The organism is Paracoccus versutus (assembly GCF_000763885.1).
GTDB classification, from domain to species: Bacteria; Pseudomonadota; Alphaproteobacteria; order Rhodobacterales; family Rhodobacteraceae; genus Paracoccus; species Paracoccus versutus.
The window spans coordinates 1-56,350 of record NZ_JRKO01000025.1; the positions used below are offsets into that span (position 1 = coordinate 1).

The 56,350-nt window shown below is 67.3% G+C and carries 53 protein-coding genes and 2 pseudogenes (1 of these 55 cut by a window edge); 33 read left to right on the plus strand and 22 right to left on the minus strand.

The genetic code is table 11. The features are described 5' to 3' along the window. The 4 genes from IT40_RS12560 to IT40_RS12575 form a co-directional block, all read left to right on the plus strand. On the plus strand, positions 1-712 hold a 712-nt coding region (locus IT40_RS12560), incomplete at its 5' end, for an aldehyde dehydrogenase family protein (protein WP_036755465.1). Positions 713-1,012: 300 nt separating this feature from the next. After that, entirely contained in the window at positions 1,013-1,972 is a 960-nt protein-coding gene (locus IT40_RS12565; protein ID WP_036755471.1) for an ornithine cyclodeaminase family protein, read from the plus strand. Positions 1,973-2,116: 144 nt separating this feature from the next. Then, positions 2,117-2,332 (plus strand): hypothetical protein, encoded by a 216-nt coding sequence (locus IT40_RS12570; protein WP_036755476.1) that lies wholly within the window; start codon positions 2,117-2,119, stop codon positions 2,330-2,332. Positions 2,333-2,388: 56 nt separating this feature from the next. Next, positions 2,389-2,775, plus strand: a complete 387-nt coding sequence (locus IT40_RS12575; RefSeq protein WP_036755481.1) for a TonB-dependent receptor — start codon at positions 2,389-2,391, stop codon at positions 2,773-2,775. Positions 2,776-3,011: 236 nt separating this feature from the next. On the opposite strand, the gene proC is transcribed toward IT40_RS12575, so the two are convergent. The 8 genes from proC to IT40_RS12615 form a co-directional block, all read right to left on the minus strand. Continuing rightward, positions 3,012-3,842: a pyrroline-5-carboxylate reductase gene (gene proC / locus IT40_RS12580; RefSeq protein ID WP_036755486.1), complete on the minus strand. Its 831-nt coding sequence runs from the start codon at positions 3,840-3,842 to the stop codon at positions 3,012-3,014. A 13-nt stretch (positions 3,843-3,855) separates the two neighbouring features. Continuing rightward, the gene (locus IT40_RS12585; protein WP_208021380.1) at positions 3,856-5,577 is read right to left on the minus strand and encodes a chloride channel protein; all 1,722 of its coding nucleotides are present in this window, start codon (positions 5,575-5,577) and stop codon (positions 3,856-3,858) included. Between the two features lie 43 nt (positions 5,578-5,620). Further along, positions 5,621-6,535 carry an aminotransferase class IV gene (locus IT40_RS12590; RefSeq protein ID WP_036755492.1) on the minus strand — a complete coding sequence of 305 codons (915 nt, stop codon included), beginning with the start codon at positions 6,533-6,535 and terminating at the stop codon, positions 5,621-5,623. 26 nt (positions 6,536-6,561) lie between these two features. Further along, positions 6,562-7,332, minus strand: a complete 771-nt coding sequence (locus IT40_RS12595) for an amino acid ABC transporter ATP-binding protein (protein ID WP_036755495.1) — start codon at positions 7,330-7,332, stop codon at positions 6,562-6,564. Between the two features lie 19 nt (positions 7,333-7,351). After that, a complete protein-coding gene (locus IT40_RS12600; RefSeq protein WP_231486716.1) occupies positions 7,352-8,020 on the minus strand; it encodes an amino acid ABC transporter permease in 669 nt (222 codons plus the stop codon). A 7-nt stretch (positions 8,021-8,027) separates the two neighbouring features. Beyond that, on the minus strand, positions 8,028-8,693 hold the full coding sequence (locus IT40_RS12605; protein WP_024844348.1) for an amino acid ABC transporter permease: 666 nt from the start codon (positions 8,691-8,693) through the stop codon (positions 8,028-8,030). Positions 8,694-8,769: 76 nt separating this feature from the next. Beyond that, a complete protein-coding gene (locus IT40_RS12610; RefSeq protein ID WP_036755498.1) occupies positions 8,770-9,594 on the minus strand; it encodes a transporter substrate-binding domain-containing protein in 825 nt (274 codons plus the stop codon). Further along, positions 9,591-10,409 carry a GntR family transcriptional regulator gene (locus IT40_RS12615; protein WP_243700254.1) on the minus strand — a complete coding sequence of 273 codons (819 nt, stop codon included), beginning with the start codon at positions 10,407-10,409 and terminating at the stop codon, positions 9,591-9,593. Before IT40_RS12615 ends, IT40_RS12610 begins: the two co-directional genes overlap by 4 nt. Before the next feature lie 508 nt (positions 10,410-10,917). On the opposite strand from IT40_RS12615, the gene IT40_RS12620 reads away from it, so the two are divergent. The 13 genes from IT40_RS12620 (at position 10,918) to IT40_RS12680 (ending at position 24,574) form a co-directional block, all read left to right on the plus strand. After that, positions 10,918-11,805: a substrate-binding domain-containing protein gene (locus IT40_RS12620; RefSeq protein WP_036755501.1), complete on the plus strand. Its 888-nt coding sequence runs from the start codon at positions 10,918-10,920 to the stop codon at positions 11,803-11,805. 60 nt (positions 11,806-11,865) lie between these two features. Further along, the gene (locus IT40_RS12625) at positions 11,866-13,377 is read left to right on the plus strand and encodes a sugar ABC transporter ATP-binding protein (RefSeq protein WP_036755505.1); all 1,512 of its coding nucleotides are present in this window, start codon (positions 11,866-11,868) and stop codon (positions 13,375-13,377) included. Then, positions 13,374-14,351, plus strand: coding sequence for an ABC transporter permease (locus IT40_RS12630; RefSeq protein WP_036755508.1), 978 nt, complete (start codon positions 13,374-13,376; stop codon positions 14,349-14,351). The genes IT40_RS12625 and IT40_RS12630 overlap by 4 nt, the downstream gene beginning before the upstream one ends. Positions 14,352-14,353: 2 nt before the next feature. Further along, positions 14,354-15,295 (plus strand): tagatose kinase, encoded by a 942-nt coding sequence (locus IT40_RS12635; protein WP_036755511.1) that lies wholly within the window; start codon positions 14,354-14,356, stop codon positions 15,293-15,295. Positions 15,296-15,298: 3 nt separating this feature from the next. Next, positions 15,299-16,576 carry a D-tagatose-bisphosphate aldolase, class II, non-catalytic subunit gene (locus tag IT40_RS12640; protein ID WP_036755514.1) on the plus strand — a complete coding sequence of 426 codons (1,278 nt, stop codon included), beginning with the start codon at positions 15,299-15,301 and terminating at the stop codon, positions 16,574-16,576. A gap of 176 nt (positions 16,577-16,752) precedes the next feature. Then, positions 16,753-17,775 carry a LacI family DNA-binding transcriptional regulator gene (locus IT40_RS12645; protein ID WP_036755517.1) on the plus strand — a complete coding sequence of 341 codons (1,023 nt, stop codon included), beginning with the start codon at positions 16,753-16,755 and terminating at the stop codon, positions 17,773-17,775. A gap of 109 nt (positions 17,776-17,884) precedes the next feature. Next, positions 17,885-19,189, plus strand: a complete 1,305-nt coding sequence (locus IT40_RS12650; protein WP_036755520.1) for an ABC transporter substrate-binding protein — start codon at positions 17,885-17,887, stop codon at positions 19,187-19,189. 102 nt (positions 19,190-19,291) lie between these two features. Beyond that, positions 19,292-20,164 carry a carbohydrate ABC transporter permease gene (locus tag IT40_RS12655; protein ID WP_036755523.1) on the plus strand — a complete coding sequence of 291 codons (873 nt, stop codon included), beginning with the start codon at positions 19,292-19,294 and terminating at the stop codon, positions 20,162-20,164. A gap of 7 nt (positions 20,165-20,171) precedes the next feature. Further along, positions 20,172-21,002: a carbohydrate ABC transporter permease gene (locus IT40_RS12660; protein ID WP_036755527.1), complete on the plus strand. Its 831-nt coding sequence runs from the start codon at positions 20,172-20,174 to the stop codon at positions 21,000-21,002. 10 nt (positions 21,003-21,012) lie between these two features. Continuing rightward, positions 21,013-22,011: an ABC transporter ATP-binding protein gene (locus IT40_RS12665; RefSeq protein WP_036755530.1), complete on the plus strand. Its 999-nt coding sequence runs from the start codon at positions 21,013-21,015 to the stop codon at positions 22,009-22,011. Then, complete coding sequence (locus IT40_RS12670) at positions 22,008-22,778, plus strand: L-iditol 2-dehydrogenase (protein WP_036755532.1); 771 nt, start codon at positions 22,008-22,010, stop codon at positions 22,776-22,778. Before IT40_RS12665 ends, IT40_RS12670 begins: the two co-directional genes overlap by 4 nt. 55 nt (positions 22,779-22,833) lie before the next feature. After that, positions 22,834-23,820, plus strand: a complete 987-nt coding sequence (locus IT40_RS12675; protein ID WP_036755535.1) for a zinc-dependent alcohol dehydrogenase family protein — start codon at positions 22,834-22,836, stop codon at positions 23,818-23,820. Between the two features lie 82 nt (positions 23,821-23,902). Beyond that, on the plus strand, positions 23,903-24,574 hold the full coding sequence (locus tag IT40_RS12680; protein WP_243700253.1) for an HAD-IA family hydrolase: 672 nt from the start codon (positions 23,903-23,905) through the stop codon (positions 24,572-24,574). Positions 24,575-24,622: 48 nt separating this feature from the next. Here the strand turns inward: IT40_RS12680 and IT40_RS12685 are convergent, their stop codons facing one another. Beyond that, positions 24,623-25,138 (minus strand): GNAT family N-acetyltransferase, encoded by a 516-nt coding sequence (locus IT40_RS12685; RefSeq protein ID WP_036755541.1) that lies wholly within the window; start codon positions 25,136-25,138, stop codon positions 24,623-24,625. Positions 25,139-25,378: 240 nt separating this feature from the next. Beyond that, positions 25,379-26,776, minus strand: a complete 1,398-nt coding sequence (locus tag IT40_RS12690; RefSeq protein ID WP_243700252.1) for an aminotransferase-like domain-containing protein — start codon at positions 26,774-26,776, stop codon at positions 25,379-25,381. Positions 26,777-26,897: 121 nt separating this feature from the next. On the opposite strand from IT40_RS12690, the gene IT40_RS12695 reads away from it, so the two are divergent. The 5 genes and pseudogenes from IT40_RS12695 to IT40_RS12715 all read left to right on the plus strand — a co-directional run. Next, positions 26,898-27,758, plus strand: a complete 861-nt coding sequence (locus tag IT40_RS12695) for a DMT family transporter (protein ID WP_036755543.1) — start codon at positions 26,898-26,900, stop codon at positions 27,756-27,758. A 248-nt stretch (positions 27,759-28,006) separates the two neighbouring features. Further along, complete coding sequence (locus IT40_RS12700; RefSeq protein WP_036755545.1) at positions 28,007-28,522, plus strand: RNA polymerase sigma factor; 516 nt, start codon at positions 28,007-28,009, stop codon at positions 28,520-28,522. 55 nt (positions 28,523-28,577) lie between these two features. Further along, a complete protein-coding gene (locus IT40_RS12705; RefSeq protein ID WP_036755548.1) occupies positions 28,578-29,507 on the plus strand; it encodes a FecR family protein in 930 nt (309 codons plus the stop codon). A gap of 97 nt (positions 29,508-29,604) precedes the next feature. Continuing rightward, the gene (locus IT40_RS12710; RefSeq protein ID WP_166436127.1) at positions 29,605-32,052 is read left to right on the plus strand and encodes a TonB-dependent receptor; all 2,448 of its coding nucleotides are present in this window, start codon (positions 29,605-29,607) and stop codon (positions 32,050-32,052) included. 151 nt (positions 32,053-32,203) lie between these two features. Beyond that, positions 32,204-32,473, plus strand: a pseudogene (locus tag IT40_RS12715) (alkaline phosphatase PhoX); the annotation flags it as partial. Between the two features lie 59 nt (positions 32,474-32,532). On the opposite strand, the gene IT40_RS12720 reads toward IT40_RS12715, so the two are convergent. The 4 genes from IT40_RS12720 to aztA form a co-directional block, all read right to left on the minus strand. Beyond that, positions 32,533-33,759: a metallochaperone AztD gene (locus tag IT40_RS12720; RefSeq protein WP_036755556.1), complete on the minus strand. Its 1,227-nt coding sequence runs from the start codon at positions 33,757-33,759 to the stop codon at positions 32,533-32,535. A 68-nt stretch (positions 33,760-33,827) separates the two neighbouring features. Next, positions 33,828-34,757 carry a zinc ABC transporter substrate-binding protein AztC gene (aztC, locus tag IT40_RS12725; protein ID WP_036755558.1) on the minus strand — a complete coding sequence of 310 codons (930 nt, stop codon included), beginning with the start codon at positions 34,755-34,757 and terminating at the stop codon, positions 33,828-33,830. Positions 34,758-34,776: 19 nt separating this feature from the next. After that, positions 34,777-35,643 (minus strand): zinc ABC transporter permease AztB, encoded by an 867-nt coding sequence (aztB, locus tag IT40_RS12730; protein ID WP_036755655.1) that lies wholly within the window; start codon positions 35,641-35,643, stop codon positions 34,777-34,779. Continuing rightward, complete coding sequence (gene aztA / locus IT40_RS12735; RefSeq protein ID WP_036755561.1) at positions 35,643-36,413, minus strand: zinc ABC transporter ATP-binding protein AztA; 771 nt, start codon at positions 36,411-36,413, stop codon at positions 35,643-35,645. Before aztA ends, aztB begins: the two co-directional genes overlap by 1 nt. Positions 36,414-36,626: 213 nt before the next feature. Between aztA and IT40_RS12740 the strand changes: the two genes are divergently transcribed. Both IT40_RS12740 and IT40_RS12745 read left to right on the plus strand, forming a co-directional pair. Next, positions 36,627-37,292 (plus strand): DUF1007 family protein, encoded by a 666-nt coding sequence (locus IT40_RS12740; RefSeq protein WP_052095898.1) that lies wholly within the window; start codon positions 36,627-36,629, stop codon positions 37,290-37,292. Beyond that, positions 37,274-38,170, plus strand: a complete 897-nt coding sequence (locus IT40_RS12745) for a nickel/cobalt transporter (protein WP_036755563.1) — start codon at positions 37,274-37,276, stop codon at positions 38,168-38,170. The genes IT40_RS12740 and IT40_RS12745 overlap by 19 nt, the downstream gene beginning before the upstream one ends. Positions 38,171-38,646: 476 nt before the next feature. Here IT40_RS12745 and IT40_RS12750 read toward each other — a convergent pair whose 3' ends face one another. Then, the gene (locus IT40_RS12750; protein WP_036755566.1) at positions 38,647-39,810 is read right to left on the minus strand and encodes an S-(hydroxymethyl)glutathione dehydrogenase/class III alcohol dehydrogenase; all 1,164 of its coding nucleotides are present in this window, start codon (positions 39,808-39,810) and stop codon (positions 38,647-38,649) included. A 127-nt stretch (positions 39,811-39,937) separates the two neighbouring features. Here IT40_RS12750 and IT40_RS12755 point away from each other — a divergent pair, with 127 nt between their 5' ends. Further along, positions 39,938-40,948, plus strand: coding sequence for a GlxA family transcriptional regulator (locus IT40_RS12755; protein ID WP_052095899.1), 1,011 nt, complete (start codon positions 39,938-39,940; stop codon positions 40,946-40,948). 22 nt (positions 40,949-40,970) lie between these two features. Here IT40_RS12755 and IT40_RS30480 read toward each other — a convergent pair whose 3' ends face one another. Together IT40_RS30480 and IT40_RS30800 are read right to left on the minus strand one after the other, a co-directional pair. Then, the gene (locus tag IT40_RS30480) at positions 40,971-42,011 is read right to left on the minus strand and encodes a CobW family GTP-binding protein (RefSeq protein WP_341860335.1); all 1,041 of its coding nucleotides are present in this window, start codon (positions 42,009-42,011) and stop codon (positions 40,971-40,973) included. A gap of 19 nt (positions 42,012-42,030) precedes the next feature. After that, positions 42,031-42,144, minus strand: a pseudogene (locus IT40_RS30800) (GTP-binding protein); the annotation flags it as partial. A gap of 457 nt (positions 42,145-42,601) precedes the next feature. Here IT40_RS30800 and IT40_RS12765 point away from each other — a divergent pair. The 4 genes from IT40_RS12765 (at position 42,602) to arsH (ending at position 46,361) form a co-directional block, all read left to right on the plus strand. After that, positions 42,602-43,825, plus strand: coding sequence for a GTP-binding protein (locus IT40_RS12765; protein ID WP_036755570.1), 1,224 nt, complete (start codon positions 42,602-42,604; stop codon positions 43,823-43,825). 61 nt (positions 43,826-43,886) lie between these two features. Next, complete coding sequence (locus IT40_RS12770) at positions 43,887-44,552, plus strand: DUF1826 domain-containing protein (RefSeq protein ID WP_036755573.1); 666 nt, start codon at positions 43,887-43,889, stop codon at positions 44,550-44,552. Further along, positions 44,552-44,860: a DUF6525 family protein gene (locus IT40_RS12775; protein ID WP_052095901.1), complete on the plus strand. Its 309-nt coding sequence runs from the start codon at positions 44,552-44,554 to the stop codon at positions 44,858-44,860. Before IT40_RS12770 ends, IT40_RS12775 begins: the two co-directional genes overlap by 1 nt. Positions 44,861-45,674: 814 nt before the next feature. Next, positions 45,675-46,361, plus strand: a complete 687-nt coding sequence (arsH, locus tag IT40_RS12780) for an arsenical resistance protein ArsH (protein ID WP_036755665.1) — start codon at positions 45,675-45,677, stop codon at positions 46,359-46,361. Between the two features lie 124 nt (positions 46,362-46,485). On the opposite strand, the gene IT40_RS12785 is transcribed toward arsH, so the two are convergent. The 4 genes from IT40_RS12785 to IT40_RS12800 all read right to left on the minus strand — a co-directional run bounded on the left by IT40_RS12785 (position 46,486) and on the right by IT40_RS12800 (position 50,169). Beyond that, complete coding sequence (locus IT40_RS12785; RefSeq protein ID WP_036755576.1) at positions 46,486-47,430, minus strand: pirin family protein; 945 nt, start codon at positions 47,428-47,430, stop codon at positions 46,486-46,488. Positions 47,431-47,474: 44 nt separating this feature from the next. Next, on the minus strand, positions 47,475-47,867 hold the full coding sequence (locus IT40_RS12790) for a DoxX family protein (protein ID WP_116171217.1): 393 nt from the start codon (positions 47,865-47,867) through the stop codon (positions 47,475-47,477). Further along, positions 47,864-49,489 carry an MFS transporter gene (locus IT40_RS12795; RefSeq protein ID WP_243700251.1) on the minus strand — a complete coding sequence of 542 codons (1,626 nt, stop codon included), beginning with the start codon at positions 49,487-49,489 and terminating at the stop codon, positions 47,864-47,866. Before IT40_RS12795 ends, IT40_RS12790 begins: the two co-directional genes overlap by 4 nt. 71 nt (positions 49,490-49,560) lie before the next feature. Beyond that, a complete protein-coding gene (locus IT40_RS12800) occupies positions 49,561-50,169 on the minus strand; it encodes an amidohydrolase family protein (RefSeq protein ID WP_243700250.1) in 609 nt (202 codons plus the stop codon). Between the two features lie 63 nt (positions 50,170-50,232). Here IT40_RS12800 and IT40_RS12805 point away from each other — a divergent pair, with 63 nt between their 5' ends. Together IT40_RS12805 and IT40_RS12810 are read left to right on the plus strand one after the other, a co-directional pair. Beyond that, positions 50,233-51,156, plus strand: a complete 924-nt coding sequence (locus tag IT40_RS12805) for a DMT family transporter (RefSeq protein ID WP_052095902.1) — start codon at positions 50,233-50,235, stop codon at positions 51,154-51,156. Between the two features lie 126 nt (positions 51,157-51,282). Next, positions 51,283-52,242 carry an aldo/keto reductase gene (locus tag IT40_RS12810; RefSeq protein WP_036755582.1) on the plus strand — a complete coding sequence of 320 codons (960 nt, stop codon included), beginning with the start codon at positions 51,283-51,285 and terminating at the stop codon, positions 52,240-52,242. A 595-nt stretch (positions 52,243-52,837) separates the two neighbouring features. Here the strand turns inward: IT40_RS12810 and IT40_RS30485 are convergent. Beyond that, a complete protein-coding gene (locus tag IT40_RS30485; RefSeq protein WP_279432833.1) occupies positions 52,838-52,960 on the minus strand; it encodes a hypothetical protein in 123 nt (40 codons plus the stop codon). 319 nt (positions 52,961-53,279) lie between these two features. Between IT40_RS30485 and IT40_RS12815 the strand changes: the two genes are divergently transcribed. Both IT40_RS12815 and IT40_RS12820 read left to right on the plus strand, forming a co-directional pair. After that, positions 53,280-54,764, plus strand: coding sequence for an inorganic phosphate transporter (locus tag IT40_RS12815; RefSeq protein WP_036755585.1), 1,485 nt, complete (start codon positions 53,280-53,282; stop codon positions 54,762-54,764). A 309-nt stretch (positions 54,765-55,073) separates the two neighbouring features. Further along, positions 55,074-56,350 carry the 5' portion of an alanine/glycine:cation symporter family protein gene (locus IT40_RS12820; RefSeq protein ID WP_036755588.1) on the plus strand. Its footprint extends 187 nt past the window's final position, so the window shows 1,277 of its 1,464 coding nt (coding positions 1-1,277); the start codon lies at positions 55,074-55,076; its stop codon lies off the right edge, out of view.

Sequence of the window (56,350 nt, forward strand, 5' to 3'; positions counted from 1 at the left end):
GGTGGTGCTGGAGCTGGGCGGCAAGAACCCCTGCATCGTGCTGGACGATGCCGAGGACCTGGACGCGGTGGCGGCGCATGTGGTGAACGGCGCGTTCTGGAACATGGGGCAGAACTGCTCGGCCGCCTCGCGGCTGATCGTGCAGCGCGGCATCAGGGACCGGCTGCTGGAGAAGGTCCGGGCCGAGGCCGCGACCTGGCTGGTCGGCGATCCGCTGGATCCGGCGAACCGCGTGGGTCCGCTTGTCTCGAAGGCGCATTTCGACAAGGTCAGCAGCTATCTGGATGCGGCGAAATCGGAAACCGTGCTGGTCGGCGGCAATGTCGTCAGCCCCGGCTTCATCGAGCCGACCATCGTCGAGACCGCGCGCGATTCCCGGCTGGCGGTGGAGGAGATCTTCGGCCCGATCCTGACGGTGATCGTGGTGGACAGTTTCGAGGAGGCGATCGCGGTTGCCAACGACACCGACTACGGGCTTGCGGCCTCGATCTTCTCGGCCAACGGCAAGCGGGCCTTGCGCGGGGCGCGGGCCTTGCGGGCGGGCACGGTGACGGTGAACAGCTTCGGCGAGGGCGACGTGACCACCCCCTTCGGCGGCTACAAGCAATCGGGCTTCGGCGGCCGCGACAACAGCGTCCACGCCCATGACCAGTACACCCAGCTCAAGACAATCTGGATCGACCTCAACCAGCAAGACGAGAGCCTGGGCTAGCGCTCTCCCAAGCCACCCGCTGCTTGGGGACGGGCGGCTTGAGGTGGCTGGGTGAAAAGCTTTTCAGGGATCCTGGTGCATCGAAAGAGGCTTGCCCAGAATCGGGAACTTCGGGGCGGCGGCGTCGCATATCGCCGCTCGCCCGGGCCCAGGCATATGCTTCCTGCTTCAGCGACTGGACGAACGAGCATGTTGCCCGTTATCAGTTGCGTCAGCGCAATCCGTGCCGGCCGGCCGGCCCCGCCATCACCATCGACTGTTTCGGCGCCCCGGTCGCCAGCTTTTCGGGAAGGAAAGACCATGCTTCCAGCCGTGCTGACCTATGAGGCAAGCGTCCATGCGCTGAGCTGGCCGGGTGCGATAGACGCCCTGCGCCGTGGCCACCGGCTGCCGCGGCCCGAGCAGGGCGACTTGCTGCTGGGTTCGGGCGATGCCAGGCTGCTGAACCGGGCCGCCCGGATCGAAGGCCTCGGCTTCGCGATCAAGGGCGACAGCATCTTTCCAGGCAATGCCGCCAAGGGCCTGCCCACGGTGCATGGCGCGGTGCTGCTCTACGATCCCGATTGCGGCGCCGTGCGCGCCGTGATCGACAGCCAGCTGGTCACGCAGGTGAAGACCGTGGCCGACAGCCTGCTGGGCGCGCAATGCCTGGCGCGCCCGGACAGCCGGCATCTGCTGATCGTCGGTGCCGGTGCGGTGGCGGCGACGCTGGCGCGCGGCTATGACGCGGCCTTTCCCGGCATCGAGCGGATCTCGATCTGGTCGCGGCGGACCGAGCAGGCCCAGGCGCTGGCCGCGACGCTGGGCGATCTGCGGGCCAAGGTCGCGGCCGTCGAGAACCTGCCCGAGGCCGTGGGCCAGGCCGACATCGTCTCGGCCGCTACCATGGCGCGGCAGCCGGTCCTGCTGGGCGAATGGGTGCGGCCGGGCACGCATGTCGACCTGATCGGCGCCTTCACCCCCGAAATGCGCGAGGCCGACGACGCCCTGATCGCCTCGGCCCTGGTCTATGTGGATTTCGTCGACACGGTCGTGGACCGGATCGGCGAGATCATGCAGCCGATCCTCTCGGGCGCCATCAGCCGCGGCCATGTGCAAGGCGACCTCTACGATCTGGTGGCGGCGGACGGGTCCAGCCGCCGGTCCGATGACCAGGTCACGCTGTTCAAGAACGGCGGCGGCGCGCATCTGGACCTGATGATCGCCAGCTATGTCGTCGAGGCGGTCGAGGCGTCAAGGATCTGTTCCACGGATGGATAGGCCCGCGCCCCGGACGCGGATCTTGTGGCTTGTCATGCGTCCAGGTTTTCTTGGCAGGCCCGCCGGATCACCGAGCGACCCGAAGCGGTTGCCAAGGCAGCGGGTGAGTGACACGGCCCACAAACAGGGGCGAAGGGGATCGTCGTGGCCAAAGCCGAGCCGCTGGGAAGCCTTGTCGCGCGGATCGCGCGTTGGTTGCCCGGCCGCGTGATCGTCGCGGATGCCGCCCTCGGTCGCACGCGGATCCGCGGCCTTTTCGACATCTCCGACCCCGAGCGCGCGCTGGACGCCGCCGTCCGCCCGACCGGCGGCCGGTTGCGCCGGGTCTCGGGTCTGTTGGCGGTCATCTCCAGCGTCTGAACTTTTTTCGGCAATCGACCGAGTGAATCGCCCGCCCGGTTGTCTTAGTCATAAGGTTGGGCAATGCCTACAACCACGACAAGAACGTAAGGCATGGCGCGGTTTATCACGCCCTGACCCCGCGGCACATGCTGAAGCTGTGGACGGACTACACCCTGCCGGGCGTATACTCCCGATGGACCGGCGTGACGGTGAAAGGCCGCCATGGCACCTCGGGGACCGCGCGGATCGGCGGAGCGAGCCAGGACTACCGGATCCGGCAGGGCGGCCATGCGGTTGGGGACGCGCATGTCAGCTGCCGGATCGACGATCCGTGGCAGATGGCGCTGAACGTCAACGATGTCTTCGACCAGTACTATAATTCGGTGCTGGGCCCGCCCACCGGCGGCAACGGGTATGGCGAGCCGAGGAACGCCACGCTGACGCTGCGCGGGCGGTTCTGACCTTGCCGGGCCGTCGCCGATCCGTTCGGCGATACCGCGCTGCAAGGCGCCGCCCGGTCGGGAAGGCTCAGCCTTCCGCTGACTCCCTTCGCGCTGGCCTTCTGCCGGCACCGGCCTGCAGGCGCCGGCCCGGTCCGCGCGGGTGGACGGGAAGGGCGGTGGAGATGGTGGAAACCGGCAAGGCGAAGGCCGCTTGCCGGCGGCTGCTTACCGGAGCCCCGTCCTGCCGGGAGCGGCTATTGCCGGGGGCTTTCCGGCGCGGCGGTTCGGGAAAGCTCTCGCGCCCGCTGCGCGGCGGCGGCGACGGCTTTCAGGCAAAGTTCCGGCAACGCGCCTTCTGCTTCGAAGACGGCCAGACCGGCCTCGGTCGTGCCCGCCTTGCTGGTCACGGCTTTCTTCAGCTCTTCCGCCGTCCGGGGATCGGCATGCATGAGTTCGGCGGCGCCGCGGAAGGTTTGGCGCACCAGCAGGTCGGCAAGCGCGGCATCCATGCCCGACGCCACGGCCGCTTCCATCATGTATTGCGCAAAGGCGAATATGTAGCCCGGCCCGCTGCCCGCGACCGCGGTTGCCGCATCGATCAGGGTTTCGTCCGAAAGCCAGCGGAACTGGCCGACGGCCTCGAACAGCGTCGCGACCATGCGCCGGTCGGCCTGGGTCAGCCCATCCGCGGCAACTCCGACGGTCATCGCCTGCCCGACAAGGGCGGGCAGGTTCGGCATGGTCCGCGCGATCCTTTCGCTGCCGAGCCGTGCTGCAAGCGCGTCCAACGTGACGCCCGCCATGATCGAGGCGATGGCGCCGGAGCGGATCACCGAAATCGCCAAGGGGGAGAGCTCGGCAAATTGCTGCGGTTTCACGCAGAGGATGCCGAGATCGAACCTGGCCTCCCCGAGCTTTGCGAAGTCCGGGTGGGTCTCGACCGCCATGCCGGCGGGCAGAAGCGCCTTTGCCCGCTCGGGCGAGGGGTCGACGACGGTGATCCTCGCATGGGGGATCGCCCGCATCGCGGCAGAGGCGATCGCGCCACCCATGTTGCCGCAGCCGACAAACAGAAACCGTCTCATGTCCTGATCCTTTCTAGCCGCGCTGGGGATAAAGCCGGCGGTTGACCTCGTTCGAATAGCGCCGCAGGCAATATTGCTCGTTCAGCGTGCCGAGAACCCGGTGGTCCGCGTCCAATACCGCGAGCGTATCGGCCTCGTGGCGGCCGAATGCCAAGATCGCCTCGCGCACCGTCTGGTCGGGCCGCAACCATGCCGATGTCTGGTGGGCGATGGAGGCAAGCGGCATCTGCGGGTCCAGCCCTTCGCCATAAAGTTCGCTGGTGATGCACAGCCCGGCATAGCGGCCGGCGTGGTCCACCATCGGCACCGCCTTGGTCGAGCCCGGCGGAAACCGGCGCCGGGCCTCTGCCAGCTTCATCGATGCCGGTGCCTCGGACGCGACGCGACGCATCATCTTTCCGACGCTGAGTTCGCGCACCCAGCCGATGTCCGCGGCCGACCGGATCGTTTCCCCCCGGATATGGAAACGCCAGGTGGAAAAGCTGAAGCCGAAGAACTGCCGCACGATTGCCGTGGCGATCAGCGCGGCAAACAGCACCGCAAGCGCCAGCGGCAGGCTCTTGGTCGTCTCGAGGGCAAGGAAGCACATCGCCAGGGGGGCGCCGATCACCGCCGTCGCCAGGGCGCACATGCCGACCACGGCAAAGACGACGATGGGCAATTCCAGCCCGAATGCCATCAGCCAGGCGATGCCGAGGATCTTGCCCAGGATGGCCCCGAGCAGAAGCGACGCAAAGAACAGCCCGCCCCGGAAGCCCGACCCGATGGAGATGACCGAGGCGAGCGCCTTCAGCACGAAAAGCAGGACAAGGGCACCCAGCGTCAGGTTGCTGCCGAACACCACGTCCATCGCGCCATGGCCGGAGGACAGCACGCGCGGCGTCGCCAATGCCAGCAGGCCGACGCAAAGCCCGCCGACAACCGGCTGGCTCCATCCCGGCAGGACGCTTTTGCGGAACGTGTTCTCGGTCGCAGAAACGGCGCGCATGATCAGGATGCCGACCACGGCAGAGATGACGGCAAGCACGGCGATGGGGATGAAGGACGGTGCCGGGATCTGGCCGGCGAAATAAAGGTCCAGCCCGTGATGCCCGCCGACGAGGCGGGTGACGGCCGTCGCGGAAATCGCGGCGGCAAGGACGGGCAGAAGCGCGGCGACCGTATAGGAGGCCAGGACAAGCTCGAAGGCATAGAACGCCCCGGTCAGCGGCGCGTCGAAGGCGGCGGCAATCGCGCCCCCGGCACCGGCGGCGACCAGCTGGCGCAGGTCTTCCCGGCGCAGGCGAAGCTTTTGGCCGCCCCATGAGGCGAGGGCCGAAGCGGCTTGGGTATAGGCCGCCTCCATCCCGACCGAGGCGCCGAACCCGCTGGAAACCATGGTCTGCCCGGAAATGAACAGGCTGCCGGGCACGGCGATCTTGCCGCCGGTCACGGCATTGGCCTCGATCGGGTCGGCGACGCGCCGGAACCAGCGCTGGCCGATCAGATAGGACGCGCCGAGCAGGATACCGCCGGCCAGCGGGCCGGATAGGGCGCGCAAAGGGTTCACGCTTTCCGCGCCGCTGACCTCGCCGGCGGAATCGAAGATCAGGACGGCCATGAAGGTCACGGCTTCCTGCATCAGGACCACCGCGCCGCCGGCGACGATCCCGATCACGGCCGCGATCACCGTATAGGCGATCTCGCTGCGGCGGACCAGCGCGCGCAGGCGGAAGGGGGCGAGCAGGCGCCGCAACCGATGGCGCCTGCGATTGAATCCGGTTCGCTTTGCCACCGGCTTACTGCGAAATATACTCTTGGTAGAGTTGGTTGATCCGGGCGGTGCGGGCGCCGGGCTTCCCGTCCCCGATGGGGCGGCCGTCGATCATCGCGACCGGGGTGATCCCCCCGAGCGTGCCGGTGACGAAGGCCTCGTCCGCGGAATAGACCTCGGCCAGGGTGAAAGGCTTTTCGCGCACGGTGAAGCCCGCTTCGCGCCAGATATGGATCGCCTTTTTCCGGGTGATGCCGTTGAAGCAGGTCAGCCCTTCCGAGGTCCAAAGCTCGTCGCCCCGGAAGATGAAGAAATTGGTCGAGTTGCAGGAGGCCACGAAACCCCGGTCGTCGAGCATCAGCGCCTCGTCCGCGCCCATGTTGATCGCCTGGATGAGGGCCTGGATGAAATTCAGGCGGCTGTGCGAGTTCAGCCGCAGGTCGAACACGTCCGGCGTCGAGCAGCGGATGGTGGAGGTCATCAGCTTCAGCCCCTTCTTCTTCAGTTCGGGGTTCGGCTGCTTGTATTCGGCGACGATCACGATGGTCGCGCCGGCGACGACGAAGCGCGGATCCTGGTTCGGCGTCGACTTCAGCCCGCGCGAGATCATCAGCCGGATATGGACGCCGTCCTCCATCCCGTTGTGGCGCAGGCATTTCCAGACCTCCTCGACCAGGCCCTGCTTGGAAAGGCCGATGTCCAGCTGGATCGAACGCGCGCCTTCGAAGATGCGGTCCATATGCTCGTTGATGGCCAGAAGCTTGCCGTTGACCAGGCGAAGACCTTCCCACACGCCGTCGCCTAGGACGAAGCCCGCATCGAAGATCGACACCTTCGCCTCGTCGCGCTTGTAGAACTGGCCGTTGACATAGATCTCGACGGATTCGTTGCGCGGATCCTTGACATAGCTTTGCGACGAAGCGCTGCTCTGCGGAGTCATTTCAGTGTCCTTTGATATGTGGAAGCTCAGAAGGCGAATTCGCCGAAACGGCGCAGGAATTCCTGCGTGCGGGCTTGCCGCGGGTTTTTCAGAACCTCGTCCGGCGTGCCGACCTCGTGGAACACGCCGTCCGCCAGGAAGATGACCTTGGTCGCGAAATGATAGGCGAATCCAAGCTCATGCGTGACCAGAAGCATGGTGCGGCCTTCCTCGGCAAGGTGATTGATCACCCGCAGGACCTCGCCCACCAGTTCCGGGTCGAGCGAGGATGTCGGCTCGTCGAAAAGCAGGATCTCGGGTTTCATCGACAGGGCGCGGGCAATGGCCACGCGCTGCTGCTGGCCGCCGGAAAGGCGGCCGGGCCAGGCATCGACCTTTTCCGACAGGCCGACCTTGTCGAGTTCCTGCAGGGCGATTTCCCGTGCCTGCTCCCTCGCCATGCCCTTGACGGTGACAAGCCCCTCCATGACGTTCTGAAGCACGGTCATATGCGGGAAAAGGTTGAACTGCTGGAACACCATCCCCACGCGTTCGCGCACCGCGCACAGCTGGCGTTCCGGGTAGGTGACCTGGCCGTTCCTTTCGGTGCCGATGCGCTTGCCGTCCAGCCAGATTTCGCCCTCGCTCAGCGTTTCCATGAAGTTCATGCAGCGCAGGAAGGTGGACTTGCCCGAGCCCGATCCGCCGATGATCGCGATGCGCTCTCCCGCTGCGACGGAAAAGTCGATGCCCCTGAGGACGTGGTGGTCGCCGAACCGCTTGTGCAGGCCCTTGATCTCGAGAATTGGCTTTTGCATGGGGTATCCTTTCCTTTGCTCAGGACGACCGCGCGAGGCGCTTTTCCAGACGCCCTGCCAGGAAGGTGCCGGGATAGATCAGCACGAAATAGATGAAGGCCACCGCCGTCAGGATCTCGAACGGGCGGTAATAGGTCGAGGACAGAAGCCGGCCCTGATACATCAGCTCGTGGACCGAGATGACCGAGGCGAGCGAGGACATCTTGGCGACCTCGATCATCCGGTTGGTGAAGGCGGGAAGCATCCTCTTGACCACCTGGGGCAGGATCACCCGCCGCATCGCCTGGGCATGGGTCATGCCGATGGCCTTGGCCCCCTCCATCTGGCCGCGATGGATCGACTTGATGCCGCCCCGGAAGATCTCGGCCGAATAGGCCGTCGTGTTCAGCGTCAGCCCCAGCAGGGCCGCCGTGAAGGGGGTCAGCTGCACGCCGATCAGGATCGGGAAGGCGTAGAAGAACCAGATCAGCTGGATCAGCACCGGCGTGTCGCGGAACAGCTCGACATAGACCAGGCTCGGGATCGAGAGCCAGCGGCGCGACGACAGCCGGGCCTGCGAGATCAGGAAGCCGCCGATCAGCCCCAGCGCGATCGAGGGCAGCCAGATCTGGATCGTCACCCAAAGCCCGCGAGCAAGCACGGGCCAGTTGTCCAGGACGACGCTGAAATCGGGGGAATAATTCATCATCGGCCTCTTACTGATAGGCGGTCAGCCGGGCCTCGGCGAGGCGCGCGAGCTGGCTGGCGGTGACCAGCAGGACCAGATACATCAGCGCGATGGTCGTATAGACCTCGAGGGGCCGGAAGGTTTCGGCATTCACCATCATCGCCTGATAGAGCAGGTCCGCATAGGCGAGGGTCGAGGCCAGCGCCGTGGTCTTCAGCAATTCGAAGCTGCGCTCGATGAAGGGCGGGACCATGCGCGAAATCGCCTGCGGCACGATTATGCGCCGCATCAGCGCGGCATGGGTCATGCCAAGCGCGCGGGCGCCCTCCCACTGGCCGCGCTCGATCGAGACGATGCCGCCCCGGAACACCTCGGCATAGAAGGCGCCGGACTGCGTCGAAAGCGCCAGGACGGCCGCGACATAGGGATCGAGGCTGACGGACAGAAGCACCGGCAGCGCATAGAAGAACCAGAAGAAATGCACGATCGGCGGCGTATTGCGGTAGAACTCGATGAAGATCGCCGCGGGCCAGGAAAGCCATTTGCGCGGCGAAAGCCGCATCAGCACCAGCACCAGGCCGACGACGACGCCCAGAAGGATCGACACGATCGCGATCTTGATCGTATTCAGGAAACCGATCGCAAGCATGTCGAAACGGGCAATGACCGGGCCGAAGTCCCAGGAATAGTCCATCTGACATCTTTCGCTTGGGGGGAAAAAGGCCGGCGCGCCCGGCCACGGGACCAGGCGGCGGGCCGTCCGGGGTGGTCTACCAGCTCTCTTTCACGAGGCCCGGAATGCCGGTCGGGTCGATGTTCTTGCTTTCCAGATAGGCGCTGAAGATCTGGTCCGGCACGCCTTCTTCATAGAGTTTGGCAAAGGTTTCCCCGACCCAGGTCCTGAAGCTGTCGTCGCTTGCCTTGCGCATCCCGGCCGAGGTGGCGACAGGATCGACCGGCGTGGGCAGCACGACCTTGCCCATCTTCAGCCGCGAATATTGCACGACAAGCGCCGGATGGAACTGCACCACCGCGTCCACGCGGCCGGCGGCGAAGGCGGCGATCGCCTCGTCATTCGAGGAGAAGCGGTTGATCGCCGCACTCTTCATCATCTCGGTCACGTTGCGGTCGAGCGAGGTGCCCAGGGTCACGCCCAGCTTGGTTTCCGGCGTGTCGAGGTCGGCCCAGCTTGCGACGGCGGAATCCTCGGGGACGAGTGCCCCCATGGCATAGTAGAACAGCGGCTGATCCGGGAAATCGACGGCGTTCCGACGCTCTTCGGTGGGGTCGAGGACGAACATGATGTCGAACTGGTTGGCTTGCAGCCCCGCGACGGCATTGGCCCAGCTCGTCTCCACCGGGACCATCTCGACGCCCAGCTCCTGCGCCATGCGCTCGCCCATGGCGATGCCGACGCCGGTCCATTTCTCCGTCATCGGATCCTTGAAGAACCAGGGCTCGGCCGAGGTCACGCCGATGCGCAGCTTGCCGCTGGCCTTGACCTGCGAAAGCGTATCGTTGTCCGCCGCAAAGGCGCGCGCATAGGGCAGGCAGGACGCAGCCGCCCCTGCGATCAGGAACATCCGTCGTTTCATTTCGTTCTCCCGTTGGGTGATGTTTGCCGCCTTTGCTCGTCGAGGGACTCGACGAAGGCCTTGGTCTTGTCGAGACCGCGCCGCATGTGGCTGTGGATCTCGTTCTTCATCGCCTCGAGGCTGTCACCGCAGGCGAGGCGAATATAGTCGTCATGGCTTTCGCGCAGCGGCCCGGTGATGCCATGGGCGCGGTGATGCGCCGCCCAGTAAAGTTGCAGCCGGCCGCGAACCGCATCCCAGCTGCTGAGCAGCAGCTTGTTGCCACACCATTCATAAGCCAGCCCGTGCAGGTCGAGTTCGGCGTCGATCGCCCGGACATCGTCGCGGGCATCGATCGCCTCCAGCAGCTTGCGGTGGCGTTCGGCCATCTCGTCCCGGAAGGCCGCATCGCGCCGGTCCCAGGCCTGTTCGAAGGCAAAGATTTCCAGACAGATCCGCATCGAATAGATGTCGTTGATGTCGGCGGTCGACAGATCCAGCACGCGCGTGCCGGTATAGGGGACGGTGACGAGCAGGCCCTGGTCGATGAGGTGCCGCATCGCCTCGCGCATGGGCCCGCGGCTGACGCCGAAACGCAGCGCCAGCGCCGTCTCGGTGACTGGCTCTCCGGGCGCGAATTCACCGGACAGGATCGCCGACCGCAGCATGGCCACCAGCTGGGCCCCCATCGTTTCACGTCTTATCGACTGCGCAGCCATGGTTCCCGTCCTGCTGTCCGAATCCCTGATTGCAGATTGTCTACAATAAAAGCGTGAGTCGGAGGAGCAGAAAATGCGACCGGCATCGCAGACGGATGTCTTGTCGTTGTTTGTCATGGATATTTTTATCTATTTCCTGGCGGAATGATGGTGGTGGGAGGCCGCTTCAGGGGACAGGGTCGCCGAGGGGAAGGGGCATCGGTGGCTGGCCGCGGGCCTTTGATTCGATGCGGAGACGCGGGCGTTCGGGCCGAGGTTTCTGGAAGCCGTGCCGGCATCGCCGTCTCAAGCAACGGTACAATCCCTGCCGGCCCCCGGATGAGGCCGGCAAGGGCATGTCTCCTTTCACGATTCGCCGGCTGCTGCTTACGCTGTTCGGCCTGCGTGGTCTTTGGGGTCGAAACCCTTCCAGAAGGCATCCGGCCTTGCCTCGCGCTATTACAATTTGAAATCAATTCGATAGGTTTGATGCGCTCGCAAAATATCTTCGCGAACAAACTTTAAATTTGACACGCGTAAAATATATAGCTAGCGTCCCCTGAGCCGCCATAGGGGGAGGAGCTTCGGCGGACGGCCGGGACTTGCCGGCACCATCTCCTCGAAATCGAGATCCTGGGAGGACTCCATGACCTTCAAGAAAGCGCTTTCGGCGCTGTTGACGACTGTTGCCTGCGGGCTGGGCGGGGCGGCCCATGCCGATGGCATCGGCGCCTCGCTGCTGACCCAGCAGCATCCGTTCTACATCGAGCTTGCCGATGCGATGAAAGCCCAGGCGGAAGCCAGGGGCGTGCCGCTGGAAATCAGCATCGCCAACCAGGATCTGAACAAGCAGCTGGCCGATGTCGAGGATTTCATCGTCAAGGGCGTCGATGTCATCGTGATCTCGCCGGTGGACAGCCAGGGGGTGATGGCTGCCATCGCCAAGGCGGATGCGGCGGGGATCAAGGTCGTCACGGTCGACGTGCCCGCCGCCGATGCCAAGGTGACGTCGCATATCGGCACGGACAACTACACCGGCGGGGTCAAGGCCGGCGAGCTGATGGCCGAGGTTCTGGGCGGCAAGGGCAAGGTCGCGATCATCGACTATCCGACCGTGCAATCGGTCGTCGCGCGGGTCGAGGGCTTCAGGAAGGCGTTGGAGGCCCATCCCGAAATCGAGATCGTCGCCCAGCAGACCGGCATCACGCGGGCCGAGGCGCTGGCCGTCGCGCAGAACATGCTCCAGGCCAATCCCGACATCTCGGGCATCTTCGGCTTCGGCGACGATGCCGCGCTGGCCGCCGCCGTCGCGGTGAAGTCGGCGGGCCTTCAGGACCAGGTCAAGGTGATCGGCTTCGACGGCATGGAAGAGGCCCGCAACGCGGTCGACACCAACCCGGTGATGGCCGGTGTCATCCAGCAGTTCCCCGACCAGATGGGCAAGACCGCGGTGGATACCGCCGCGATGGTGATCGAAGGCCAGGACGTGCCGGCCGAGCAGCCCATCGTCCCAGGCGTCTACGTCAGGAAGTGACCGCTGCGCCGCAGGGCTTCGGCGATGCCTTGCGGCGTGACCACGGGGGGAGTTGAACGGATGAACCAGCCAGCGGAATTCGTGCTGTCCTTGCGCGATATCAGGAAGAGCTTCGGCCCCGTCGAGGCGCTGAAGTCCATGCGGCTGGATGTCCGGCCGGGCCGCGTGCATACCATCCTGGGCGAGAACGGTGCCGGCAAGTCGACCTTGATGAAGATCCTGGTCGGCGTGCATCCGCCTTCGGGTGGCGAGATGATGCTCGACGGCCGAGCCTATGCGCCGCAAAGCCCGAAGGACGCCGCCGCCCAGGGGCTGGCGATCGTCTTTCAGGAACTCAGCCTGTGCAACAACCTCAGCGTCGCCGAGAACATCATGGCGACGCATGAACCGGCGCGCTTCGGCTTCATCAACGACCGGACGCTGCGGGCGAATGCCAGGGCGCTGGTGCGCGAGCTTGGCCTGCCCGTGGACGTCACCGCAAAGGTCGGGCGGCTGTCCATCGCGCAGCGCCAGCTTGTCGAGATCGCCAAGGGGCTCAGCCGGCCCGCCAAGGTGCTGATCCTGGACGAGCCGACCTCGTCGCTGTCGGATTCCGAGGCCGAGATCCTGTTCCGTATCATCGACCGGCTCAAGGCGCGGGGCACGGCCATCATCTATATCTCGCACCGCATGGAAGAGATCATGCGCCTGTCCGACGACATCACCGTCATCCGCGACGGCGCCTATGTCGCGACACGCGCGCGCGACGAAACCTGCATCGAGGAGCTGATCGCGCTGATGGTCGGCCGAAGGATGGACGAGATCTATCCGCCGCGGCTTTCGCCCGTGCCCGGTGCGGATATGCCGCCGATGATTGCCGTGCGGGGCCTGTCCTGCGCGGGCCGGTTCCGGGATGTCGGCTTCGAGGTCCGGCCGGGCGAGATCCTCGGCTTCTTCGGCCTGATCGGCTCGGGCCGCTCGGACGTGATGAATGCGCTGTTCGGCATGCGCCAGGCGAGCGGCGAGATCCGCATCGACGGCAAGCCAGCCAGGCTGCGCAATCCCGCAGACGCCATCGCCGCCGGGATCGGCTTCGTGACCGAGAACCGCAAGGAGGAAGGGCTGGCCCTGGGCGCCCCGGTGCGCTCGAACATCTCGATGGCGGCGCTGGACGGCTTTGCGGGAAAGGGCGGTTTCCTGCGCTTCGGCAGCGAACGCCGCGCGGCCAGGGCAGAGGTGCAGCGCCTTGGGGTCCGCACCAATTCGCTTGAAACGCTTGCGGGCAAGCTGTCCGGCGGCAACCAGCAAAAGATCGTGCTGGCGAAATGGCTGCTGACCCGCCCGCGCGTCCTGATCCTGGACGAGCCGACGCGCGGCGTCGATGTCGGCGCGAAATTCGAGATCTATCGCATCATCCGAGAACTTGCCGCCGAGGGGACCGCGATCCTGCTGGTCTCCTCGGAACTGCCCGAGGTGCTTGGGCTGGCGGATCGCATCGCCATCATGGCCGAGGGGGAGTTGAGGGCCACCTTGGCCCGCCGCGACCTGACGCCCGAGCTTGTCATGGCCCATGCAACGGGAACGCATCAATGACCCAGACAACCGACACGACCCTTAGCGCCGGGCGAGAGCAGCTGCGCGCCGCCTTGCATCAATACGGGGGCATCCTCGTCTCGCTTATCCTGCTTTGCGTGATCTTCACCGTCCTGAACGAGCGGTTCATGACGGTCGCCAACCTGACGAACATCCTGCAGCAGGTGGCGGTGGTCGCCATCGCCGCCTTCGGCATGACCTGGGTCATCCTGCTGGGCGAGATCGACCTGTCCATCGGCTCGATCATCGCGGTGGCGGGCATGGCGGGCGCGCAGGCGCTGGCCTTTGGCTGGGGCTTTGCCCCCGCGCTGCTGTTCACGCTTCTGGCCGGCGCGGCGATGGGGCTGGTGAACGGCGTGCTGACCGCCCGGCTGATGCTGCCGTCGTTCATCGTCACGGTGGCGACGATGGGCATCTATCGCGGCTTGGTCAGCCTGCCGACCAACGGCGCGCCGGCGATGATCTCGGACCCGGCCTGGACGGCGATCGGCAGCGACAGCTGGCTCGGCCTGCCGATCATCATCTGGATCGTCGTGGCGCTGTTCCTGTTCAACCATGTCCTGCTGTCGCGCACGACCTTCGGCCGGCGCGCCTATCTGACCGGCGGCAACCGCGAGGCGGCGCTTTATTCCGGCATCAAGGTGGACCGGCTGAAGATCGCCATCTTCACCCTCTCGGGCGTCATGGCGGCGGTGTCGGGGATCCTGCTGTCCTCGCGCCTCTACTCGGCCCAGACCAATGCCGGGATGAGCTACGAGCTTGACGCCATCGCCGCGGCGGTGCTGGGCGGCACCAGCCTGGCGGGCGGCGTCGGCACCATGGTCGGCACGCTGATCGGCGCGCTGATCATCGGGGTGATGAACAACGGCATGAACATGCTGTCGGTGCCCTATTTCTACCAGCTCATCGTCAAGGGCCTCGTGATCCTGATCGCGGTCTGGCTGGACGTGCGCGCCAAGCAGAAGCGGGGTTGAGCATGAACAAGGTTCTGACCATCGGCGAGGTTCTCGTCGAGATCGTGGCGACCACCCGCGGCAACGGCTTTCTTGCGGCGCAGCCGCTGGTCGGCCCCTTCCCCTCGGGCGCGCCCGCCATCTTCATCGACCAGGTCGGCAAGCTGGGAACGCCTTGCGCCATCATCTCGCGCGTGGGCGACGACGATTTCGGCCGGGTGAACCTTAAAAGGCTGCGGGCCGACGGGGTGGATGTCTCGGGCATCGAGATCGCGGCGGGCGAAAGCACCGGCAGCGCCTTCGTCCGCTACCGCGAGGATGGCAGCCGCGCCTTCGTCTACAACATCCGCCACGCCGCCTGCGGCAAGCTGCGGCCGACCGCGGCATCCGAGGCGCTGATCGAAAGCTGCACCCACCTGCATGTCATGGGCTCGGCCTTCTCGGCGCCGGAGCTGGGCGGGATGGTGATGGACGCGGCGCGGCGCATCAAGGCGCAGGGCGGCACCATCTCGTTCGACCCGAACCTGCGGCCGGAACTGCTGGACGCGCCCGGCATGCGCGCGGCGCTGGCGGCGGTGCTGGCGATGACCGACCTGTTCATGCCCTCGGGCGAGGAGCTGTTCCTGTTCGATGCGGGCCGGGATGAGCCGGCGGTGATCGCCGCCCTGCTGGATCGCGGCATCCGCACCGTGGTCGTCAAGCGCGGCGCGGGCGGGGCCAGCCTGTTCCAGCGCGGCCTGCGCGTCGATGCCAAGCCGCTGGCGGTCGAGGAGGTCGATCCCACGGGGGCCGGCGACACCTTCGGCGGCGCCTTTCTCAGCCTGTGGCTGGCCGGGTCCGACCCGGCCGAGGCGCTGCGCCTGGCCAATGCCGCGGGCGCGCGCGCCGTGACCCGGCTGGGGCCGATGGAGGGCACCTCGACCCGCGCGGAACTGGACGCGCTGCTTTCGGAACAAAAAGGCTGAAGTATGACCTATAATCCTCTGAAATCCATTGCGGAATGGCGCGATGGTCACGGCCCCTCGGGCATCCCTTCGATCTGCACCGCGCATCCCATGGCGATCGAGGCGGCGATGCGCTGCACCCTGCCGACCCCCCTGCCGCTGCTGATCGAGGCGACCTGCAACCAGGTCAACCAGGACGGCGGCTATACCGGCATGACCCCCGCCGATTTCCGCCGCTTCGTGGAAGGGATCGCGGCGCGCACGGGCTTCCCGCCGGAGCGGCTGATCCTGGGCGGCGACCATCTGGGCCCGAACCCGTGGAAGGGCCTGCCCGCCGACCAGGCGATGGAGAGGGCCGAGGTGATGATCCGCGCCTTTGCCGCGGCTGGCTTCACCAAGCTGCACCTGGACTGTTCCATGGGCTGCGCCGGCGAGCCGGTGGCGCTGGACGATGCCGAAACCGCGACCCGTGCGGCGCGGCTGGCCGCGGCGGCCGAGGCGGCGCGACCCCAGGGCGGCGTTGCCCCGGTCTATATCATCGGCACCGAGGTTCCGATCCCCGGCGGCGCAATGGAAGAGATCGAGGGGTTGGAGCTGACCAGCCCCGATGCCGCCCTGACCACCTTCGATGTGCATCGGCGGGCCTTCGCGGATGCGGGCCAGCAGGACGCCTTCGCCCGCGTCATCGGCCTGGTGGTGCAGCCGGGGGTCGAGTTCGGCAATCACAACGTCATCGACTATGACCCCGCGGCGGCGCACGACCTGTCCGCCGCGCTGGCGCAAATGCCCGGCACGGTCTTCGAGGCGCATTCGACCGACTACCAGACCCGCGATGCGCTGGCCGCCCTGGTCCGCGATGGTTTCGCCATCCTCAAGGTCGGGCCGGGCCTGACCTTCGTGCTGCGCGAGGCGCTTTACGGGCTGGATGCCATCGCCGGGGAACTGTTCCCCGGCCGGCGCCAGCGGACCCTGCGCCAGGCCATGGAGGCGGTGATGCTGGAGGCGCCCGGCAACTGGGACCGCTACTATCACGGCACCGATGCCGAGCGCGCCTTGCAGCGGCATTTCTCCTACAGCGACCGCATCCGCTATTACTGGCCGCAGCCTGCCGCCGAGCAGGCGGTGGACGAGCTTTTCGCGCTGCTGGACGGGGTGGACCTGCCCGAGACGCTGGTCGCGCAATATCTGGGCGGGCTTTATCCCGCGGTCCGGGCCGGCCGCCTGCGGCCTCGCGCCAGGGATCTGGCGCTGGCGGCGGTCGAGCGGCTGGCGCAGGATTATGTGGCGGCCTGCTGTTCCTGAACGGCCCCGCCGCCGTGCAAGGGCCGGGATCTTCCCGGCCCTTCGCCGTTCCCGACCATGCTGCACCAGGGATCGCGGCTATTGACCCTCGCCGTTTCGCGGCTGATATTGTCAAGATAAGTCTTTACGCGAGACAAGATATTGCTTTCGGATTTCCAACCGAAAGGGGAGGCTGCATGGAAGAGCAGAAGATCAGGAATATGGAAGAGTTTTCGGCGGTCAGCGGCATCTCGCGGCCGACGATCTCGAAATATTTCAACGACCCGTCCAGCGTCCGCCGTTCGACCCGCGAGCGGATCGAAGAGGCCATCGCCCGCTACGGCTATCGGCCGAACCTGTTCGCCATCAACCAGAACCGCAAGTTCACCAAGAACATCGGCATCATCGTCCCGCATATCGTCGATCCCTTCTATGCCGAGATCGTCCGCCAGATCGAGACGCGCTGCGTCGAGGCGGGCTATTGGGCCATCGTCCTGGGCTCGCACGGCGATGCCGAGCGCGAGCTGAGTGCCATCGAGATGCTCTATTCCCTGCGCATCGCCGGGGCGATCATCGCGCCCCTGGGGGACACTTCCGTCTCGGACCGCATCCGGCAGCTTGCGGCGGACATTCCCGCGGTGATCTTCGACAACCACATGAACGGGGACGAGATTTTCGTCGGCACCGACAATTTCCAAAGCGTCGGGCTGATGGTCGACTACCTGTGCCGCAGCGGCGAGCCGCCCTGTTTCCTGGACATGCCCGCCGTCAACACCAATGCCCGCGAACGCCGCGAAGCCTACGTCCGCGCCATGGAGGAGCAAGGCTTCGAGCCGCATGTGATCCCGGCCGAATCGGCCGGCTGGGACTTCGAGGAACTGGGCTACAATGCCGGGCTGCGCCTGCTGCCCACGCATCAGCTGCCGACGAATACCGTGCTTTGCGCCAACGACCGCATGGCGATCGGGCTGATCGCGGCGGCCTTTGAAAAGGGGCTGCGGGTCGGGCGCGGTGCCGCCACGGCGCTGCGCGTAGCCGGCCATGACGACCACCCGATGGCCCGCTTTACCGCGCCGGCCCTGACAACGGTGGCGCAAGATTATGTTTCCATTGCGGAAAACAGCGTCTCGACGCTTTTCGGCATGATCGAGGACGGGGTGCGCCCGTCCAGCCCGCTACGCCGGTTGGAGGGCAGGCTGATCCTGCGTGCCTCGGCCTGATTATTTGTTCGCGACTTCTAAAAAATTTTCGCGCGTAAAAATATTGATTGACCCATTCGGTGGAAATCCGTAGCTTCCTTGGCAACAGCTTCACCGAGGGAGGACAAGGATGAAACTGAAGACGGCGTTGCTGGCCGCGACGGCGATCGCCCTGACGGGCGCCGCGCAGGCCGAGGAACTGACCATCGCCACCGTGAACAACGGCGACATGATCATCATGCAGAAACTGGCCCCCGAATGGGAAAAGGCCACCGGGCACAAGATCAACTGGGTGATCCTGGAAGAGAATGTGTTGCGCCAGCGGGTGACGACCGACATCGCCACCAAGGGCGGACAATTCGACATCATGACCGTCGGCTCCTACGAGGCGCCGATCTGGGGCAAGCAGGGCTGGCTGATGCCGCTCGACGACCTGGGCGAGGATTACGACTACGGCGACCTGATCCCCTCGGTCGCGGCCGGGCTTTCGGCCGATGGCAAGCTGGTCGCGGCGCCGTTCTACGCCGAAAGCTCGTTCACCATGTATCGCAAGGATCTGTTCGAGGCGGCGGGGCTGACAATGCCCGAGCAGCCGACCTATGACCAGATCGGCGAGTTTGCCGAAAAGCTGACCGACAAGTCCAAGGAACAATACGGCATCTGCCTGCGCGGCAAGCCGGGCTGGGGCGAGAACATGGCCTTCCTTGGCACCTTGGTGAACACCCATGGCGGGCAATGGTTCGACATGAACTGGCAGCCGCAGATCGACAGCCAGCCCTGGCAGCAGGCCATCACCTATTACGTCGACCTGATGACCAAATACGGGCCCCCCGGCGCGGTCAGCAACGGCTTCAACGAGAACCAGGCGCTGTTCCAGACCGGCAAATGCGCGATCTGGATCGACGCCACCTCGGCCGCGGGCCGGGTCTACGACCCCAAGCAAAGCGAGGTCGCCGACAAGATCGCCTTCGCCCCCGCGCCGCAGGCAGTCACCCCGGCGGGTTCGGCCTGGTTCTGGGCCTGGTCGCTGGCCATCCCCTCCAGCTCGACCAAGGCCGACGTGGCCAAGTCCTTCATCGCCTGGGCGACCTCGAAGGATTACGTGAAGCTGGTCGGCGAAAACGAGGGCTGGGTCGCCGTGCCGCCGGGCACGCGGCTGTCGACCTACGCGCTGCCCGAATATCAAGAAGCCGCGCCCTTCGCCGCGACCGTGCTGGCCTCGATCGAGGCGGCAGATCCGGCCAAGCCCACGAAGGATCCGGTGCCCTATACCGGCATCCAATATGTGACGATCCCCGAGTTCCAGGGCATCGGCACGGTCGTCGGCCAGCAGATCTCGGCCGCGCTGGCCGGGCAGACGAGCGTCGAAGCGGCCCTGAAGGCCGCCCAGGACTACGCGGCGCGCGAGATGACCCGCGCCGGCTACCCCAAGTAAAGGGCTCCTCCCTGGAGGGGGGCGGAGCGGCAAGCTCCGCCCTTTTCGAGAGCGGCCGATTTCCCGTCCGCACACGCCGATCATCTTTCATTGGAGACACGCATGGCCACCGCGCATTCGCGCGCGCTTGCGCGCCTGATGGTCTCGCCCTCGGTCATCCTGCTGCTCTTGTGGATGATCGTACCCCTGGGCATGACCGTTTATTTCAGCTTCCTGCGCTACAACCTGCTCATGCCCGGCATGGAGACCTGGGCGGGTTTCGACAATTACTATTACTTCGCGACGCAGCCCTCGTTCTGGATCGCGCTGAAGAACACGCTGTATCTGGTCCTTGGCGTGCTAGCGATCACCGTGATCGGCGGCATCGCCCTGGCCTTGCTGCTGAACCAGCCCTTCTGGGGGCAGGGGATCGTGCGGGTCATGATCATCGCGCCCTTCTTCGTCATGCCCACGGTCTCGGCGCTGGTGTGGAAGAACTTCTTCATGAACCCGGTCAACGGCATGTTCGCGCATCTGGCCAAGGCGCTGGGGTTCGCGCCGCTGGATTTCCTGTCGCAGGCGCCGCTGATGTCGATCATCCTGATCGTTTCCTGGAGCTGGCTGCCCTTTGCCACGCTGATCCTGCTGACCGCGCTGCAATCCTTGGACAGCGAGCAGATGGAGGCGGCCGAGATGGACGGCGCCGGCTGGCTTTCGCGCTTTCGCTACCTGACGCTGCCGCATCTGACGCGCTCGATCACCGTGGTGGTGCTGATCCAGACCATCTTCCTGTTGTCGATCTTTGCCGAGATCCTGGTCACGACCAACGGCGGTCCGGGCGTTGCATCGACCAACCTGCCGTTCCTGGTCTATTCGCAATCGCTTCTGTCCTTCGACGTGGGCGGCGGCTCGGCCGGCGGCATCATCGCGGTCATCCTGGCCAATATCGTCGCGATCTTCCTGATGCGGATGATCGGCAAGAACCTGGACGCTTGAGGAAGCCATGGCACGCAAGACTTCCCCCACCCAACGGGCCGTTGTCACTGTGGCGGCATGGAGCATCGGTTTCCTGATCTTCCTGCCGATCCTGTGGACGGTGATCCTCAGCTTCAAGTCCGAGACCGATGCGATCCGCACGCCCTTGCAGGTGCTGTCGGCGCCCTGGACAACGGCCAGCTATGCCGAGGTGCAGGCCCGCTCGAACTACGGCGCGCATTTCATGAACTCGGTCATCATCTCGGTCGGCTCGACGGTGCTGGCGCTGATCGTCGCCATTCCGGCCGCCTGGGCCATGGCCTTCCAGCCCGGCCGGCGGACCAAGGACCTGCTGATGTGGATGCTGTCGACCAAGATGATGCCGGCCGTGGGCGTCTTGATCCCGATCTACCTGATGTTCCGCGACTTCGGCCTGCTGGATACGCGGATCGGGCTGACGGTGGTGATGACGCTGATCAACCTGCCGATCGTGGTCTGGATGCTCTACACCTATTTTCGCGAGATCCCGTCCGAGATCCTGGAAGCGGCGCGGATGGACGGCGCCAGCCTTGGCAAGGAAATCCTTTACGTGCTGACGCCGATGGCGGTGCCCGGCATCGCCTCGACCTTGCTGCTGAACGTGATCCTGGCCTGGAACGAGGCGTTCTGGACCCTGCAGCTGACCACCTCGAAAGCGGCGCCGCTGACGGCCTTCATCGCCAGCTATTCCTCGCCCGAGGGGCTGTTCTACGCGAAACTTTCGGCGGCCTCGACCATGGCCATCGCCCCGATCCTGATCCTTGGCTGGTTCAGCCAGAAGCAACTGGTCCGCGGCCTGACATTCGGCGCGGTGAAGTGAGGTAAACCCAATGGGACAGATTACGCTCAACAAGGTCCGCAAGGCCTTCGGCGAGGCCGAGGTCATTCCCGGCATCGACCTGCAGATCAACCACGGCGAGTTCGTCGTCTTCGTCGGCCCTTCGGGCTGCGGCAAGTCCACGCTGCTGCGGCTGATCGCCGGGCTCGAGGACATCAGCTCCGGCCAGATCGTCATCGACGGGAAAGAGGCCAGCAACGCCCCTCCGGGCGAGCGCGGGCTGGCGATGGTGTTCCAGAGCTATGCGCTCTACCCGCATATGTCGGTCAGGAAGAACATCGCCTTTCCGCTGAAGATGGCCGGCATGCCGCCGGCCGAGCAGGACCGCCGCGTCGAGGATGCGGCGCGCATCCTGAACCTGTCGAACTATCTCGACCGCCGTCCGGGCCAGCTTTCCGGCGGCCAGCGCCAGCGCGTCGCCATCGGCCGCGCCATCGTGCGCGAACCGGCGGCATTTCTCTTTGACGAGCCGCTGTCGAACCTGGATGCCGCGCTGCGCGTGACCATGCGCCACGAGATCACCGAACTGCACCAGAAGCTCAAGACGACGATGATCTACGTCACCCACGACCAGGTCGAGGCCATGACCATGGCCGACAAGATCGTCGTCCTGCACGCCGGACGCATCGAGCAGGTGGGCAGCCCGCTGGAACTCTACAACGCACCCGCGAACATCTTCGTCGCGGGCTTCATCGGCAGCCCCCGGATGAACTTCATCACCGGCCCCGAGGCGGCGAAACACGGTGCCCATACCATCGGCATCCGCCCCGAGCATCTGGAGATCGCGGCCGAGGGCGGCTGGCAGGGCCGGGTTCATCTGGCCGAGCATCTGGGTTCGGACACCTTCCTCAAGGTGGACAGCCCCGAACTGGGCGAGCTGACCGTCCGCGTCAGCGGCGAACGCGGGCTGAACCCCGGCGACACCCTGCGCCTGACGCCGCGTCCCGACCGCATTTATCGTTTCTCTGAAGATGGAAGGTCCATGACATGAGACTGCAAGGCAAAACCGCCCTCATCACCGGCGCCGCGCGCGGCATCGGGCTGGAATTCGCCCGCGCCTATATCGCCGAGGGCGCCCGTGTCGCCCTGGCCGACATCAACGCCGATGCCGTGCGCGCCGCCGCCGAAAGCCTGGGGCCGCAGGCCATCGCGGTGCAGATGGATGTCACGAAACAGGACAGCATCGACGCGGGCTTCGCCGAGGTGATCGCTCGATTCGGCCATCTCGACATCCTCATCAACAACGCGGCGCTGTTCACCGCCGCCCCGGTCGAGGAAGTGACCCGCGCCGATTACGACCGCGTCATCGCCGTGAACATGACCGGGGCCTTCTTCTGCATGCAAGCGGCCGCGAAACACATGATCGCGGGCGGCAAGGGCGGCAAGATCATCAACATGGCCAGCCAAGCCGGGCGCCGCGGCGAACCCCTGGTGGCGGTCTATTGCGCCAGCAAGGCCGCCGTCATCAGCATGACGCAAAGCGCGGGCCTTGGCCTGATCCGCCACGGCATCAACGTCAACGCCATCGCCCCCGGCGTGGTGGACGGCGAGCATTGGGACATGGTGGACGAGCATTTCGCCCGTTTCGAGGGGCTGAAGCCCGGCGAGAAGAAAAAGCGGGTCGGGGCAGCCGTCCCCTTTGGCCGCATGGGCGTCGCCTCGGACCTGACCGGCATGGCGATCTTCCTGGCCACGCCCGAGGCCGATTACATCGTCGGGCAGACCTTCGGCGTCGACGGCGGCAACTGGCTGGCCTGAGCTTTCACCTGCGCGGCCCCCGCCCGCCGGGGCCGCCCTCTCATCCGGGGTCCACATGCAAGCCATCGTCTTTCGCCAGGGCGGCCAAGTCGCCGTCGAAACCCTGCCCGATCCCGAACCCGGACCGGGCGAGGTGCTGATCGCCATCCGCGCCAGCGGCATCTGCCATACCGACATCGAGATCCTGCGCGGCAATTACGGCGCCTCGGCCTTCCCGCTGGTGCCGGGTCACGAATATGCCGGCGAGGTTCTGGCGGCGGGCGAGGGGGTGACGGGTTTCGCGCCCGGCGACCTGGTCGTGGCCGATCCGAACCTCGGCTGCGGGGATTGTCCCGGTTGCCGCGCCGGGCGGGTCAACCTGTGCGAAAACCTCGGTGCCTATGGCGTGACCCGCAACGGCGGCTTTGCCGAGCGCTGCGTGCTGCGGGCCGATGCCCTGGTGCCCGCCCCCGGCATGGACCCGGCGCTGGCGGCATTGGCCGAGCCGATGGGTTGCGTGCTGAACGGCCTGTCGCCCCTGGCCGGACGGCGGATCGACCGGGCGCTGGTCTTTGGCGCCGGACCCATCGGCATGCTGATGGGCATCGCCCTGCGCCAGCGCGGGGCCGAGGTGGCGATGGTCGACCTGGACGAGAGCCGGCTGGCCATGGCGGCGGAGTTCGGCCTCGGCGCGCTGCCCCAGGGCTCGGCCGAACTGGATCGGCTGCGCTGCGGCTGCGACCTGGCGGTGGATGCGACCGGCGTGCCGGCGGTGGCGGCGGGCCTGCCGGGATACGCTGCGAACGGCGGCAACGTGCTGTATTTCGGCGTCTGCCCGCCCGCGGCGCGGATCGAAATCGCGCCCTTCGAGATCTTTCGCCGCCAGCTATCGCTCTTTGGCACGCATTCCCTGAACCGCAATATCGCCGAGGCGCTGGAGGTCATCCAGGCCTGCGGTCCGGGCCTGGGCAGGCTGATAACCCATCGGCTGCCGCTGCCCGAGATCGCCGGGGTTTTCCGGGCCGGCACGCCCAAGGGCGCCATGAAGGTGCTGATGGCGTGACCGGCAGGGATGCGATCGGGGTTTGTGATCGGTTCCGAAATGGTCCAGACCACGGGATGGGAAATCGGGCGGGATGATGGAATTGACGCAAACCCCTGGAGGCTACGAAGCCTTCCTGTTCGACATGGACGGCACGCTGCTGACCTCGATCCCGGCCGTCGAGCGGGTCTGGACCGGCTGGGCGCATCGCGTCGGGGCGCCGGTCGCCGAGGTTCTTGCCTATCTGCACGGCCGCCGCGCCGTCGATACCGTGCGCCACTTCGCCCCGCCGCATCTGCGGATCGCTGAGGAGGTTGCCTGGGTCGAGGCGCGCGAGATCGAGGATGTCGATGGGGTCGTCGCCATCGCAGGCGCCATCGACCTGCTCGCCTCGCTCGCGCCGGGGCGATGGGCCGTGGTGACTTCGGCAAGCCGCAGGCTGGCGCTGCGGCGGATGGCGGCCGCGGGGCTTCCGCTGCCCCGGATCATGGTCACTTCGGACGACGTGTCGCGCGGCAAGCCGGACCCCGAAGGCTATCGTCGAGGGGCTGCGCTGCTGGGCGTGGACATCGGCCGCTGCCTGGTTTTCGAGGACACGGAAGCCGGCCTGCTGGCCGGGCGGGCAGCGGGCGCCCAGGTCATCCGCATTGCCGGGCCCCATACCGTGCCCCAGGGCGAAGAAGCGCCGACGATCACCGATTACGGCGGGCTTCGCGTCTTGTCCGGCGCCAGCGGCATGGTGCTGAGTTGGGCGACGGAACCTGTCGGACCCTAGGATTTCGCTCTCCAGCCGCTGGGCCGGGGCCATCGCGGTGCTTGGTCGTCACCGCCCCGGCACGTCGCGCTGGTCCAGGATCAGTTGAAGAAATGCCAGGTCGAGCCATTTGCCGAACTTGGCGCCGACCTGCTTCAGATGGCCCGCCTGTTCGAAGCCCAGCGTCTCGTGCAGCCGGATCGAGGCGGTATTGCCGGCCTCGATCCCGGCCACCATCACATGCTTGCCCAGGTCTCGCGCGCGCTCGATCAGCGCCAGCATGAGGGCGCGGCCGATCCCGGCGCCGCGCTGGTCGCCACGCACATAGACCGAATGCTCGACGGTATGGCGATAGCCGTCGAAGGCACGCCAGTCGCCGAAGGACGCATAGCCCAGGACCGCGCCATTTTCGTCCACCGCGACCAGCACCGGATAGCCGGCCCGGTGGCGGTCGGCCAGCCAGGCCATGCGGTTGGCGGCATCGACCTGCGTCTCGTTCCAGATCGCCGTCGTATGGGCGACGGCATCGTTGTAGATCGCGGTAATGCCGTCGATATGCTGGTCCTCTGCGTCGCGGATGTCCATTCCGGCCCTCTGCCTGTTCGCCATACCGGGGCACGATCCGCCAAAGCGGGCGCACCGTCAACGCGATCCCGGCGGGCTTTTTTCGGTGTCGCGAAGGTGGCGCGGCAATCTCCATGGCGATCCCGGCGATGGGCAGCCCCTGGGCAGGCCGCCGACCAGCAAAGCCCGTCGCGGGCCAGGCTTGCTGCGCAGGGTCTGCACGAACGCATCGGGTTTTCGAAGCCGGATCGGTCCAGTCCCTCAAGCCTTTTCCATCGCCCCCTGAAGCACCGGGAAGATCCGCGCATCGCCAAGCTGCGCGACGTTGAAGCGCAGGAACGCGCTTGCGGATTGCGAGACGCTGAAGACGTTTCCCGGCGCGAGGACGACGTTCTCCTCCAGGCAGCGCCGGGCGATGGCGGTGGAATCCCGGCCCTCGGGTAGGCGGCACCACAGGTAGAAGCCGCCGCGCGGCATGATCCAGGGAAGCAGGCCAAGCGGCCGCAGCCGGTCCTCCGCCTCCTTCCGGGCCCGCGTCAGCCGCTGGCGCAGCTCGTCCATATGCTTGCGATAGCTGCCGCCAGCCAGAACGCCTGCGATCACCTCCGCCGCCACTGGGCTGGGGCCGCCGAAGCTGGTCGCGACCTGCAGGTCGGCCAGCCCTTCGATCCAATCCGGCCGCGCTGCGATATAGCCGCAGCGCAGCGAGGCCGAGAGCGTCTTTGAAAAACTGCCGATCCTGATGACGCGGTTCAGCCCGTCGAGGATCGCCAGCCGCGGCGACAGGGCGGGCTCGAAATCCGCGAAGATGTCGTCCTCGACGATGGTCAGCCCGTGGGCCGCCGCCGCGCTCAGCACCCGATGCGCGGTCTGAGGCGAAAGGCTGGCGCCGGTCGGGTTGTGCAGCGCCGAATTGGTGATGTAGAGCCGCGGGTTTTCCTGGGCGAGGGCGCGCTCGAAGGCGGCGATGTCCGGGCCGGTGGGGGTGAAGGGGATGCCCATGACCCGCACCTGATGGGCGCGCAGCAGCGCCTGGAAATTGAAATAGCAGGGATCGTCGACCAGAACGGTATCCTCGGGCCGCAGCAGCAGGCGGCAGATCAGGTCGATGGCCTGCGTCCCCGAGCCCGTCAGCATGACCTGATCCATCGTGGCGGCGATGCCCTCGTCGGCGAACCGGCCCAGCAGCAGGCGCCGCAGCGCCGGCGCGCCGCGGGTGCTGCCATAATCGGACAGCAGGGCGTCCTCGGCCCGCGCCAGCGCCCGCAAGCCTTTCCGCAGCGCGGCATTGGGCATCCAACCGGCAGGCAGCCAGCCGCAGCCCGGCTTCAAGACCGTGGGGTCGGCATCGAGCGATTGCCGCGAGACCCAGAACGGATCGACGGCGCGGTCGCGCGGCGGCCCCATTCCGGCCAGCGCCATCGGCGGCAGGTCGGCGCCGGTGACATAGAAGCCCGAGCCGCGCCTGGCGCGGATGACACCCTCCGCCGCCAGCCGGTCATAGGCCTCGACTACGGTCGAGGGCGAGACACCCATGGTTCTCGCGAAGCCCCGGACCGAGGGCAGGCGGTCGCCGGGGCCGAGCGCCCGGTTCGCGATCTTGGCGCGGACGGCATTCATCAGCGCCTGCGTGCGCGTGGTTTCCTGGCTGTCCATCATCGCGCCTTCTCCCGCTGTATGGGCCGCTTCACCCATACGGATTGTAGAAATTGTAATGCACTGTTCCTGTCGTTGCCAGCGCCGGATCGCTATTGCCGGGGATGGTAAAGCGGGGATCGCCATGGAACGTGGAACGGCAGGTTGGGGCAGCGGCCTTCTGGGCGTCATCATCTTCAGCGGGTCGCTGCCGGCCACCCGCGTCGCCGTGGCGGATTTCTCGCCGATGTTCCTGACCTCGGCCCGTGCGGTGATCGCCGCGCTGCTGGGGGCGGCTTGCCTGTTGGCGCTGCGCCAGCCCCGGCCCGAGCGCCGCGACCTGCTGTCCTTGGCGCTGGTCGCCTTCGGCGTCGTGCTGGGCTTTCCGCTGCTGACCGCGCTGGCGCTGCAGCACATCACCGCGGCCCATTCCATCGTCTTCGTCGGGCTGCTGCCGCTGGCGACCGCCATCTTCGGCGTGCTGCGCGGAGGCGAGCGGCCCGCGCCGGCCTTCTGGGTCTTTGCGGTGGCCGGCGCGGCTGCGGTTGCCGGCTTCGCCCTGCATGGCAGCGAGGGCGGCACGCTGGCCGGCGACCTGCTGATGATCGCCGCGATCCTGGCCTGCGGGCTGGGCTATGCCGAGGGCGCCACGCTGTCGCGCCGGCTTGGCGGCTGGCAGGTCATCTCCTGGGCCTTGCTGCTGTCCTTGCCGATCATGGCGGCGATCAGCCTGTTCACCTTGCCGCCTGCATGGTCCCTGATCACCATGCCCGCTTGGCTCGGGCTTGGCTATGTCTCGGTCTTCAGCATGATGGTCGGCTTCATCTTCTGGTATCGCGGCCTCGCGCTTGGCGGGATTGCCGGGGTCGGGCAGTTGCAGCTTCTGCAACCCTTCTTCGGCTTCCTGCTGGCGGCGATCCTGCTGGGCGAGCCCATCGCCTGGACCATGATCGCATCCGCCGTCATCGTCGTCCTCTGCGTCGCCGGGGCCAAGCGATATGCGTGAGGCCCGGACATGGCCCTCGTCATTCCCGAAACCTCTGCGGCAAGGACCGATCATGATCCGGCATGGATGGCGAAACCGCAGGCATCACCAGGCCGGCGGTATGCGGCCTGCGTGGCTGGCGGGACGAGCTTGCCACCGCTAGGCCCCGCGCGGCCTGGCCGCTGCGTCATGGCCGGGCGCGGGGTAGGAGGAATGCAGCCAAGCCGTCCAGCACAGCCACCCCGAAACCTTTGTGGTGCCGCGCGACGATGGAACCGACCTTCTCTTTCGACAAGCTCTATCTTGGCCAGCGGGGCCGGCTGCAACGCCTGGTGCTGCGCGTGACCGGGCAGCGGGCGACGGCCGAGGATGTCGTGCATGACGCCTTCCTGCGGCTGCTGAACATGCCCCAAGGCCATGTGATCGCGCAGGACGCCTGGCTGGCCCGCGTTGCGCGCAATCTGGCGCTGAACCACATGCGCCATGAACGCCAGGGGGTCGTCGTGGATGCCCCGCCCGGCGGTGTCGAAACCATCACCTCGGACACGCCCTCGGCCGAGATGGTGCTGGTCTGCCGCGAAAGCCTGCGCCGTGTCATGCAGGCGATCCTGGCGCTGCCGCCGCGGCGGCGCGAGATCTTCGTGCTGCATCGGTTCGGAGAGCTGACCTATGACGAGATCGCCGCGCGGCTTGGCATTTCGCGCAATACCGTCATGGTGCAGATCGTGAACGCCCTTGCCGACCTGCGCCGCGAACTCGGCCGCGACTTTTTCCGGCAAGGATGATGCGCCAGCGACGCCGGGGTGCCATAGAGGCAGGAACGCGTTTCAGGATCCGTGCATGCTGAAGGACGAGGACCCCCCCGAGCTGCGCAAGGCGCTGGAATGGCTGGTGCGGCTGAACGACGACCGCGCGCCGCCCGACCTGGAGCGCCGGTTCCAGGCATGGCTGGCGGCCTCGGCCAGGAACCGTGCCGCCTGGGACGAGGCAAATGCGCTCTGGGCCGGGATGGAGCCGGTCAAGGCCGAGTTCGGCACCCTGCGCCGCCGCGACCGGGCCATCAGCCGCCGCCGCCTGATCGGCGGGCTGGCGGGCCTTGCCGTCGCCGGCGCCGGCGGCTGGCATGTCTCGCGTCCCTGGTTCCGGGCCGATCATGTCACCGATGCCGGAGAGGTGCGCGACATCGCGCTTGCGGATGGCTCGCTGGTCAATCTCGGCAGCCGCTCGGCTCTCTCGGTCGACCTGGGGCCCGAGCGGCGGCTGGTCCGGCTGCTGCGGGGCGAGGGGTTCTTTGCCGTGGCGCCCGACCCGCGGCCCTTCGCGGTCCGGGCCCTGGGCGGAGAGGTGGCGGCATTGGGAACGCGGTTCAACGTCTGCCTGCAGGGCGGCCGCGTCGACGTTGCGGTGGCGGAGCACGCGGTTTCGCTGAAGCTGCCGGGCCTGCCTGCGGTCGAACTGGGCCAGGGCTGGCAATCCAGCTATGGCCGCGACTACATTGCGCCGCCGGTGCAGGCAGAGCCGGACCGCATCGGCGCCTGGCGGCAGGGGCGGATGATCTTTCGCAACACCCCCCTGGGCGAGGTGCTGGCCGAGATCGCGCGCTGGCGCGGCGGCAGCATCTCGGCCTGGGGCAGCGGGGTGGCGGCGGTCCCGGTCACGGCGATCTTCGACACGAACGCGCCGGATGCGGCGCTGGAAACCATCGTCCAGACCCTGGACCTGCGCATGGTCAACCTGCCCGGCGGGATCACCCTCATCCGCGGCGGATGATTTTTTTCACCGCCGCCTTAATGACCTTTCCGTTCCCAGGTGTCTGCCATGCGAGGGCCGCAGAAAGCCGGTCATGGCACATGCAAGAGGGACAAGGATGGAACGGACACGCAAGGGGTTGCCGGGATTTCGGCTGGGGATCGCCACCGCGATGCTGCTGGCATCGACGGCGCTAGCCATGCCGCTGACGGCGCCGGCAGCGGCGGCGCAGGAAACGGCCGGGACGGGCAGCTTCGCCATCCCCGCCCAGCCGCTTTCTGCGGCGCTGGTCCGCTTCGGCCAGGCCAGCGGCTTGCAGATCTTCTTCGACGAGCGCGTGGTCGCCGGCCACCGCAGCCCCGGCGTCAGCGGCAGCATGACCGCCGAGGCCGCGCTGGCCCGGCTTCTGGCGGGCACCGGGCTCGGCTATCGGTTCAACAATCCCCGGACGGTCAGCATCCTGGCGCAAACTCCCGCGGCACCGGCGGCGGCCGAGCCCGGCTCGATCCTGCTGGACACCGTCGTCATCCAGGGCGAGGGCATGGGAAGCTGGGACGTTCCGCCGGCCTATGCGGGCGGGCAGGTCGCCTCGGGCGGCGCGCTTGGCATCCTTGGCAATACCGGCGTGATGGACACGCCGTTCAACCAGACCAGCTATACCAGCAAGCTGATCCAGGACCAGCAGGCCGCGACGGTCGCCGACGTGCTGGACAACGAACCCTCGGTGCGTCGCGCCACCCCGGCCTATGGCTCGGCCGAGAACGTGAAGATCCGCGGCTTCGACATGAACGTGGGCGAGGCGGCGATCAACGGGCTCTATGGCCTTGCCCCGCTGTCGGGCAGCCTTCCGGTCGAATTCGTCGAGCGCGTCGAAGTCCTGAAGGGCCCGAATGCGCTGCTAAGCGGGATCACCCCGTCGGGCCAGGTCGGCGGCGGCATCAACCTGGTCATGAAACGCGCGGGGGACGAACCCCTTGCGCGGCTGACCATGGGGCTCGATTCGGATTCGTCCCTGCGCGCGCATGTGGATGTAGGCCGGCGCTTTGGCGCGCAAAGGCAATGGGGCCTGCGCGTCAACGGCAGCTATCGCAGCGGCGAAACCTTCATCGACGGCCAGTCGCGCAAGGTTCCGGTGGGCGCAGTCGGGCTCGACTATCGGGGAGGGCGCTTCCGCGCTTCGCTCGACGCCTATCACCTGCAGGAAAAGACCGAGGGCGGGATCGCCTTCTACGCCTCTCCGGCGGCCGGCCTGACCGAGATGCCCGCCGCGCCCTCCGGCAACACCAACATCTATCCGGGGATCCGGTCGGACTACACCACCCAGGGCGCCGTCCTGCAGGCCGAACTGGACATTGCCGACGGCGTCACCGCCTATTCCAGGCTGGGGGTGCAGCGTTTCCGGCAAAGCGGCTTCTTCGGCGGCATCGCCATCGCGCTGGCCCAGAACGGCGACACCGCCGTCAACGTCACCGACTGGCCCTATGAATCGGATGGCAGCTCGGCCGAGGTCGGGGTGCGCGGCGCATTCTCTACCGGCGGGGTCGAGCATCGCTTTGCCGTCAGCGCCGTGCGGCAGAATCGCGAGCTGGCATCCAGCGTCACCTTTGCCCGCAACCCGACCAACATCTACGATCCGCTGCCGATCACCCTCTGGCCGGACCCCGCAGGCGCGCCGCTGAAGACCGCCGAATCGACGATGACCAGCCTGGCATTCGTCGATACCATGTCCCTGTTCGACGACCGCGCGCTGCTGACGCTGGGCATCCGCCACCAGAAGGTCCGGTCCGACAGCTACGACACCGCCACCGGCCTTGTCGCCAGCAGCTACGATTCCAGCGCCTGGACGCCGATGGTCGGGCTGGTGGTCAAGCCCAGCGAACATCTGTCCTTCTACGGCAACTATATCGAGGGCCTGTCGCCCGGCACCATCGTCGATGCCGCCTACCAGAACGCCGGGCAGGTCTTTGCCCCCTACAAGACCCGCCAGGTCGAGATCGGCGCCAAGCTGGAGACCGGCGGCTTCATCAACACTGTCAGCCTGTTCCAGGTCGAAAAGCCGGGCACCCTGGTCGATTACGCCACGGCGCCGCTGCCCACGCTGCGCGAGAACGGCGAGCAGCGCAATCGCGGCATCGAATGGGCCATCATGGGCGAGATCGCGCCGGAACTCCGCGCGCTTGGAGGCGTGAGCTATACGCAGGCCCGCCTGACCAGGACGCAGGACGGCGCCCATGACGGAAACCATGCGCCCGGCGCCGCGCCCCTGGCGGTCAACCTTGGCCTGGAATGGGATACCCCCTGGGTGCAGGGGCTGACGCTCAGCGGGCGGCTGATCCACACCTCGTCGCAATATGTCGACAACGCCAATGCCATCAGGATCCCGGACTGGACGCGGGTCGATCTGGGCATGCGCTATGAGACGGTCCTGGGCGGCAGGAAGGTCTCGGTGAACGGCGGGGTGAAGAACCTCTTCGACCAGAGCTACTGGGCGGGCGCCAATGCAAGCAATGTGGTGGCGCTTGGCGCGCCGCGAACCTTCCAGCTTTCCGCCTCGGTGGATTTCTAGGGCAGGGTCGGGCTGTTCGCCATCGGCCCTTGCGCCGGTGCGCCGGCTGGGCAAACGGGGCAAAGCCATGTCGCTGTCCTCGGACGGCGGCGTCCGGGCGCGGGGCATTGACCGGCATCTTCCGGCAAAGCCGCCCGTCGCCGCGCCGGGGGATGCCGAGGGCAGGAGGCGCTGCACCTCGCCGCTGTTCTATCGCGTGCCCGTGGGGGCCGAGATGTGCGGTCCCTGTCCGACGCCGGACCTGACCACCTTCTTCGTGGCGGTGCAGCATCCAGGCGACGGCGGCGAGGATTGGGAGGGCCACGGCCGCCCGTCCTATTACGAGGACCTGTCCACCCGCTGGCCGGATTTCCGCGACGACATGCCGGTGCGCCCGGCGGTGGTGGCGATCACGAAACAGGGCGGCGGCCGGATCGGTTGACCGAGGGCCGGAAAGCAAAAGGGGACGGTTCGCCGCCCCCTTTTCGTGTCGTGCCTGCGTCAGTGCGTGACGCCGCTGCCGCCGGTCACGGCGATGTTGTAGGGCTTGCCTTCGACCGGCACGGTGCCGCGCTCCGACAGGTCCTCGGTCGCGATGCGGCGCACCAGGCCGGCGTTGGGATCGGTGATGACGATTTCATCCCCGGCCAGGGCGAGGCGCGGGCGCGGGTCGTTCCAATGCCCGTCCATCGAATAGGGCTCCGTCACCTTGGCGCTGGCCGCGATCTCGGCCTTCAGCAGGTCGATGCGGTGCAGGCTGCCGTCCTCGGTCAGCACGTAGCCGGTCGAGGGCTTGGCCGGGTCGAGCGCGAAATCCACCCGGCGGAAAGGCAGCTTGATGTAGCGGTAATGCGGCTCGTCCACCGGGTCGATGACCACCAGCCCGTCGGGGCCGTAATTGCCCAGGAAGACCTGGATGCCGGTCGAGCCCAGCAGCGTGCCGGTGGTCACGCCCTGCGGCAGGTCGGCCGGATAGGGCAGCAGCCTGTATTCCGGGCCGTTCGCGCCTGCCTTGACGGTCAGCACGCCTTCCTTGCAGCCGGCGGCCAGATAGGCGCCCGAGAAGGCCTCGCCATGGATCGCGGTGCAACTGGCCAGGTCGCCTGCCGGCTTGCCCTCGGCGTCGAAGGCCTGCAGGCCCAGTCGCGGCACCGAGGCGTCGCCCTCGACCTTCTCGTCCGAGGCGATGGTGGAGAGCCAACTGTCGCCCAGGGGCGCGACGAAGCCGTGATGGGCGCGGGCCTGCGGGAACCTGACCGGCTCGACCTTGCCCTCGGCCAGCGCGTGGCCGTCGAGGATCTCGGCATAGCCGCCCTGGTCGTAGTTCAGCACCACCTTGCCGTCGTGATCGACCAGGTGGAACGGGCGCGGCCCGGTCAGGCTGGCGTCGATGGCCGCGGGATCGCCGACCTCGATGTCGCGGTGGTCGCCGTGGTCGTGGAACGAGATGCCGCTGCGGATGAACTGCACCGTATCGGCATCGGACTGCACCGCGGCCACCACCGCGCCACCTGCGACCGGGAACAGCTTGACCTGGCCGGTGGTCGGGAAGGTCCAGCGATGATCGGGTTCGGACAGGTCGAACGCCGTGACCTGGGCCTTTTCGTGATCGCCGACGAAGACGCGGTAAAGCGTGACGTCCTCATGATCGTGGTCATGGTCCTGCGCGAAAGCCGCGCCGGCCAGGACCAGGGCAAGGGCGCTGGCGCCCGCGAGATGTCTGAGCATGGATGGTCTCCTTGGATGGTGGATCGGGGTGAAGGCTCCGGGACGGGGCAATGGCTGGTCCAATCTGGTCAGCGGGCGGCCAGCGCCGCGGCGATGGCGCTGGCATTGTGGCGCATCATCGCGATGTAGTCGGGCGCCGGGCCGTCCGGGCTGGACAGCGCGTCGGAATAGAGCGTGCCTGCCAGCGGCAGTCCGGCTTCGCGCGCGATCTGCTCCAGCAGCCTGGTGTCGCTGATGTTCTCGGCGAAGATGGCCGCGGCCTTGCGGTCGCGGATCTCGCGGATCAGGCCCGCCACATCGGCCGCAGTGGCCTCGGATTCGGTCGAGACGCCCTGCGGCGACAGGAAATGCACGCCATAGGCGGCCTCGAAATAGCGGAAGGCGTTGTGGGCGACCACCACGGTGCGGCGGTCCGTGGGCAGGGCGGCGACGGCGCTGCGGATTTCGGTATCGAGGGCGTCCAGTTCGCCGGCATAGCGGGCCGCATTCGCCTGATAGGCGGCGCAGCCTTCGGCATCGGCCGCGCAGAAGGCTGCGGCGATGTTCTGCACATAGACCTTGGCATTCGGCACCGATTGCCAGGCATGGGGATCATGCGCGCCGGCATGGAAGACCGCCTTGCCGTCGATATAGTGGTAATGGCCGCCGCCCGGCTCCTCCATCGTCTCGACCCCGTCGGTCAGGGTGGCGACGGCGGCATCGGTTCCGTTGGCGGCGATCAGGCGGGTCAGGAAGCCCTCGAATTCCAGCCCGTTGGTCAGCACCACATCGGCGCCGGCCAGCGCGATCGCGTCGGCCGGGCGGGGCTCATGGACATGCGTGTCGGAATCCGGGCCGACCAGCACCTTCAGCCTGATCCGGTCGCCGCCGACTTCTGCCGCGAAATCGCCGATGATCGAGAAGGTGGCGACCACGTCCAGCGGTTCCGCCTGTGCAGCCGCAAGGGATGAAAACGCAATGGCTGCACAGGCGGCAATGCGGCGAAGCCAATCTCTCATGGGATATCCTTTCATGGCGTCAGGCCGTCCGGTGGTGGCGGCGGGGCAGGGCCGGCCGCAACACGCCTCGCGGCCCGGCCAGAAGCGAGACGAGATAGACCACCCCGGCCGAGAGGATGATCGCCGGACCCGAGGGCAGGCTGGCGTGATAGGACAGCAAGAGCCCGCCCAGCGATGAGACGATGCCGATCCCGACCGAGGCGACGCACATCGCGACGGCATCGTTCACCCAGAACCGCGCCGCAGCGCCGGGCAGGATCATCAGTCCGACCGACAGCAGCGTGCCAAGCGCCTGGAACCCGGCGACCAGGTTCAGCACCACCAGCCCCAGGAAGACGAAATGCACCACGCCCCCCAGGCCCGAGACCGAACGCAGGAACAGCGGGTCGAGGCATTCCCCCACCAGCGCCCGCCACAGCAGCACCGTGGTCGCCAGCGTGACGGCGGCGACCAGCCCGATCAGCCACAATGCATCGTCGTTCAGCGCCAGCACCGTGCCGAACAGCACATGCATCAGATCGACGCTGGAGCCGCGCAGCGAGACCATGACGACCCCGATGGCCAGCGAAACCAGGTAGAAGGCCGCCATCGAGGCATCCTCCCTCTGCACCGTCAGCCGTGCCACGGCGCCGGCGCCAAGCGCCACGATGGCCCCGGCGATCAGCCCGCCAATGGTCATCGGCACGATCTCCAGCCCGTAAAGCAGGAAGCCCGCCGCCGCGCCCGGCAGGATGGCGTGGGACATGGCGTCGCCAGTCAGGCTCATCCGGCGCAGCATCAGGAAGACGCCGACCGGGCAGGCCGACAGCGACAGCAGCAGCGCCCCCGCCAGCGCGCGCTGCATGAAGGCGAATTCGAGGAAAGGCGCCACGACCCAGTCGACCATCACGCCACGTCTCCGGCCGGGGCGGGGGACGGCTCGCACCAAGGCGCGTCGTCGTCCCAGGCTTCTTGGAACTGCCGGGCGCGTTGCATGTTCTGGGGCGTCACCACCTCGGCGCTTGGCCCCCAGGCGATGGGGCGGCGGGCAAGCAGCAGGGCCTGCGGGAAATGCGCCCGCACCAGGTCGAGGTCATGGACGACCACGACCACGGTACGGCCTTCGCCATGCCAATGCAGGATCAGGCCGATCAGGTCGCGGATGGTCTTTTCGTCGATGGCGTTGAAGGGCTCGTCGAGCAGGATCAGATCGGCATCCTGCACCAGCAGCCGGGCGAACAAAGCGCGCTGCAACTGCCCGCCCGACAGGCTGTCGATGGGACGCCGCCCGAACCCGTCCAGCCCCACGGCGCGCAGCGCATCCGCGACGGCGCCGCGATCCTCGGCCCGGTGCCGGCCCAGCAGGCCGCGCTTGCGCCACAGGCCAAGCGCGACCAGGTCCACCACCCGCGCCGGGAAGCTGCAGTCCAGTTCGGACTGCTGTGGCAGGTAGGCCAGGCTGGTCCGCGCCGCGATGTGGCAGGTGCCGCTCATCGGCGCCAGCAGGCCGGTGATGCATTTGATCAGCGTCGACTTGCCCGACCCGTTCGGCCCGACCACGGCCAGCAGCGCGCCGCGCGGCACCTGGCCGGTCAGGTGATGGACGGCGGCGTGGCTGCCATAGCCGACCGTCAGATCCTCGAAGGTGATACAGGCATCGGCCGTGCGGGGGTTCATTTCAGGCGGCTCCGGGCGTCGCTGCATGACAGACTCGAGTTTGCGTGATGTTATTACATTACGAAAAGAGAAGGGCAAGAGAGGCCGTCGCGCGTTCCGGCGTCAGAAAACGGCGGCTGAGGCCGGAACGCGGGCGGGATGCCGGCAAGGACATGCCGACGCGCCAGTTTTGTGATTTGTCGAAACGGCGCCCGCGGCCTAAAGCCTGCCGCCATGCGCTGTTTGCGGCTTGCCTTGCTGTCCCTGCTGTCGGTCCTTGCCCTTGCAAGGGCCGAGGCGCATCCGCATGTCTTCATCGACACCGGCCTGACCTTTCGCTTCGACGGTGAGGGCAGGATGGGCGCGGTCAGCGTGACCTGGGTCTTCGACGAGCTTTCCTCGATGCTGATCGTCGAGGACATGGAGCTGGACGCTGACGGCAACGGCGTGCTGACCGATGACGATATCGCCCGCCTGACCGCCATGTTCAGCGACTGGCCCGAGGATTTCGCCGGCGACCTTTACCTGACACATGACGGAAAGCCGGTCGCGCTGTCCGGGCCGATGGAGATCGAGGTCCGCCATCGCGACGGCCGGCTGGTCGTGAGCCATATCCGCCCGCTTCTGGACCGGATCCGACCCGAGGACGGGCGGATCGTCGCGCAGGTCTATGACCCGACCTATTATACCTTCTACGAGCTGGCCGGGACGCTAGAAATCCGGGGCCGGGACGGCTGCCGCGTCGAGATAGAAAAGGCCGACATCGCCGCGGCGCAGCGCAAATATGGCGACGAACTAGCCAAGCTGACCAATGACGAGATCATGGATCAGGGCAAATATCCCGATGTGGGCGGCGATTTTGCCGACCACATGAGGCTGGAATGCGCAAGGCCGTCCTGATCGCTCTGCTTGCGCTGGCCGTGGCCGCCGGACTGGTCTTTTGGACCGGGCTGGACGACCGCGTCGCCCGCATGGCCCTGGGCTGGCAGCGCGACTACCAGAACGCGCTGGCGCGGGCCTTGCGCGCCCTGCGGGGCGGCGAGGCCGGGGCGGTCACGGCATTCCTGGGCATCTGCTTCGCCTATGGCTTCCTGCATGCGCTGGGGCCGGGGCACGGCAAGGCGTTGATCGGCGCCTACGGGGTCGCGACCGACGTGCCGATGAGACGCATGGTCGGCCTGGCCGCGATAACCAGCCTTGCGCAGGCGACGGTCGCGGTGGCCGTGGTCTATGCGGGCGTCTGGATCTTCGGCGGCGCGCGCGACCGCGTCGAGGGCGCTGCGGCCGGTCTCGAGCCGTTCTCGGCCGCGGCCATCGCCCTGCTGGGGGTGATCCTGTGCTGGCGCGGCTTCCGTAGGCTGGCCGCGGGCCGGCACCGGCATGGCCACACGCATTCCGAAACCTGCGGCTGCGGCCATGCCCATGTCCCCGATGTGCAGGAGGTTCGGGCAATCCGGTCCTGGCGCGAAGCCGCGGCGCTGGTCGCCGGAGTGGCCCTGCGGCCCTGCACCGGGGCGCTGTTCCTGCTGATCCTGACCTGGCGGCTCGATCTGGATGCAATCGGGATCGCCGGCGCCTATGCCATGGGGATCGGCACCATGATGGTGACGGGCCTTGCCGCGGTCATCGCAGTCGCCCTGCGCCGCGGGGTGCAGGTCTCGCTGCCGTCCCTCGGCCGCGCCTCGGTCCTCGCCGGCCTGGTCGAGGTCGCCTTCGGCGGCCTGGTGGCGATCTTCGCCTTCGCGACGGCGTTTCGCCTGGTCCAGGCGCCCTTCTGATCCGATCCTGGCGCGGCTACCCGACCGGACCAGCCGGGATGCCTTCCCCAGGGGTCGGCTTCGGTATCCGGCGATACCTGCCGTCGTGGCAGAAACATTTCATCGAAGAAGAGAGCGCCAACGCGAATTGCCAACGCCGTTCTTGTCCTTGCGCTCGTTGGAGGATGCACGACACGCGGCCTCGGAGCCCATTTCATGGATGAAAACGAGGGACGGGAGCGGCTGGCAGTCGAGGCCCGAGCGACGGCATATGCCCTGTCGCTCTATCTGAACGGCATGGTTTCGCACCTCTAGGTGAAGCTCCGCCCGTCGCTGCCGCGTGTCGAGGTGGTCCCGGCATGGCGGGAACCACCAAAAGGATCGATGCGGCATCGGGCGATGATCTTCCCAGTTTGGCCGGCTTCGGCGCAGTCCATTGCAGAGGCTATGCTCCGAACCCCGGACATGCAGGATGTCCGGGGATTTACCTCATCCGCTCATGCCGGGACGATCTTGCCGGGCAGGCTGTTGACCCGCATCGTCTCGTCGGGGCGGAAATGGATGACCGAGCGGATCGACTCGCCTGCGTGCAGCAGGTCGAAGGCGGTGTTGATCTGCTCATGCGTCATGTTGTGGGTGATATAGGGATCGACGCTGAACTCGCCCCGCAGCCATTCGTCCACCATGCCGGGCAACTGGCTGCGCCCGCGCACCCCGCCAAAGGCCGAGCCGCGCCAGACCCGGCCCGTCACCAGTTGGAACGGACGGGTGGCGATTTCCTCGCCCGCGCCTGCGACCCCGATCACGGTGCATTCACCCCAGCCCTTGTGGCAGCACTCCAGCGCCGAGCGCATGACGTTCACGTTGCCGATGCATTCGAAGGCATAATCCACCCCGCCGTTGGTCATGTCGATGACGACCTGGTGGATCGGCTGCTGGAACTCCTTGGGGTCGATGCATTCGGTCGCGCCCAGGCCGCGGGCCAGCGGGAACTTGCTGGGGTTGGTGTCGATGCCGATGATGCGGCCGGCGCCCACCATCTTCGCCCCCTGGATCACCGCCATGCCGACCGCGCCCAGGCCGAAGACTGCGACGGTCGCGCCGGGCTGGACCTTGGCGGTGTTCCTGACTGCGCCCATGCCGGTCGGTATGGCGCAGCCCATGACGCTGGCCTTGGCCAGGGGCGCCTCGGTCGAGATCCTGGCCACCGAGATCTCGGGCAGCACCGTATATTCGCTGAAGGTGCTGGTGCCCATGTAGTGATGGATCATCCGGCCCTTATAGGAGAAACGTGAAGTGCCGTCGGGCATCACGCCGAGGCCCTGCGTCTCGCGGATGGTCTGGCACAGGTTGGTCTTGCCCGACCTGATATAGGGGCAGTCGGGATCCTCGGGGATGTAAAGCGGGATGACGTGGTCGCCCGGCTTGACCGAGGTGACGCCGCGGCCGATTTCCTCGACGATGCCGACGCCCTCATGGCCGAGGATGGCGGGGAACAACCCCTCGGGGTCCTTGCCCGACAGGGTGAACATGTCCGTATGGCACAGGCTGGTGGTGACGATACGGACCAGGACTTCGCCGTCCTTCGGGCCTTCGAGGTCGATCTCCTCGATCTCCAGCGGGCGGTTCGGTTCCCAGGCGATGGCGGCGCGGGTTTTCATCTCGGACAGTCTCCTCGGCTTGCATCCAGTGGCGTAATGTTATTTCATTTCATCAATCGCGTGAACCTGCCCGACCGGGCGATTTCGGACAGGGTTGCCGATGTTCAGGCCAGGGGGCGGGAAGCGAATGACAAGGCAGGGGCCAGCCGCGCCCGGCAGGGACAGCCACCGGGTGCATGTCGTCATCTATCCCGGCTTCAAGTCGATGGAGGCGGTCGGGCCGGTCAATGTGCTGACCTATGCCAACCGCCACCTGGCCGCGCGGGGCGATCCGCGCCGCTATGACATCGTGCTGGCCGCGCGCCAGCCCGGCATGGTGCCCTCGGACACGCTGATCTCGCTGGAGGCGGGGCCGCTGCCGGAAGGCCCGCTGGCCACGGTCATGGTCGCCGGTGCGCTCGACATCCAGGCGGCGCTGGCGCGGGAAGCCGGGCTGGTGGAGTGGTGCCGCAGGCGGGCCTTCGAGGCGGAACGCTTCGCGGCGCTCTGCTCGGGGTCGTTCTTCCTGGCCGCGGCGGGGCTTCTGGACGGACGGTGCGCAGCGACGCATTGGAGCGTGGCCGATCTGTTGCAGAGCCGCTTTCCCAAGGTTCGCGTGGATGCCGACGCGATCTTCGTGCAGGACGGCAGCCTGTGGACCTCGGCCGGGGTGACGGCGGCGATCGACCTGGCGCTGGCCTTTGTCGAGCAGGATTTCGGCCGCGATCTGGCGCTGGCCGTGGCGCGCGACCTGGTGATCTATCTCAAGCGTCCGGGCGGGCAGTCGCAGTTCAGCGCCGCCCTGACCAGCCAGATGCGCGGCCCGCCGGGGATGCGCGACATCCAGGCGTGGCTGCTGGCCAACCTGGACCGGCCCCTGCGCATCCCCGACATGGCGGCCCGCGCCGGGATGAGCCCGCGCAACTTCACCCGCCTGTTCGCCGCCGAACTGGGCACCACTCCCGCCAGCTATCTGGAGAGCGCGCGCTGCGAGCGGGCCAAGGCGCTGCTCCTGGACGGCGACCTGCCGTTGAAGGCCATTGCCTTCCGCTGCGGCTTCACCTCGGACGAGCAATTGCGCAAGGCCTTCCTGCGCCGGTTTTCGCTGACGCCGCGCGACTATCGCGACCGCTTCAGGACGACGCTGACGGTCCGATAGGTGCAATGCCGGGCCGGGCGGCTTACCGCTGCGACAATTTCACTGTGCTTGCCGGCCAGGGATCGTCGAAGGCTGCGCCCGCCCTCCAGGCCGCGACCTCTGCGGGGGTGCAGAAGCAGCCCCTGACGGCATCGGCGAATGCCGCAAGCCCGTCGCGATCCCCGATCACGGTCAGCCGGCAGCCCCGATCGCCGAACTCGGGCGACATGCCGGCAAGGCGGCGGCGCATCTCTTCGCGTTCCTCGGGCAGCAGGTTGAGGCTCTCGTCCTCCAGCGCCGCGACCTTCCAGTAATTGACGATCTCCAGCCCGATGCTGCCGGCGGTCTGGTTCCAAAGCAGTTGCAGCCGATCGCGCGACGGCAGCCAGAAGAAGCCCTTGCTGCGATGGATGCCGGTGCCGAGATAGTGGTTATAGACCCGCCACAGCCTTTGCGGGTGAAAGGGGCGGGGGTCCGCGATCATGATGCTGTCGATGCGATAGTCCTCGGCCCCGGACATCGAGCTGGTCCCATGCTGCCGGTCCCAATCGGTCAGTTCTGCCCCCAGGGCGGCGACCCGCGCATGGTCATAGGGCGGCAGGGCCAGCACATCGGCCAGCCGGACATTGCCCCATTGCATCCCCATGATGTCGGCGAAGGGGTTGAGCGGATGGATCGCCTGCGCGACAGTGCGCAGCGTCTCGCCGGACACCCGGTCCATCTCGCTCAGCAGGATGCGGCTGGCGAACATGATCTGCTCGGCCAGCAGGTTCTCGATCCCGCGCTGGCCGGCGACCAGATGGCGCGAGGCGGCGGGCAGGATGGCGCGGCCCAGGTCGTGGTCCTGCGCCAGCGTCGCCGTGTCCACCACCGACAGGAAGCCGTGCAGCCGCAGGGCGGGATGCGCGCGGATCGCCTCGAGAAGCGGCCAAGGATGGGTGCTGCCCGAGGTTTCGATCAGGATATGGGTGGCGTCCCCCTGCGCGGTCACCTTGTCCACGGCGCGGACGAACTGCTCCAGCCCCTGCGCGCCGCTGATGCTGCCGGCCGGGATGGCGGCAAAGCGCGGGTCGCGGCGCGAGATCGCATCGCTGGTGTCGAGTCTCGTTGACGAGGACGCCCGGCATGCTGCGGGCCTGCACCAGCAGGCTCTGCATGAGCGTAGCCTTTCCGGCCCCGAGAAACCCGTTCAGGATGGTGACCGGAGCCTGCGGCATGGTGTCGTCCTGAATGAAAGCGGGTCAACCGGCGGGGCGCTTGCCTGCGGCCTCGCGCGATGGAAACTTCTGGGCATGGAAGAGGGGTCGTCTTCCAGCGCCACGATCCGCCCGGTTGCATGCAGGATGCCGCATCTCATGCGGATACAGAGTCGATGTTTATCAGTATCTTGAAAGACATTAGTCATGCAGATTCTCATGATGAATTGGGCGAGGCATGCGCGGGTTTTTAGAGCCAGCGCCCGGCCATCCGACGGTCATCAGGCTGGGCGCATGGGCCTCGGTCGTTGCGGCATTGGTGACGGCCGGGATCAGCCCGTCGGCGCCGATTTCGAGGCCAGACGGCTGCCTTCATCGACCTGTCCGACGCTGGGGCGGGTGGAAAAGAACGACATTGCAGGCCCCGGCGATTCTGGCTATTTGAGTAACGTAATAACATTACATTTACGAGGATGCCATGCCGACCAGCCAGCAAACGCGCGACAAACGCCTGCCCGTCACCGTCCTGTCCGGCTTCCTGGGCGCGGGAAAGACCACGCTTCTGAACCACGTCCTGAACAATCGCGAGGGTCGCCGCGTCGCGGTCATCGTCAACGACATGTCCGAGGTGAATATCGACGCCGACCTGGTGCGCGACGGCGCCGAACTGAACCGGGCCGAGGAAAAGCTGGTCGAGATGACCAATGGCTGCATCTGCTGCACCTTGCGCGACGACCTGCTGCAAGGGGTGCGCAAGCTGGCCGAGGAGGGTCGCTTCGATTATCTGCTGATCGAGGGCACCGGCATCGCCGAGCCTCTGCCCGTCGCTGCGACCTTCGATTTCCGGGACGAGAACGGCGACAGCCTGTCGGATGTCGCGCGGCTGGACACGATGGTCACGGTCGTCGATGCGATCAACCTGACCAACGACTTCGCCAGCGACGATTTCATAGCCGAACGCGGCGAAAGCCTGGGCGACGCGGATGAGCGGACGCTGGTCAACCTGCTGACCGACCAGATCGAATTCGCCGACGTGATCGTGCTGAACAAGGCGACGGATGCGGGGCCCGAGCGGCTGGACCGGGCGCGCAAGATCGTGCGGGCGCTGAACCCGGACGCGACGCTCATCGAGACGGATTTCGGCCGTGTCGATGCCGATGCGATCTTCGACACCGGCCTGTTCGATTTCGACCGCGCGCATCTGCATCCGATGTGGGCGAAAGAGCTTTACGGTTTCGAGGATCACGTGCCAGAAACCGAGGAATACGGGATTTCCTCATTCGTCTATCGCGCGCGGCGGCCGTTTCACCCGCGCAGGATCCACGACCTTTTCAACGGCGACCTGCCCGGCGTGATCCGCGCCAAGGGGCATTTCTGGATCGCGAGCCGCCCGAACTGGGCGGTGGAGTTCAGCCTGGCCGGCGTCGTCTCTTCGGTTACGCCTCTGGGTGGCTGGTGGGCCTCGGTGCCGCGCGAACGCTGGCCGACGCATCCCGACAGCCTCGCCGAGGTGGCGAGGAACTGGCAGGAACCCTGGGGCGACCGCCGGCAGGAGCTGGTGTTCATCGGCGCGGGCATGGACCCTGCGGCAATCACCCAGGCCCTGGACGATGCCCTGGTCGAGGCCTGGGACTTCACGCCCGAAGCCTGGGCGAGGCTTCCCGATCCCTTTCCGCAATGGGGCCAGCGTCGCGTGGCCTGAGCGCGGCAAGGGCGGGGGCTGGGATGCCCCCTCAGAAGCGGACCAGAGGAGAAGCAGCCGCATGACCAAGACCGATACCGCAATCCCGCAAGCCCCAGGCCCCGATGCCGCCGAGGCGCGGGAAATCCGCGAATCCGACAGCGGGCTGGTGCTGCAGCAGGTGGTGCAGCCGGGGATCGGCGCCGCGATCTGGCGGCGCCGCCTCTCTCCCGCCTTCGCCGAATGGATCGAGGGCATTCCGGTCGGCCAACTGCCGGCCCTGCGCGCCCTGGTGGATTTCCGCGCGGCCGAGAACTGCATCCACGCCGCCTGCGACCGCTCCGGCCTGCCCGCCGGGACGATGCGAGACCTGCTGGCCAGCGACATCGGGGCGCTGGCGCTGGTCTTTGCCCAGGTCGTGCGCAACCCGCTGATGCATATCCGCTTCGAGGCGGTGACGACGGATGCCTGCCGGAAATTCCATGTTGACCAGATGCCCGCGCGGTTGGTTTGCACCTATCGGGGGCCGGGGACGCAATTCGGGCTGGAGGATGCCAGCGGCCAGGTCGTGCCGGCCGGCGAGATGCGCGTCGGCGAGGCCGCGATCCTGCGCGGCGCGCTGTGGCCCGGCATGGAGGTCACGCGGCTGCTGCACCGTTCCCCGCCCATCGCCGGAACCGGGCAGGTGCGGCTGTTCCTGGCGCTCGATCCGGCCGTGGACCCGGCCGCGGCGCAGAGACTGCACTGATGCGCGGCAACCTTGCCACCTCGCTGCGCCGCCGCCGCAGGCCCTGTCCGATCAAGCAATACGACCGCCTGCCGCCCGAGCTGCGCCGCTGGCTGGCGCAGGCGGCGCTGCCCTGGAGCCCGGCTTCCGCCTTGCGCCTGTGGCAGAAGCTTCTGGGCGAGACCGCGGGCAACACCGAGGCCGTCTGCCGGCGCCTCGACCTGATCGAGGCGCGGATGCTGATGCGGGACGCGCCGCGGATATGGGGCTTCCCGCCGCCCGCCGCCGCGCAGACGGCCGGGGGCGAAAGCGCCCTCCCGCGCGGGTGAATTGCCTTGCCATTCGCCTGCGCAAAAGGGCCGTGGGGCTGCCCCGCCTGATCGCCGGACTTTCCGGCTGTGTGCCCGCCGCGGCTGCCGCGCATCCGCATGGCTTCGTGGATGCGTCCCTGACCCTGCGCCTCGATGACCGGGGACGCCCTGGGTGGTCGAGGTCAGCTGGGCCTATGACGCGCCCAGCACCCTGCTGATCCTGGCCGATCTGGGGCGGGATACGGATGGCGATCACGGGCCGAGCGCGGTCGAGACCCCCAGGTCTCCCGCCGATAGCCCCAAGGTTTCGACGGGGATCCGTATCTGTCCCGCGACGGCCTGCCGCTTGCCCTGTCCGAACCGCTGCAGCGGTGGCTGGACTCGCGGCGGCCGCCTGATCAGCACGCTCTTTGCGACCCGCCCGACCTGGCGGATGGGGCAATGTCCGTCAGGATGGATGATCCGGGTCACTACACGGCCTATCGACTGTCCTCTCCCAAGGATGTCGGACGGAAGGCCTGCAAGGTCCGAGTATAGCGGGCGGACAGCAAGGCAGGGCACCGTCGCGATGCCGACCAGCCGACGCTGCTGGATGCGCTGGTCGCGATGGGACGAAAGACCACGCCGCCTGTCGGGCTGCCTTCGCCGACGAATGGCCGCGGTCCTGCGCGCAGCGGCCCTGGGCTTCGTTCGGGGGGATGGCTGGGATCGCGGGCGCGCGCAGGCAGTCGGGCGACAGGTTCGGCAGGTCGGGGATCATGCGCGGGCCTCCTTCGCGGCAAGTTCGGGGAACCAGCGGCCGCCCAGCCACAGGGCGGCGTTGACCAGCAGGATCGGCACCGGCACCTCGACCAGCGGGCCGATCCCGGACATTCCCCGCGCGACGCATCCGCCGCGCATCCTGCTGCTCTACGGCTCGCTGCGCGAACGCTCCTGCAGCCGCTTCGCCACGCTGGAGGCCGAGCGCCTGCTGCGGCATTTCGGCTGCGAGACGCGGGTGTTCCACGCCAACGGCCTGCCGCTGCCCGAGGATGCCGAACCGTCGCATCCCAAGGTGCAGGAGCTGCGCGACGCCTGTCTGTGGTCCGAGGGCCAGGTCTGGACCAGCCCCGAACGCCATGGGGCGATGACCGGGGTGATGAAGGCGCAGATCGACTGGATTCCGCTGTCGATGGGGGCGATCCGGCCGACGCAGGGCCGCACGCTGGCGGTGATGCAGGTCTCGGGCGGCTCGCAAAGCTTCAACGCGGTGAACCAGATGCGCGTGCTGGGCCGCTGGATGCGGATGCTGACGATCCCGAACCAGTCCTCGGTCGCCAAGGCATGGCAGGAGTTCGACGAGGCCGGGCGCATGCGGCCGTCGAGCTATTACGACCGTATTGTCGACGTGATGGAGGAACTGGTGAAGTTCACCCTGCTGACCCGCGATCTCTCGGCCTTCCTGACCGACCGCTACAGCGAGCGCAAGGAAACGGCCGCAAAGCTCGAGGAACAGGTTAACCTCAAGGCCGCGACGTGAGGCCGGACATGCCCTTGCCGTGGTGGTGGGGGTATCCCGGCCGGGCCATGAGCAAGGGGGCGGATCTTGTCCAAGCATCAGGGCGGCACGGTCCGTCCCGCTGCCGCGTCGGACATGCGTTCCTTCACCGCAGCTGGTCGGGCAGGGGGATGAACTCGCTCTCGTCCCCCGGCGGCAGGCGGAAGCGGCCGTGTTCCCAGTCGCCCTGCGCCCATGCTTCCTTGGCGGCGTCGATCCGTTCCTGCGACGAGGCGACGAAGTTCCACGAAATGTAGCGTGGCCCGTTCATGGTCTCGCCGCCCAGAACCATCAGCCGCGCGCCGGCCTCGCCGGCCTTCAGGCTGATGCGGTCGCCGGGGCGGAACACCATCATCCGGCCGGCCTCGAAGCTTTGGCCGGCGACACGGATGCTGCCCTCGACCACATAGACGCCGCGGTCCTCGTGATCGTCGGGCAGCGGCAGGCTGGCCCCGGCGGCAAGGACGACATCGGCATAGAAGGTCTCGGTGAAGGTCTTGACCGGCGCGCGCTCGCCCCAGGCCGAACCCAGGATCAGCCGTACCTGCTTGCCGCCTTCATCGAGGAAGGGCAGCGCCTCCTGGCCGTGATGCTCGAAGGCCGCGGCGCGGTCCTCTTCGGCTTCCGGCAGCGCGACCCAGGTCTGGATGCCGAAGAGCGAGCCGGGTTGCTTGCGCATCTCCTCGCTGGTGCGCTCGGAATGGGTGACGCCGCTGCCGGCGATCATCCAGTTGACCTCGCCGGGATAGACCATCTGGTCGGCGCCGGTGCTGTCGCGATGATGGAATTCGCCCTGGTAGAGATAGGTCACCGTCGCCAGCCCGATATGCGGGTGCGGGCGCACGTCGATGCCGCCGCCGGTCAGGAACTCGGCCGGGCCCATCTGGTCGAAGAAGATGAAGGGGCCGACCATCTGCCGGCGCGGCGCGGGAAGCGCGCGGCGCACCTCGAAGCCGCCCAGGTCGCGGGCGCGCGGAATGATCAGCGTCTCGATGGATTCCAGGCCCTTGCGGTCGGGGCAATCCGGGTTCTGCGTGGGGTTCCAGCTCATGTCAGGCTCCTTTCGTGGGTCCGGGGATGCGAAGGCTTACGGTATCAGGTCTTGCGCAGGGCTGCATCGAGGCTGACCGGGCCGGCCCCCGCCGCCGCAAGATACAGGAAGACGAAGCAGAACAGGATCGCGGGAACGCCGCCGTTCTGCGCCGGATAGAACCCCTGCGGCGCATGCGCCAGGAAATAGGCGAAGGCCATGACCCCGGACAGGACGAAGGCCGCGACGCGGGCCTGGAACCCGACCAGGACCAGAAAGCCCGCGACCAGTTCGAAGAGGCCCGCGATCCAGGGCAGCGAGCCGGTCGGGGGCACGGCCTGGCTGGCCGGAAAGCCAAGGATCTTCTGCGTGCCGTAGCTGAAGATCACCAGCGCGGCGACGATCCTGAGGATGCCGAGCAAAAGCGGCTCATAGGGTGTCAGGGCTTGGTTCATCATGTCGGTCCTTTCTGGCGTTGTCGTTCCTTGGGTGCGCGGTCACAGCGGCCGCAGCAGGTGCCTGACCCGCGGCGGTCCCTCGCCGATGTGGAAGGCGTTGAGCATCTGCTGGTCCAGCTGGTCGGCATGGGTGACGCGGGCGTGCTGGCGCTGATGCTCGACCCAGCTTTCCACCACGAAGGCCTCGACCATCCGCCCCGGCTCGGCAATGTCCTCCCACAGGTCCCAGCGGATCGCGCCGTCTCGCGCTGGCGGGTGGCGCTGAAGCGGCGCAGGGCGGCCGTGAACTCGGCCATCCGGGCCGGATCAACGCGATATTCGATCTCGATCAGCACCGGGCCGCGATCGTCCCCAGGCGGGACGGCGACCACGGGTTCCGCCCAATGGTTCGAGGGGGCAAGGTCGGCCGTCGCATCCTTCGGCAGCCGCCAGACGCGCGCCAGCAGCACCGAGGCGAGCAGCCCCGCCGATGCCACCACCAGCGCCGCCGGCACGCCGGACCACGAGGCGATGGTGCCCCAAAGCACGCTGCCGCCCGTCATCGCGCCCTGGAAGACCAGCAGATAGACGGCCAGCGCCCGCGCCTTCACCCAGCCCGGAGAGGCCGTCTGCGTCGCCACGTTCAGCGAGGTCAGCATCCCGATCCAGGCCAGCCCCGCCAGGACCATGACCGCGCCGGCGATCCAGGCGTTCGGCACCAGCGTCAGCGCCAGCGTCGCCAGCGCAAACAGCAGCGTCGCCCAGACCGAGATCCGGTTGGGGGGAACCGTCCGGCGCAGCCGCTTCAGCAGCAGCGTGCCCAGCACCGCGCCCGCGCCCATGCAGCCCAGAAGCGTGCCATAGCCCGCGGCCTCCAGCCCCAGGATACGACGGCCGACCAGCGGTAGCATGACCCAGAGCGCACTGCCGAACAGAAAGAATCCCGCCGCCCGGATCAGCACCAGCCGCATGGCGGGCGAATGACGCGCATAGCGGTATCCGGCCGTCAGGGTGCCGAGGAAATGTTCCGGCGGCAGGCTATGCGCCGTCTCGGCGCGCTTCCAGAAGAACAGCACGCCCAGGACGGCAAGCACCGACACGGCATTCAGCGCAAAGACCGCCGGGGTGCCGGCCAGCGCGATGATCACCCCGCCAAGCGCCGGGCCGATGGCGCGCGAGATGTTCACGCCCAGGCTGTCCAGCGCCACGGCGTCGGGCAGGGCCTGCTTGTCCACCAGTTCCGGGACGATGGCCTGGAACACAGGCGCGCTGACCGCGGCCGAGGCGCCCAGCACGAAGGTCGCCGCCAGCAGAACCCAGGGGCCGGTCAGGTCCAGCAGGGTCAGGACCGAAAGCGTGGCCGCGGCGGCAAGGCCAAGCAGCTGCGGCGCCAGCAGCAGCCTGCGGCGGTAGACGATGTCGGCCATCGCCCCGGCGGGCAGCGCCAGCAGGAACATCGGCAGGGTCGTCGCCGCCTGCACCAGCGTGACCAGCAGCGGGCTGGCCGACAGCGAGGCCATCAGCCAGGCGGCGCCGACATCGTGCATCCAGGTGCCGATGTTGGATATGATCGTCGCGATCCACAGCGCGCGAAAGACCGGGAAAGACAGGGGACCAGAGGTTCCAGGGTTCGGTTCGGCCATCTCGGCACCTCTCGAAAAAGGGGAATGGACGGCGGGATGCGTGCATCCCGCCGCAGCGATCTTCATCCGGTTCAGACGGCCCAGCAGCCGCAGCCGAAGCTGCCCCAGAAGGTCCGCGCATCCGAGGCCGGGACATTGGCCCCAAGCGCGGCGGCGTGATCGTGGCCATGGACCGCGCAGCCTTGCCCGCAGCCGCAGGCGGCGGCGAAGCGGCTCTGGTCCTGCTGCAATTCCGCCGCGCGGTAATAGCCGCCGAACCGCGCCACCGGCGACCAGTCGGGCATCGGCGCGGGCAGCGCCGGGGCCGGTGGGCCGAATTCCTCCCCGCCATGCACGACCCGGCCGCCCAGCACGGTCAGGACCGAGCGCAGATGCACGATCTCGCTTTCCGGGACCGCGAAGTAATCCGCCGACAGCAGCGCCAGGTCGGCCAGCTGGCCCGCCTTGATCCGGCCCTTCTTGCCCTGTTCGTTCGAGAACCAGGTGTTCGCCTCGGTCCAGAGCCGCAGCGCCGTCTCGCGGTCCAGCCGGTTTTGCACCGGATAAAGCCGGGTGCCGCCCAGGGTCTGCGAAGTCACCAGCCAGGACAGCGAAACCCGGGGGTTGTAGCTTGCCACCCGCGTCGCATCGGTGCCGGCGCCGGCGGGCGACATCGGCCGCCGCGCCGGAGCGGGTGGCATGCGAGGGCCTGGGCTGATACTCGGGCAAGGATCTTCTTACCCATTCATTGGACGAGCCCACCCATGGAACGCGTTTCGGCCCCGCCGCAAGAAACCCTGGCCGCGCGCAGGCGCCATGCCGCCAACCTTGCCGGCGCATTGTGGATGGTCGCGGCGATGGCGGGCTTCACGCTCGAGGATGCCATGATCAAGGGCGTTTCCTCCACCATCCCCATCGCCCAGATCCTTGTCACCTTCGGCCTGGGCGGCGCGCTGGTCTTTGCCGGCCTGGCCCGATGGGCAGGCGAAAGCCTGTTCACGCCCGAGGTGCTGTCCTTTCCCATGCGCCTGCGGGTGGTGTTCGAGATCGCGGGCCGGCTGTTCTATGTCCTCGCGCTGGCGCTGATACCGCTTTCGGCGGCCACCGTCATCCTGCAGGCGACGCCGGTCGTGGTGGTGGCCGCCGCCGCCCTCGTCTTCGGCGAGCGGGTCGGATGGCGCCGGTGGAGCGCCATCCTCTTGGGCATGGGGGGCGTGCTGGTGATCGTCAGGCCGGGAACGGACGGCTTCTCCATGCTCTCGCTTCTCGCGGTTGCGGGCATGCTGGGCTTTGCCGGACGAGACCTCGCCAGCCGGGCGGCCCCTGCGTCCCTGGGGACCAACGTCCTGGGGTTCTACGGCTTTCTGGCGGTGGCGGTCGCCGGGGTGATGGTTTCCTTCTGGTCGGACGCGGCCTTCGTCCTTCCCGAAAGGCGGGCCTGGCTGCTTCTGGTGGGCGCGGTGCTTTGCGGGGTCTGCGCCTATGCCTGCCTGATGAAGGCGATGCGCACGGGCGAGGTCTCTGCCGTCACGCCCTTCCGCTACGTGCGATTGATCTTTGGCGTCGCCCTGGGCGTCCTGCTTTTCGGAGAGCGTCTTACGGGCTCGATGCTGATCGGTTCGGCCATGATCGTCCTCTCGGGGCTGTTCATCATGTGGCGAAGCGCGAAGCTGCCGCAGCGGGGATGAGCAACGGGCGCGGGTGAACATGCACCGCCAAGGGGGGGCGCGGCCCCGGCCGCCCGCAGGTCGCTTTCGCTTGACGAACGGATCGCGCCGCGCTTCCCTGCCGCACCGCGGCACGGGGAGGCAGGGATGGAACAGAGACGGCTCGGCAATCGCAAGGTCGGCGGCATCGGCTTCGGCACGATGAGCTTTGGCGGGATCTTCGGCGCAACGGACGAGACGACGTCGCTGGCCTGCCTCGACGCGGCGGCGGACGCCGGCATCAGCCATTTCGACACGGCCAACATCTATGGCATGGGCGTGTCGGAGCGGATCCTCGGCAAATGGGGGCGGCGGGACATTCACCTTGCCACGAAATGCGGCATCGTCACCGGGCCGCCGCGCGCCGTGCGCAACGACGAGCCCTATGTCCGCCAATGCCTTGAAGAATCGCTGCGCCGGCTGAAGCGCGAGCATGTCGAGCTTTACTACATCCACCGCCGCCAGCCCGAGATCCCGGTCGAGGACCTGGCCGGGACGATGGCGAAGCTGGTGCAGGAAGGCAAGATCGGCGGCTATGGCCTGTCCGAGATCGCGCCCTCGACCCTGCGCCGCGCCCATGCCGAACATCCCGTGGCCGCGGTTCAGAGCGAATTTTCCCTGTGGACGCGGCTGCCCCAGCTGGGCCTGATCCAGGCATGCCGCGCGCTTGGCGTGGCCTTCGTCGCCTTTTCGCCCCTGGGGCGCGGCATGTTCGGGCGCGCGCCGCTGAAACGGGATTTCCGCGCAGGCATCGACTTTCGCGACACCAACCCGCGGTTTACCGAGCCGAATTTCTCGGCCAACCTTGCCGCGATGGCACCGTTCCGGGCTCTCTGCGCCGAGCGGGGCTGGACGGTCCCCGGCGCGGCGCTGGGATGGGTTCTGGCGCAGGGGGATCACATCGTCCCGATCCCCGGCACGCGGACGGCGGATCACCTTCGCGACTGGCAGGTGCCGGACCTTGCCGCCGCGGATATTGCGGAAATCGAGCGCATCCTTCCGCCGGGATTTGCCCATGGCGACCGTTATGGCGATCACCAGATGGCTTTCGTGGAACGCTATTGCTGACCGCGGCGGTGCAGGTCGGGCGTCCGCCTGGTGAAGTGCGGGGCGGACCGGGTATCATGCTGGCCGTCGCCATCAGTTCGCCCGAGGCGTCGGCAAGATCGAACACCGTGGCGGCAGCCTGCAATGCCCGCCATGGCACCATGACCGGCAGCAGGCGTCGCAAGGCGGCAAGCCTGGCCCCGGCCGATGCCAAGGAAAGGGTGGGGCCATTTCCGAACAGGCGTCATTGCCGATGATCGAGGTGCGGGCGAAGCAGATCGCCACCGCCATGAACAGCGGACCGACGCCCTGTAGCGGGTTGCGGACGCAGAATTGCAGCCATACCGCCCGTGGCAGGTGCCGACCGCGCTGCTAAGGGCCAGAAGCCAGTCCGTCACCGGCAGCACGTCGGGAATGACGCGGGCCTCCGTCCGGTGGCGGTTGCGCGCCGGCGCCGCGGACAGTGCCACGCCCATGCGCAGCCCCCGCGATGCCAAGTGGCGCGGGATGCCGAAGCCGGGCGTATAAGATGGACCGAAAGCAGGAACAGGACGATCCCGGAAGGATGGTCTTCCTCGCAGGCGTGGGGCGGGCGGGCTCGAGATCGCATGCGCGATCAGCCCGCCATCGGACCATGGGTGCCGCCCGTGCCGATGCTGAAGAACGCGATCCCCTGCGCCGGCGCGGTCCGACCAGGCCCCGCCGCCACGGCGAATGCGAACATTGTCCCTGGCTTCATGGCATGTCCTGTTTCCAGATCGTCTGGGTCGGGACGCGCCCCAAGCCGCTAACGGTGACAACCGCCTAGGCCGACGAAAATCTGCAATTGCGTGACCCCGAAGGCTGCGCCGGGACTCTTCCAGATCCTTCGGTCCGGGCAAACGGGGTTTGGGGCAGCACGGCCGCCTTGCGCCGAAACGGGTGCTGATCGCGGCGGGCCGGTCGGCGGCGGCCGATGGCAAGGCGGGATGTTGCAACTGTGCGACTGTCTTGTGACAGCGCCGTCTTGATATGCCGCCGATTCCCTCCTAGCACCCGCGGCAACAGAAAGGCGGAACATGTCTGACAAGGATCTCGAGCCCCGACACCTGGAAACGCTGGACCGCGATCTCGGCCGCTTCGCGAATCTCGAGGCAGCCGCCGCTTATGTGTCCCGGCCGCTGGTGGCGCCGGGCATCGGCTTCGTCTTCATCATCCTGGCCGGACTCGCCGCGGCGATCCTGCTGGGGCAGAGCGGCGAGATGTTGATCGTCGTCACCGCCGCCGTGTTTGGCGCCTACATGGCGCTGAACATCGGGGCCAACGATGTGGCCAACAACATGGGTCCTGCGGTGGGGGCGAACGCGCTCAGCATGGGGGGCGCCATCGTCATCGCGGCGGTGTTCGAAAGCGCGGGCGCGCTGATCGCCGGGGCCGACGTGGTCTCGACCATCGCCAAGGGCATCGTCGCGCCCGAGGCGCTGGACACGCCTGCGACCTTCATCTGGGCGATGATGGCGGCGCTGCTGGCGTCGGCCCTGTGGGTCAATCTGGCGACATGGATCGGGGCGCCGGTCTCGACCACGCATGCGGTGGTCGGCGGGGTCGTGGGCGCGGGCATCGCCGGGGCCGGCTTCGGCGCGGTCAGCTGGGACCAGATGCTCGCCATCGCCGCCAGCTGGGTCATCTCTCCGGTGATGGGCGGGGTCGTGGCGGCAGGCTTCCTGTGGCTCATCAAGTCCCGCATCGTCTATCGCGAGGACAAGATCGCCGCGGCCCGCGTCTGGGTGCCCATCCTGGTCGGCATCATGGCGGGCACCTTTGCCGCCTATCTGGTCATGAAGGGGCTGAAGCAGCTGGTCGAGGTCTCGATGGGCGCTGCGCTGCTGCTGGGCCTGATGGTGGGGCTGGGCTGCTGGTTGCTGATGATTCCGGTCACCCGCCGCCAGTCCGAGGGGCTTGAGAACCGCAACAAGTCGGTGAAGGTGCTGTTCGGCATCCCGCTGGTCGCCTCTGCCGCCTTGCTCAGCTTTGCCCATGGCGCCAACGACGTCGCCAATGCCGTCGGCCCGCTGGCGGCCATCGTGCAGACGGTGCAGACGGGCGATTTCAATGGCGACGTGACCATTCCCCTGTGGGTCATGCTGATCGGGGCCTTCGGGATCTCCTTCGGGCTCAGCCTGTTCGGCCCCAAGCTGATCCGCATGGTCGGCAGCGAGATCACCAAGCTCAACCCGATGCGCGCCTATTGCGTCGCCCTGTCGGCGGCGATCACGGTCATTCTGGCAAGCTGGCTGGGGCTGCCGGTCAGCTCGACCCATATCGCGGTGGGGGCGATCTTCGGCGTGGGCTTCTTTCGCGAATGGGATGCCGAGCGGCGGCTGAAACAGGCCCGCATCGCCGTGCCCCGGCCGGAATACATACCCGCGGACGAGCGCCGCCGCCGCAAGCTGGTCCGCAGGCTGCATGTGCTGACCATCGGGGCGGCCTGGGTCGTCACCGTTCCTGCCGCGGCGCTTCTGTCGGCGCTCCTGTTCCTGCTCCTGCGGCAGATACCGGCCTGATTGACGCCCCGGCGCGGCAGATCGAAACCCGTGGCGATGGCGTCGGGGCCATCGCGCCCCTTGGCGCCGATGGGGCCGGGAGCAATCCCTGCCGGGCCAAGGCCTCGGCAGCTTGCGCAAGGGGATCCCGAGCGGACCGCCTTTGCGCTGCGGCGCCAAGCGAACCCGCCCTCGCCGGTCTCTGTCCCTGTCCTGGTGGGGACGTCTTTCCCCCCCTTCGCTGCGGCAAGGGCCGTGCCCCGGCCGAACTTGACATCCGGGACCGAACGGTTCCGTTTGCGGCCATTGCAATCACGAGAGGCGGTATTGATGGGACTCGACCAGATGGAAGCAATCCTGGGGAAAATCGGCGGGATCGTCTGGGGGCCTTACCTTCTTGTCCCGCTGCTGTTGGGCACCGGGCTTTACCTGACGATCCGGTTGCAGGGCATCCAGCTGGTCCGTCTGGGCGCGGCCCTGCGGCTTGGCCTGCTCAAACGCAGGGATGACGATGCCGAGGGCGACATCTCGCAATTCCAGGCGCTGACCACCGCGATGGCCGCGACGGTCGGCACCGGCAACATCGTCGGGGTGGCGACGGCGATCGCGGCGGGCGGTCCGGGGGCGCTGTTCTGGATGTGGGTCACGGCGATCCTCGGCATGGCATCGAAATATGCCGAGGCCTTCCTCGGCGTGCGCTTCCGCACCACCGACGAGGTCGGCGAGAAGAACGGCGGCCCGCAGTATTACCTGGAGCGCGGCATCCCGAACGGCTTTGGCAGGTTCCTTGCGCTGTGCTTTGCGATATTCGCCGTCTGCGCCTGCTTCGGCATCGGCAACATGACGCAGGGCAACTCGATCGCCTCGAACCTCGAGCGCAGCTTCATGATCCCGACCTGGATCACCGGCATCGTCCTGGCCGGCCTGACGCTGGTGGTGCTGGTCGGCGGGATCAAGTCCATCGGCAAGGTGACTGCCGGGCTGGTGCCGGTGATGATCCTGTTCTACGTCCTGGGCGCGCTTTACATCCTGCTGGTCAACATCGGGTCGGTGCCCGCCGCCCTGGGCGAGATCTTTTCGCAGGCCTTTACCGGGACGGCGGCGACGGGGGGCTTCCTGGGCTCCACCATCATGATCGCGGTGCAGTTCGGCGTGGCGCGCGGGATCTTCTCGAACGAATCCGGCATGGGTTCCGCCGCGATTGCCGCCGCTTCGGCGCAGACCACGCATCCGGTGCGGCAGGGCCTGGTGTCGATGACCCAGACCTTCATCGACACGATCATCGTCGTGTCCTGCACCGGCCTGGTGATCATCACCACCGGCGTCTGGACCGAGATCGACCCGCAGACGGGGCTGCAGATCTCGCCCTCGATCATGACCGGACAGGCGTTCAGCCACGGCCTGCCGGGACAATGGGGGCATTGGGTCGTGACCGTCGGCCTGGTTCTTTTCGCCTATTCGACCATCCTGGGCTGGGCCTATTACGGCGAACGCAACCTCGAGCGCCTGGTGGGTCATCGCGGCGTCATGCCCTTCCGCATCCTGTTTTCCCTGGTGGTGCTGCTGGGCTGCACGGTCCAGCTGGGCGTCGTCTGGAGCTTTTCGGA

Excerpts from the sequence above, each read along its gene's own strand:
- IT40_RS12565 (WP_036755471.1), top strand. The coding sequence starts at position 1,013 with ATGCTTCCAGCCGTGCTGACCTATGAGGCAAGCGTCCATGCGCTGAGC.
- proC (WP_036755486.1), bottom strand. The coding sequence starts at position 3,842 with ATGAGACGGTTTCTGTTTGTCGGCTGCGGCAACATGGGTGGCGCGATC.
- IT40_RS12590 (WP_036755492.1), bottom strand. The coding sequence starts at position 6,535 with ATGACTCCGCAGAGCAGCGCTTCGTCGCAAAGCTATGTCAAGGATCCG.
- IT40_RS12595 (WP_036755495.1), bottom strand. The coding sequence starts at position 7,332 with ATGCAAAAGCCAATTCTCGAGATCAAGGGCCTGCACAAGCGGTTCGGC.
- IT40_RS12600 (WP_231486716.1), bottom strand. The coding sequence starts at position 8,020 with ATGATGAATTATTCCCCCGATTTCAGCGTCGTCCTGGACAACTGGCCC.
- IT40_RS12605 (WP_024844348.1), bottom strand. The coding sequence starts at position 8,693 with ATGGACTATTCCTGGGACTTCGGCCCGGTCATTGCCCGTTTCGACATG.
- IT40_RS12610 (WP_036755498.1), bottom strand. The coding sequence starts at position 9,594 with ATGAAACGACGGATGTTCCTGATCGCAGGGGCGGCTGCGTCCTGCCTG.
- IT40_RS12615 (WP_243700254.1), bottom strand. The coding sequence starts at position 10,409 with ATGACAAACAACGACAAGACATCCGTCTGCGATGCCGGTCGCATTTTC.
- IT40_RS12620 (WP_036755501.1), top strand. The coding sequence starts at position 10,918 with ATGACCTTCAAGAAAGCGCTTTCGGCGCTGTTGACGACTGTTGCCTGC.
- IT40_RS12625 (WP_036755505.1), top strand. The coding sequence starts at position 11,866 with ATGAACCAGCCAGCGGAATTCGTGCTGTCCTTGCGCGATATCAGGAAG.
- IT40_RS12630 (WP_036755508.1), top strand. The coding sequence starts at position 13,374 with ATGACCCAGACAACCGACACGACCCTTAGCGCCGGGCGAGAGCAGCTG.
- IT40_RS12635 (WP_036755511.1), top strand. The coding sequence starts at position 14,354 with ATGAACAAGGTTCTGACCATCGGCGAGGTTCTCGTCGAGATCGTGGCG.
- IT40_RS12640 (WP_036755514.1), top strand. The coding sequence starts at position 15,299 with ATGACCTATAATCCTCTGAAATCCATTGCGGAATGGCGCGATGGTCAC.
- IT40_RS12645 (WP_036755517.1), top strand. The coding sequence starts at position 16,753 with ATGGAAGAGCAGAAGATCAGGAATATGGAAGAGTTTTCGGCGGTCAGC.
- IT40_RS12650 (WP_036755520.1), top strand. The coding sequence starts at position 17,885 with ATGAAACTGAAGACGGCGTTGCTGGCCGCGACGGCGATCGCCCTGACG.
- IT40_RS12655 (WP_036755523.1), top strand. The coding sequence starts at position 19,292 with ATGGCCACCGCGCATTCGCGCGCGCTTGCGCGCCTGATGGTCTCGCCC.
- IT40_RS12660 (WP_036755527.1), top strand. The coding sequence starts at position 20,172 with ATGGCACGCAAGACTTCCCCCACCCAACGGGCCGTTGTCACTGTGGCG.
- IT40_RS12665 (WP_036755530.1), top strand. The coding sequence starts at position 21,013 with ATGGGACAGATTACGCTCAACAAGGTCCGCAAGGCCTTCGGCGAGGCC.
- IT40_RS12670 (WP_036755532.1), top strand. The coding sequence starts at position 22,008 with ATGAGACTGCAAGGCAAAACCGCCCTCATCACCGGCGCCGCGCGCGGC.
- IT40_RS12675 (WP_036755535.1), top strand. The coding sequence starts at position 22,834 with ATGCAAGCCATCGTCTTTCGCCAGGGCGGCCAAGTCGCCGTCGAAACC.
- IT40_RS12685 (WP_036755541.1), bottom strand. The coding sequence starts at position 25,138 with ATGGACATCCGCGACGCAGAGGACCAGCATATCGACGGCATTACCGCG.
- IT40_RS12690 (WP_243700252.1), bottom strand. The coding sequence starts at position 26,776 with ATGATGGACAGCCAGGAAACCACGCGCACGCAGGCGCTGATGAATGCC.
- IT40_RS12695 (WP_036755543.1), top strand. The coding sequence starts at position 26,898 with ATGGAACGTGGAACGGCAGGTTGGGGCAGCGGCCTTCTGGGCGTCATC.
- IT40_RS12700 (WP_036755545.1), top strand. The coding sequence starts at position 28,007 with ATGGAACCGACCTTCTCTTTCGACAAGCTCTATCTTGGCCAGCGGGGC.
- IT40_RS12705 (WP_036755548.1), top strand. The coding sequence starts at position 28,578 with ATGCTGAAGGACGAGGACCCCCCCGAGCTGCGCAAGGCGCTGGAATGG.
- IT40_RS12710 (WP_166436127.1), top strand. The coding sequence starts at position 29,605 with ATGGAACGGACACGCAAGGGGTTGCCGGGATTTCGGCTGGGGATCGCC.
- IT40_RS12720 (WP_036755556.1), bottom strand. The coding sequence starts at position 33,759 with ATGCTCAGACATCTCGCGGGCGCCAGCGCCCTTGCCCTGGTCCTGGCC.
- aztC (WP_036755558.1), bottom strand. The coding sequence starts at position 34,757 with ATGAGAGATTGGCTTCGCCGCATTGCCGCCTGTGCAGCCATTGCGTTT.
- aztB (WP_036755655.1), bottom strand. The coding sequence starts at position 35,643 with ATGGTCGACTGGGTCGTGGCGCCTTTCCTCGAATTCGCCTTCATGCAG.
- aztA (WP_036755561.1), bottom strand. The coding sequence starts at position 36,413 with ATGAACCCCCGCACGGCCGATGCCTGTATCACCTTCGAGGATCTGACG.
- IT40_RS12740 (WP_052095898.1), top strand. The coding sequence starts at position 36,627 with ATGCGCTGTTTGCGGCTTGCCTTGCTGTCCCTGCTGTCGGTCCTTGCC.
- IT40_RS12745 (WP_036755563.1), top strand. The coding sequence starts at position 37,274 with ATGCGCAAGGCCGTCCTGATCGCTCTGCTTGCGCTGGCCGTGGCCGCC.
- IT40_RS12750 (WP_036755566.1), bottom strand. The coding sequence starts at position 39,810 with ATGAAAACCCGCGCCGCCATCGCCTGGGAACCGAACCGCCCGCTGGAG.
- IT40_RS12755 (WP_052095899.1), top strand. The coding sequence starts at position 39,938 with ATGACAAGGCAGGGGCCAGCCGCGCCCGGCAGGGACAGCCACCGGGTG.
- IT40_RS12765 (WP_036755570.1), top strand. The coding sequence starts at position 42,602 with ATGCCGACCAGCCAGCAAACGCGCGACAAACGCCTGCCCGTCACCGTC.
- IT40_RS12770 (WP_036755573.1), top strand. The coding sequence starts at position 43,887 with ATGACCAAGACCGATACCGCAATCCCGCAAGCCCCAGGCCCCGATGCC.
- IT40_RS12775 (WP_052095901.1), top strand. The coding sequence starts at position 44,552 with ATGCGCGGCAACCTTGCCACCTCGCTGCGCCGCCGCCGCAGGCCCTGT.
- IT40_RS12785 (WP_036755576.1), bottom strand. The coding sequence starts at position 47,430 with ATGAGCTGGAACCCCACGCAGAACCCGGATTGCCCCGACCGCAAGGGC.
- IT40_RS12790 (WP_116171217.1), bottom strand. The coding sequence starts at position 47,867 with ATGATGAACCAAGCCCTGACACCCTATGAGCCGCTTTTGCTCGGCATC.
- IT40_RS12795 (WP_243700251.1), bottom strand. The coding sequence starts at position 49,489 with ATGGCCGAACCGAACCCTGGAACCTCTGGTCCCCTGTCTTTCCCGGTC.
- IT40_RS12800 (WP_243700250.1), bottom strand. The coding sequence starts at position 50,169 with ATGCCACCCGCTCCGGCGCGGCGGCCGATGTCGCCCGCCGGCGCCGGC.
- IT40_RS12805 (WP_052095902.1), top strand. The coding sequence starts at position 50,233 with ATGGAACGCGTTTCGGCCCCGCCGCAAGAAACCCTGGCCGCGCGCAGG.
- IT40_RS12810 (WP_036755582.1), top strand. The coding sequence starts at position 51,283 with ATGGAACAGAGACGGCTCGGCAATCGCAAGGTCGGCGGCATCGGCTTC.
- IT40_RS30485 (WP_279432833.1), bottom strand. The coding sequence starts at position 52,960 with ATGAAGCCAGGGACAATGTTCGCATTCGCCGTGGCGGCGGGGCCTGGT.
- IT40_RS12815 (WP_036755585.1), top strand. The coding sequence starts at position 53,280 with ATGTCTGACAAGGATCTCGAGCCCCGACACCTGGAAACGCTGGACCGC.